At 51.5% G+C, this 45,436-nt stretch carries 44 protein-coding genes and 1 tRNA gene (1 of these 45 cut by a window edge); 29 read left to right on the top strand and 16 right to left on the bottom strand.

Translation table 11 applies throughout. From position 1 onward, the window contains the following. A protein-coding gene (locus JIN85_RS00990) for a PEP-CTERM sorting domain-containing protein (protein ID WP_200266681.1) crosses the window boundary here: on the top strand, positions 1-254 show its 3' end. It extends 436 nt beyond the left edge of the window; only the last 254 of its 690 coding nucleotides appear in the window; the start codon falls outside the window, past its left edge; the stop codon is at positions 252-254. A gap of 92 nt (positions 255-346) precedes the next feature. Continuing rightward, positions 347-733, top strand: a complete 387-nt coding sequence (locus JIN85_RS00995) for a metallopeptidase family protein (RefSeq protein ID WP_200266683.1) — start codon at positions 347-349, stop codon at positions 731-733. Positions 734-748: 15 nt separating this feature from the next. On the opposite strand, the gene purN is transcribed toward JIN85_RS00995, so the two are convergent. Next, positions 749-1,321, bottom strand: a complete 573-nt coding sequence (gene purN / locus JIN85_RS01000) for a phosphoribosylglycinamide formyltransferase (protein WP_200266685.1) — start codon at positions 1,319-1,321, stop codon at positions 749-751. Between the two features lie 95 nt (positions 1,322-1,416). Here purN and JIN85_RS01005 point away from each other — a divergent pair, with 95 nt between their 5' ends. Further along, positions 1,417-2,517: an aminopeptidase gene (locus JIN85_RS01005; protein ID WP_200266687.1), complete on the top strand. Its 1,101-nt coding sequence runs from the start codon at positions 1,417-1,419 to the stop codon at positions 2,515-2,517. Between the two features lie 80 nt (positions 2,518-2,597). Here the strand turns inward: JIN85_RS01005 and JIN85_RS01010 are convergent, their stop codons facing one another. The 6 genes from JIN85_RS01010 to JIN85_RS01035 all read right to left on the bottom strand — a co-directional run bounded on the left by JIN85_RS01010 (position 2,598) and on the right by JIN85_RS01035 (position 7,560). Next, the gene (locus JIN85_RS01010) at positions 2,598-3,251 is read right to left on the bottom strand and encodes a hypothetical protein (protein WP_200266689.1); all 654 of its coding nucleotides are present in this window, start codon (positions 3,249-3,251) and stop codon (positions 2,598-2,600) included. After that, positions 3,248-4,426 (bottom strand): POT family MFS transporter, encoded by a 1,179-nt coding sequence (locus JIN85_RS01015; RefSeq protein WP_200266691.1) that lies wholly within the window; start codon positions 4,424-4,426, stop codon positions 3,248-3,250. Before JIN85_RS01015 ends, JIN85_RS01010 begins: the two co-directional genes overlap by 4 nt. 101 nt (positions 4,427-4,527) lie before the next feature. Next, positions 4,528-5,529, bottom strand: a complete 1,002-nt coding sequence (locus JIN85_RS01020) for a beta-ketoacyl-ACP synthase III (RefSeq protein ID WP_234047154.1) — start codon at positions 5,527-5,529, stop codon at positions 4,528-4,530. 195 nt (positions 5,530-5,724) lie between these two features. Next, the gene (gene plsX, locus JIN85_RS01025) at positions 5,725-6,762 is read right to left on the bottom strand and encodes a phosphate acyltransferase PlsX (protein WP_200266693.1); all 1,038 of its coding nucleotides are present in this window, start codon (positions 6,760-6,762) and stop codon (positions 5,725-5,727) included. Positions 6,763-6,860: 98 nt separating this feature from the next. After that, the gene (gene rpmF, locus JIN85_RS01030) at positions 6,861-7,043 is read right to left on the bottom strand and encodes a 50S ribosomal protein L32 (protein ID WP_200266695.1); all 183 of its coding nucleotides are present in this window, start codon (positions 7,041-7,043) and stop codon (positions 6,861-6,863) included. 13 nt (positions 7,044-7,056) lie between these two features. After that, a complete protein-coding gene (locus JIN85_RS01035) occupies positions 7,057-7,560 on the bottom strand; it encodes a YceD family protein (protein WP_200266697.1) in 504 nt (167 codons plus the stop codon). A 433-nt stretch (positions 7,561-7,993) separates the two neighbouring features. Between JIN85_RS01035 and JIN85_RS01040 the strand changes: the two genes are divergently transcribed. The 6 genes from JIN85_RS01040 to JIN85_RS01065 all read left to right on the top strand — a co-directional run bounded on the left by JIN85_RS01040 (position 7,994) and on the right by JIN85_RS01065 (position 16,976). Beyond that, the gene (locus JIN85_RS01040) at positions 7,994-9,082 is read left to right on the top strand and encodes a ribonucleotide-diphosphate reductase subunit beta (RefSeq protein ID WP_200266699.1); all 1,089 of its coding nucleotides are present in this window, start codon (positions 7,994-7,996) and stop codon (positions 9,080-9,082) included. Positions 9,083-9,151: 69 nt separating this feature from the next. Next, positions 9,152-9,571, top strand: a complete 420-nt coding sequence (locus JIN85_RS01045; RefSeq protein WP_200266701.1) for a four helix bundle protein — start codon at positions 9,152-9,154, stop codon at positions 9,569-9,571. Positions 9,572-9,638: 67 nt separating this feature from the next. Then, positions 9,639-12,905: a ribonucleoside-diphosphate reductase subunit alpha gene (locus JIN85_RS01050; RefSeq protein ID WP_200266703.1), complete on the top strand. Its 3,267-nt coding sequence runs from the start codon at positions 9,639-9,641 to the stop codon at positions 12,903-12,905. A 164-nt stretch (positions 12,906-13,069) separates the two neighbouring features. Next, positions 13,070-14,434 carry a protein kinase domain-containing protein gene (locus JIN85_RS01055; protein WP_200266705.1) on the top strand — a complete coding sequence of 455 codons (1,365 nt, stop codon included), beginning with the start codon at positions 13,070-13,072 and terminating at the stop codon, positions 14,432-14,434. Then, a complete protein-coding gene (locus JIN85_RS01060) occupies positions 14,431-15,615 on the top strand; it encodes a 3'-5' exonuclease (protein WP_200266707.1) in 1,185 nt (394 codons plus the stop codon). The genes JIN85_RS01055 and JIN85_RS01060 overlap by 4 nt, the downstream gene beginning before the upstream one ends. After that, entirely contained in the window at positions 15,612-16,976 is a 1,365-nt protein-coding gene (locus tag JIN85_RS01065) for a hypothetical protein (RefSeq protein ID WP_200266709.1), read from the top strand. Before JIN85_RS01060 ends, JIN85_RS01065 begins: the two co-directional genes overlap by 4 nt. Before the next feature lie 681 nt (positions 16,977-17,657). Here JIN85_RS01065 and JIN85_RS01070 read toward each other — a convergent pair. After that, positions 17,658-17,873, bottom strand: coding sequence for a hypothetical protein (locus JIN85_RS01070; protein WP_200266711.1), 216 nt, complete (start codon positions 17,871-17,873; stop codon positions 17,658-17,660). A 307-nt stretch (positions 17,874-18,180) separates the two neighbouring features. Between JIN85_RS01070 and JIN85_RS01075 the strand changes: the two genes are divergently transcribed. Beyond that, on the top strand, positions 18,181-19,461 hold the full coding sequence (locus tag JIN85_RS01075; RefSeq protein WP_200266713.1) for a PEP-CTERM sorting domain-containing protein: 1,281 nt from the start codon (positions 18,181-18,183) through the stop codon (positions 19,459-19,461). A 118-nt stretch (positions 19,462-19,579) separates the two neighbouring features. Here the strand turns inward: JIN85_RS01075 and JIN85_RS01080 are convergent, their stop codons facing one another. Further along, positions 19,580-20,281 carry an IS5 family transposase gene (locus tag JIN85_RS01080; RefSeq protein WP_200266715.1) on the bottom strand — a complete coding sequence of 234 codons (702 nt, stop codon included), beginning with the start codon at positions 20,279-20,281 and terminating at the stop codon, positions 19,580-19,582. Between the two features lie 110 nt (positions 20,282-20,391). Here JIN85_RS01080 and JIN85_RS01085 point away from each other — a divergent pair, with 110 nt between their 5' ends. The 7 genes from JIN85_RS01085 to JIN85_RS01115 all read left to right on the top strand — a co-directional run bounded on the left by JIN85_RS01085 (position 20,392) and on the right by JIN85_RS01115 (position 27,102). After that, on the top strand, positions 20,392-20,802 hold the full coding sequence (locus JIN85_RS01085; RefSeq protein ID WP_200266717.1) for a hypothetical protein: 411 nt from the start codon (positions 20,392-20,394) through the stop codon (positions 20,800-20,802). 66 nt (positions 20,803-20,868) lie between these two features. Then, positions 20,869-21,834: an RHS repeat domain-containing protein gene (locus JIN85_RS01090; protein ID WP_200266719.1), complete on the top strand. Its 966-nt coding sequence runs from the start codon at positions 20,869-20,871 to the stop codon at positions 21,832-21,834. Positions 21,835-22,168: 334 nt separating this feature from the next. Next, positions 22,169-22,723: a hypothetical protein gene (locus tag JIN85_RS01095; RefSeq protein ID WP_200266721.1), complete on the top strand. Its 555-nt coding sequence runs from the start codon at positions 22,169-22,171 to the stop codon at positions 22,721-22,723. Positions 22,724-22,841: 118 nt separating this feature from the next. Beyond that, positions 22,842-23,321: a transposase gene (locus JIN85_RS01100; RefSeq protein ID WP_200266723.1), complete on the top strand. Its 480-nt coding sequence runs from the start codon at positions 22,842-22,844 to the stop codon at positions 23,319-23,321. Positions 23,322-24,505: 1,184 nt separating this feature from the next. After that, the gene (locus JIN85_RS01105; RefSeq protein ID WP_200266725.1) at positions 24,506-25,258 is read left to right on the top strand and encodes a hypothetical protein; all 753 of its coding nucleotides are present in this window, start codon (positions 24,506-24,508) and stop codon (positions 25,256-25,258) included. A gap of 19 nt (positions 25,259-25,277) precedes the next feature. After that, positions 25,278-25,985: a hypothetical protein gene (locus JIN85_RS01110; RefSeq protein ID WP_200266727.1), complete on the top strand. Its 708-nt coding sequence runs from the start codon at positions 25,278-25,280 to the stop codon at positions 25,983-25,985. Positions 25,986-26,238: 253 nt separating this feature from the next. Continuing rightward, complete coding sequence (locus tag JIN85_RS01115; RefSeq protein WP_200266729.1) at positions 26,239-27,102, top strand: hypothetical protein; 864 nt, start codon at positions 26,239-26,241, stop codon at positions 27,100-27,102. 48 nt (positions 27,103-27,150) lie between these two features. On the opposite strand, the gene JIN85_RS01120 is transcribed toward JIN85_RS01115, so the two are convergent. Continuing rightward, positions 27,151-27,429, bottom strand: coding sequence for a hypothetical protein (locus JIN85_RS01120; protein WP_200266731.1), 279 nt, complete (start codon positions 27,427-27,429; stop codon positions 27,151-27,153). Between the two features lie 35 nt (positions 27,430-27,464). On the opposite strand from JIN85_RS01120, the gene JIN85_RS01125 reads away from it, so the two are divergent. Together JIN85_RS01125 and JIN85_RS01130 are read left to right on the top strand one after the other, a co-directional pair. Further along, positions 27,465-27,869: a hypothetical protein gene (locus JIN85_RS01125; RefSeq protein WP_200266733.1), complete on the top strand. Its 405-nt coding sequence runs from the start codon at positions 27,465-27,467 to the stop codon at positions 27,867-27,869. 253 nt (positions 27,870-28,122) lie between these two features. Next, positions 28,123-29,511, top strand: coding sequence for a UTP--glucose-1-phosphate uridylyltransferase (locus JIN85_RS01130; RefSeq protein ID WP_200266735.1), 1,389 nt, complete (start codon positions 28,123-28,125; stop codon positions 29,509-29,511). Between the two features lie 18 nt (positions 29,512-29,529). On the opposite strand, the gene JIN85_RS01135 is transcribed toward JIN85_RS01130, so the two are convergent. Beyond that, positions 29,530-30,000, bottom strand: coding sequence for a GNAT family N-acetyltransferase (locus tag JIN85_RS01135; RefSeq protein ID WP_200266737.1), 471 nt, complete (start codon positions 29,998-30,000; stop codon positions 29,530-29,532). A gap of 103 nt (positions 30,001-30,103) precedes the next feature. Here JIN85_RS01135 and JIN85_RS01140 point away from each other — a divergent pair, with 103 nt between their 5' ends. The 4 genes from JIN85_RS01140 (at position 30,104) to JIN85_RS01155 (ending at position 35,686) form a co-directional block, all read left to right on the top strand. After that, positions 30,104-32,362, top strand: a complete 2,259-nt coding sequence (locus JIN85_RS01140; protein WP_200266739.1) for a DUF6797 domain-containing protein — start codon at positions 30,104-30,106, stop codon at positions 32,360-32,362. Between the two features lie 11 nt (positions 32,363-32,373). After that, entirely contained in the window at positions 32,374-34,383 is a 2,010-nt protein-coding gene (locus tag JIN85_RS01145; protein ID WP_200266741.1) for a c-type cytochrome, read from the top strand. An 86-nt stretch (positions 34,384-34,469) separates the two neighbouring features. Then, entirely contained in the window at positions 34,470-35,459 is a 990-nt protein-coding gene (locus JIN85_RS01150; RefSeq protein WP_200266743.1) for a malate dehydrogenase, read from the top strand. Then, positions 35,459-35,686, top strand: a complete 228-nt coding sequence (locus JIN85_RS01155) for a VF530 family protein (protein ID WP_200266745.1) — start codon at positions 35,459-35,461, stop codon at positions 35,684-35,686. The genes JIN85_RS01150 and JIN85_RS01155 overlap by 1 nt, the downstream gene beginning before the upstream one ends. On the opposite strand, the gene JIN85_RS01160 is transcribed toward JIN85_RS01155, so the two are convergent. The 3 genes from JIN85_RS01160 to JIN85_RS01170 are packed head-to-tail and all read right to left on the bottom strand — an operon-like array spanning position 35,607 to position 41,257. Further along, on the bottom strand, positions 35,607-37,862 hold the full coding sequence (locus JIN85_RS01160; RefSeq protein WP_200266747.1) for an HAD family hydrolase: 2,256 nt from the start codon (positions 37,860-37,862) through the stop codon (positions 35,607-35,609). The two genes, JIN85_RS01155 and JIN85_RS01160, sit on opposite strands and share 80 nt — an antisense overlap. A 6-nt stretch (positions 37,863-37,868) precedes the next feature. Beyond that, positions 37,869-38,303, bottom strand: coding sequence for a GNAT family N-acetyltransferase (locus JIN85_RS01165; RefSeq protein WP_200266749.1), 435 nt, complete (start codon positions 38,301-38,303; stop codon positions 37,869-37,871). Positions 38,304-38,320: 17 nt separating this feature from the next. Beyond that, positions 38,321-41,257 (bottom strand): M16 family metallopeptidase, encoded by a 2,937-nt coding sequence (locus JIN85_RS01170; protein WP_200266751.1) that lies wholly within the window; start codon positions 41,255-41,257, stop codon positions 38,321-38,323. A 161-nt stretch (positions 41,258-41,418) separates the two neighbouring features. On the opposite strand from JIN85_RS01170, the gene JIN85_RS01175 reads away from it, so the two are divergent. From JIN85_RS01175 to JIN85_RS01185, 3 genes are all read left to right on the top strand, one after another. Further along, positions 41,419-41,505: transfer RNA gene (locus JIN85_RS01175), tRNA-Leu, on the top strand. A 123-nt stretch (positions 41,506-41,628) separates the two neighbouring features. Continuing rightward, positions 41,629-42,672: a tyrosine-type recombinase/integrase gene (locus JIN85_RS01180; RefSeq protein WP_200266753.1), complete on the top strand. Its 1,044-nt coding sequence runs from the start codon at positions 41,629-41,631 to the stop codon at positions 42,670-42,672. 100 nt (positions 42,673-42,772) lie between these two features. Then, positions 42,773-43,132 carry a hypothetical protein gene (locus tag JIN85_RS01185; protein WP_200266755.1) on the top strand — a complete coding sequence of 120 codons (360 nt, stop codon included), beginning with the start codon at positions 42,773-42,775 and terminating at the stop codon, positions 43,130-43,132. Positions 43,133-43,200: 68 nt separating this feature from the next. On the opposite strand, the gene JIN85_RS01190 is transcribed toward JIN85_RS01185, so the two are convergent. Next, positions 43,201-43,962: a S24 family peptidase gene (locus tag JIN85_RS01190; protein ID WP_200266757.1), complete on the bottom strand. Its 762-nt coding sequence runs from the start codon at positions 43,960-43,962 to the stop codon at positions 43,201-43,203. Between the two features lie 125 nt (positions 43,963-44,087). Here JIN85_RS01190 and JIN85_RS01195 point away from each other — a divergent pair, with 125 nt between their 5' ends. Further along, positions 44,088-44,267 carry a hypothetical protein gene (locus tag JIN85_RS01195; RefSeq protein ID WP_200266759.1) on the top strand — a complete coding sequence of 60 codons (180 nt, stop codon included), beginning with the start codon at positions 44,088-44,090 and terminating at the stop codon, positions 44,265-44,267. Here JIN85_RS01195 and JIN85_RS01200 read toward each other — a convergent pair whose 3' ends face one another. Further along, a complete protein-coding gene (locus JIN85_RS01200) occupies positions 44,268-44,780 on the bottom strand; it encodes a hypothetical protein (RefSeq protein ID WP_200266761.1) in 513 nt (170 codons plus the stop codon). 176 nt (positions 44,781-44,956) lie between these two features. Between JIN85_RS01200 and JIN85_RS22265 the strand changes: the two genes are divergently transcribed. Together JIN85_RS22265 and JIN85_RS01210 are read left to right on the top strand one after the other, a co-directional pair. Beyond that, a complete protein-coding gene (locus JIN85_RS22265; RefSeq protein WP_425494625.1) occupies positions 44,957-45,160 on the top strand; it encodes a helix-turn-helix domain-containing protein in 204 nt (67 codons plus the stop codon). Positions 45,161-45,218: 58 nt separating this feature from the next. Then, the coding region (locus JIN85_RS01210) for a hypothetical protein (protein WP_200266765.1) at positions 45,219-45,436 on the top strand (218 nt) is incomplete at its 3' end.

Raw genomic sequence — 45,436 nt, forward strand, 5'->3', positions numbered from 1 at the left:
GAGAGGGCGATGCGGAGTATGTTGAACTGAATACCTCTAACAACGTCACCAATTCCGTCACGATTTATGACGTCGTCGCGGATGAGAATGGTGAAATCACGTTGGATGTAGGTGCAGGCACTGGGAATGACAACACGACCGGGTTTTACTACCTCGGAGTGGTTGAAATCAATTACGTCGTCCCTGAGCCGACTTCCGGCATTCTTGCTCTGAGCGGCCTTGCTCTCGCGACCTTGCGCAGACGGCGGCGCTAGGCTGAGATTTCGCATCCTTCCTTACATCGGACCCGATAGTTGGAGCATGTAAGGAAGGTTTCTCGCGCCAGGGGTGAATTGCCGTTGAGTTGGTGAATTTCGCGATTGCCGGACTGCCGCTGGCGGCTAGAAGTCCGATGATGAACTTTGAGTCGTTGAAAGCTTGGGCGGAGGAGGAGACCCGCGCGGTGGTGAAGATTTTACCGAAAGAGGTAAAAGAGGCCGCCGGCAAATGTGCGGTTTCATACGAAACCAAACCGGCCGCGGATCAGGACGATGACGATTTAAAAGGCGATGAGCTGGGGGTTTTTGTCGGCGCTTCGCATGATGAGATCGACGGCGAACTGCCGCCGAGGATCCGGCTCTTCCTCAGCAACGTTTGGGAATGGGTGGAGGAAGATGAACAGGATTTTCGCGACGAAGTCGGAACCGTCTACCTCAATGAGCTGGGACTGTTTCTCGACTCGATCGGCGGTTGAGCGAATCGACCCGGATCAATTGGCGGTCGCGATTTTGGCAATCGCCGCCGGGTAGAGCCGGTGTTCGATTTCCTGAATCCGCGCATGTAGGGATTCCGCTGTGTCGTCGGGAAGAATGGCGAGTTTTTCCTGCATCACCACCGGGCCGGTGTCCATGCCCGCATCGACCTGATGAACCGTGCAACCGGTTTCGGTAGCTCCGGCTTCCAGCGCCTGCTTCCACGCGGCGATGCCTGGGAACGCGGGTAGCAGGGAAGGGTGGATGTTGAGAATCCGGTTCGGAAACGCATGGAGCAGCGGGGCTTTGACCAGCCGCATGAAACCGGCGAGGCAGACGAGTTCCACGCCCGCTCCCTTGAGCTGGCTTGCGACAGCAGCTTGCGCCTCATCGGGAAACTTGTTGCGGAAGCCATGGCAATCGATCACATGCGCTGGAATGCCGCGCAGCCGGGCACGTTCCAGGATGTAGGCATCGGGATGATCGGAAAGGACGATCACCACCTTGGCGTCGAGAGTTCCTGCGTCGATCGCATCGAGAATTGCCTGAAGATTTGAGCCTGAACCAGAACCGAGAACGCCAAGAAGCATGGAGCTGGTTTAGAGGCTGATGGAGCGGTGCCAAGTTTTTTGTTCAGGCGACTTGGAGCTTGGAAAATGCAGGTCGGGAGGTTAGTTGCATCGGCATGCACGACTCCAGAATCGACGCTCTCGCCCGCCAATTGGTCCGATACTCCACCGCGCTGAAAAAAGGCGAAAAGGTGTTGATCGATTTATACGATGTCCCGGATTCCATCGGCATCGCTTTGGTGCGCGAAGCGCGGGCGAAGGGGGCGTTTCCATTCGTGCGGATTCACCAATCCCGCCTGACCCGTGAAATGATGCAAGGAGCGGCCGATGATCAATATGAGATCGCGGCGAAATTGCTGCTCGCGGAAATGAAGGAAATGGACGCCTACATCGCCGTGCGTGGTGGCCAGAACATTTCGGAAACCTCTGATGTACCTGCGGCGAAAATGCAGCTGGTCATGAAGCACATGCGGCCGGTGATGGATCATCGCGTGCGCAAGACCAAGTGGTGCGTGCTGCGCTGGCCAAGCCCATCCATGGCGCAGCAAGCGTCGATGAGCACCGAGGCGTTCGAGGATTTCTACTTCGATGTCTGCCTGTTAGATTACAAGGCGCTGGTTCCAGCGATGAATGCGCTGAAGAAATTGATGGATAAGACCGACCGGGTGGAGCTCATCGGACCGGGAACGGATCTGCGATTTTCCATCAAGGACATCCCAGCCATTGTTTGCGGCGGCAACTACAACATTCCGGACGGCGAAGTCTTCACTGCACCGGTCCGCGATTCGGTCGAGGGCTACATCACCTACAATGCACCGACGATCTATCAAGGCATCGCGTTCGATGGCATCCGTCTGGAATTCGAAAAAGGCAAGATCGTCAAAGGCGAAGCCGGTGCCAAAACCAAGGCGCTCAACAAGATTTTGGACAGCGACGAAGGGGCCCGCTACATCGGCGAGTTCGCCCTCGGTTTCCATCCGAAGATCAAAGAGCCGATGCGCGACATTTTGTTCGACGAGAAAATCGCCGGCTCGTTCCACTTCACGCCCGGCCAGGCCTACGAGGATGCGGACAACGGCAACCGCTCGCAAGTTCACTGGGACATGGTGAACATCCAGCGCAAGGACTACGGCGGTGGCGAAGTTTGGTTCGACGGCAAGCTCATCCGCAAAGACGGAGTGTTCCTGCCAAAGGCATTGGCGAAATTGAATGGCTGAGACGCCTAACTTTTCAAAATCAAAAAGGCGCACCCTCATTTGGAGGATGCGCCTTTTTTGTGGGAGACGGCTGAATCGGATCAGTCGTTCATGTAAGTCTTGTAGCGGTAGGCGATGGCGTAAGGGATGAACAGTACCGCAGTAGCCAGAGCCAGAAGGGCAAAGAAACGGAAGTAGCTGGCACCCTCGAGTTTGCTCTGACCGCCGCTGAACTCGGTGTAGCGGAATCCGTTTTCGGCGGGTGGGTCCACGACCTTGAGCTCAGCCTTGCGCTTGGCGAGCCATGAGTCCGGGTTGATGGTTTCGGCACTGATTTTTTCGACCGTCATGCCGATGTCCCACTCGGTTCCCGCCTTGCGATCCGGACCGTCACTCATCAGGCGGACTTTTGAGGAATCGACCAGGCTGTAACGGATCGGGTTGCCGAATTTGTCGGTGGCATTGCCGACGATCTTCTGACCTTCCTCAGGACTTGGGAATTTGCCTTCGGCGGCAGCGGCTGCGGTTTCGATCCGTTTGGCAGCATCGACAAACACCTCATGGCCGGGAATTTCCAGCGATTTGATTTCGCCCTTGGTGGTGTGGGCGACGAGATCGTCATCGGTGCCGGTTTTGCCGTCGTAACCGGGGAGGACGACGTTGCTCGGTGAATCCTGCCAATTGGCTGGGAGTTTGACGGTTGCCTCGGGCAATTGCGATTCCGCCGGCTCAGGAATATTGATGTAGTGGTTCACTTGGGCGGTGAATTGGTTGCCCAGGAAAACGCCATGATCCAGGATTTCATCGCCTTTGGAGCCTGCGTGTAGCAGAACTCAAGCGACACAATGGAGACCAGAATTTCCGAGGCGGTGAGCAGGAAATATGGCAGCAGCTGCCAAAGAATCGATGGTCGCTGGCCATTGTCGATCCAACTTTGGATCATCGTGGAAGCTCCGAAGGACGCGGCGAGCAGGAAGAAACCCACGCTGATTTTGCGCAGCGGTGTTAGCGTGATGACTTTGCTGGCGGCGGGGTAAACCAGGAAGGTGAACAGAGGGATGAACGCGAGAATCAAGATGGGATTGACCGCCTGAATCTGGGATTCCAGCAGCGTGATGCCACCCACGGTGAGGTTCATCTTTTGAGCCTGCAGCACCCATGAAGAGCCGGTTTGGTCGAACAAGGCCCAAAATACCGCGTTAAAAACGAACAGCGGCAGGATTTTGGCGATCGCCTTGAGTCCGCCGCCATCGAGGATTTCTTTAAAGAAAGCAGCTCCAGCTGGAGGCACGTGGATGAATCGGTTGCGGCCCATCCAGAACATCAGGGTCGCGATCGCCATCAGCACACCGGGAACGCCGAATGCCCAGTGTGGACCGTAGTATTCCAACAGCCACGGGGTGAGGAGGGTGGAAAAGAAGGAGCCGAAGTTGATGGAAAAGTAGAACCAGTTGTAGACCCGGGTGAGGAGATGCTGGTTACTCTTGCCGAATTGGTCACCGACGTGGGCGGAAACGCAGGGTTTGATGCCGCCGGAACCGAAGCAGATCAGACCGAGACCGGCCACCATCCAGGCAAACGAGCCACCGACGGAGCCCATGCACGCCAACGCGGCATGACCCAGGCAGTAGACGATCGAGAGCCAGAGGATCGTGTTGTATTTGCCAAAAAAAACATCGGCCAGGATCGCGCCCAGCAGCGGAGTGAAGTAAACCCAGCTGGAAAATTGGTGGTAATACTCGATCGCTTTGGTCTCGTGCAGCGCCTGCACCGGCGCGGAGTCCATCAGGTGCAGGTATTGGATCATGAAGACGGTGAGGATCGTCTTCATGCCATAGAACGAGAACCTTTCAGCTGCTTCGTTGCCGATGATGTATGGGATGCCGGATGGCATTCGAGTGGTATCGGTCGGGGCGCTGCGGTAAGACATAGGTCGGTGTTAGATGGGCTTGGGAAAGGAGCTTCGGCCAGGAAGCACAATGTCTGCCGGAACCGGAACAAATTCCCCCGGCAGCATATCAAACGGCTGGATTACCAGCGCACGGCAGCAGCGGCCCAGGTCAGGCCTGCACCAAAAACCACGAGCACGATATGATCGCCACGCTTGAACGCGCCGGATCGGTTTGCCTCGTCCAGTGCAATGGCCACCGCGGCGGCTGAGGTGTTGCCGTATTTGTGCAAATTGACGAAAACCCGTTCGTTTGGCACCGCGAGGCGGTCGGCGATGGCATCGATGATCCGCAGGTTGGCCTGATGGGGGATGACGCAGGCGATTTGCTCGGGCTGCAGGCCGGAGCGCTCGATGACTTTTTCAGCGGCTTCCTTCATGCGGATGACCGCGTGCTTGAAGACTTCCTTGCCGAGCATGGCCAGGCTGGCGAGGTGTTTGCCGGCATTTTCCGGTGTGATCGGGCAGGCCGAGCCACCGCCGGGGATGTTGAGAAGGTGGGTCAGGTTGCCGTCGGTGCCCATTTCGGTCGCCAGAATCGAGCCTTCGCCTGGTTCGGCGCGGCGAAGCACGGCAGCTCCAGCACCGTCACCAAAGAGCACGCAGGTGCCGCGATCCTCCCAGTTCACAAAGGCGGAAAGTTTTTCAGCGCCAATGATCAGCGCATTCTTGAAGGCACCGTCCGAAATCATCCGTTTGGACAACTTCATGGCATAAAGGAATCCCGAGCAGGCGGCGGAAATATCGAAAGCGACGGCGCGTTTGGCTCCCAGCATTTGCTGAACGTAGCAAGCGGTGGCCGGGGTGAAGGTGTCGGGAGTGATGGTGGCAACGATGATCAGCTCGATGTCCTCGGCGGCAATGCCAGCTTGTTCCAGCGCGCGTTCGGCGGCTTTTGCGGCCATGTGGGACGTGTATTCGCCCTCTGCGGCAATCCGGCGCTCCTTGATGCCGGTGCGGGTGACGATCCACTCATCGCTGGTATCCACAAGCGTCGCCAACTCCTCATTGGTCAGGATTTTCTCAGGGACATAGCTGCCGGTTCCGGCGATGCAGACTTCAATGGAGGAAGCGGATTCACTCATGTGGCCGGAGCGTGGAATTGCAGGAGCGGGGGAACAAGTTCAATTTGAATGCGCTCGTCCCGAAATACCCGAAATGCTGGGTTGGATCCTCACCGTCAGGTTGATAGCGCAGATGCCTCTGCCGTTGCAGAAGTCAGTGGAAATCTCGGCGCGATGAGCCATCGCGCCGTAACCCGTTTTTTCAGATCAATCAGATCAAGCCTCGATGACTTCGGCAGCAGGGGATTCGTGGAGAGCGGCAAGCGCCTCTTCGATCCGTGGATTGACGCCGTGTTCGACGGTTTCTACTGCCACGCGGATGGCGTTTTGAATCGCAAGCGCGGAGGATGAACCGTGGGCGATGATGACCACGCCATTCACACCGAGCAGCGGACTGCCGCCGTAAGTTTCGTAACTGCTCTTTTCCTTCAGTGCTTTGAAGGCGCCGCTGGCCAGAGCGGCACCGCAAAGGCGCAGGGGATTGCCCTTGAGCTCGGCCTTCAGCCATTTCGAAACGGCCTTGGCGGTGGCTTCGACGCTTTTGAGGACGATGTTGCCGACAAAACCGTCGCAGAGCACGACGTCCAATTCAGAGTCGAACAGGTCGTGGCCTTCGACATTGCCGATGAAATTGATGCCCGGAGTGGCGCGCAGGCGCTTGAATGTTTCCTTGGTGAAAGTCGTGCCTTTTTCGTCTTCCTCACCGTTCGACATCAGGCCCACCCGTGGGTTCTTGACGCCCAGAACGTGGCGGGCGAAGGCGGTGCCCATGATGGCGTAGGCAACCAGATGTTCCGGTTTGGCCTCTGGATTCGCGCCTGCATCGAGAATGTTGCAAAGCCCGTGTTCGTTCGGAATGGCGGAGGCGATGCCCGCGCGATCGATTCCTTTGAGCGTGCGCAGCTTCAGGGTCGCCGCGGCCACGGCGGCTCCGGTGTTGCCTGCGGAGACGAAGGCGTCCGCCCGACCGTCCTTCACCATGTCCATCGCGATGCTGATGGAGGACTGCTTCTTGCGACGCACCGTTTTCGCGCCCGGCTCGGACATGCCGATCACTTCCGGGGCGTGGACGATGCTCACGCGCTTGTCATTGAGATTCAGTCCCTGCTTGGCGCATTCCTCCTTCAGAATGTCCTCGTCGCCCACAAGAAAGAGGTGCTCCAGCTTGGGATACAAACGGAGCGCGGCGATGGCTCCTCCGATATTGACCGCAGGCGCGCGGTCTCCTCCCATGGCATCCAGGGCGACTTTCATGTGTGATTCGGCGATCTACGGAAAAAACGATACGAAAATCACCGCGCAAGGAGAGCCCGGCGCGGTCATTTCAAAGATGGATCTTCGATGGAAAGCTCTTAGAGAGCTTCGACATCCAGCACTTGGCGATCGCGATAGTTGCCGCAGGATGGGCAAGCGATGTGGGAAGGAATGCGGGTTCCGCATTCAGGGCAGCTCTTGAAGATCGGTGCACGCCAGCGGTTTGCGCCACGGCGCATTTTTTGACGGCTTTTGGATTGGCGGCGCTTTGGTACGGCCATGGTCGTATGTAGTTTAGGGTTGGTCCTTGAGGTCCTTGAGAGAATCGAGGGCCGACCATCGGTCGCTTCCCTCGGAGCGGGGCGGAGTCCGTAGCCCATCTTCGGGCGTTTTGTCTACTGATAAATATCGAGAATCGATTTCGCAGGGTTCGGGCTCATCTCCCTCGTCACAACGCGGGTCTGCCGGGAAGTTGATCAGGATCTCTTCACGCAAGGCATCCGTAGCATCCACCTCACCCGCGCTTTCGATCTCCAACGACACCGCAGCGTCTTCTAAATGAATGGTTTTCTTGAATTCCTTCAAAGTCACCACGCAGGTGAATTGGAACGGCGCGGACAAGGTTCCGGTCAGCAGGAGCTCAGATCCGAATCGCTGCACCCACAGGTCGTATTCGAGTGGGCCCAATGGCTTCGCATCACCTTCAGGGAGGTCGAAAATCTCCTGCGGCAGCTCGCCGGAATACGCCTTCCCCTCATCAGGAAGGGAGCTTAGTTCGATCTTCAATCGCCTGTTCATGGACAGATCGTAACCCGGCGATTTCATCCGCCAAGTCACAATTCCAGACGAATTGGATGATGCGATGTAAAATTTTTATATCTCTGAATGAAAGATTTGCGATCACTTACGTTGCGCAGTGGTTGGCCTTTCACCCTTTCGAAGTGAATTTTTTAAATTTTTAGGCTTCAGAGAAAAATCAGCGCTCCGTGAAATATTTTAGAGCCCCAAGATAAGCCCGAAAGCCGATTGGCAAATCGCCGGAACTGCTGGAAAAATCGGACCATCGGGCAATCTGCAATTCGGCTATGCATACAACATATGGTATTGTGAATAATTTGTGGATACCACATAAGGAGATTCGGTTTGACCCCGGTGGGCATAATCTGCCACTATCCCCGACGCTGCGCCGCCACGAGCGAGCCGCTCGCCGGCCCCGAAATCACTCTCCACCATGTCTGCCACCACCACCGTCACCCTGGGATCCAAAACCTTCGTCCTCGATCGCGAAAAAGCCGAAGCCGCCTTCGCTGCCAAGCGCGTGATCAACGGCAAGGACACGATGTTCTTCAACATTCTGCCCCTCAAATACCAGTGGGCCTACGATCTCTACAAGACGATGAAGAACAACCACTGGGAGCCGGAAGACATCACGATGCAGAAGGATGTCGAGCAGTGGCGCTCCAACGAAATCACCGATGTCGAGCGGTGGATCATCAAAATGGGCATCGGTTACTTTTCCGCTGCCGAGGGCATCGTCGGTGACAACATCCTTCACGTCGTCCGCGAGGTCGTCACCGCGCCGGAGCTGAAGCTGGTTCTCGGCCGCCACGCGCACGAGGAAAACATCCACGCTGACAGCCTGGTCTACATGCTTTCCTCACTCGGCCTCAACCCGCACGAGTGCGAGGCGATGTTCGAGGACATCCCGACGATTAAGGAAAAGAACCACTTCGTCGTCTCGAACAGCCGCTCGCTGCGCCGCGACATCGACCTCACCGTCACCGAAAACAAGCAGGCGCTCGCCAAGAACATCTTCATGTTCGGCCAGGTCATGGAAGGCACCCAGTTCTACGGCTTGTTCGGCATGATCCTCAGCCTTTACCGGCAGAACAAATTCCCCGGCATCGGCACCATGTTCCGCTACACCATGCGCGACGAATCGAACCACATCGAGGTGTTCCGCAACCTGCTGATGGATCTGATCGATGAAAACCCGGACGTCTGGACCGAGGAATTCCGCGAAGACCTGCGCCAGACGATGGCCGAGGGCATCCGCCTCGAAAAACAATTCATCCGCGACTGCCTGCCGGTTTCCGCGATCGGCCTCAACTCGGACGACTTCGAAACCTACATCGACTACATCGCCGATCGTCGCCTCGTTTCCTGCGGTCTCAATCCGCTCAACGCATCGACCGGCAACCCATTCCCATGGCTGGCCGAGCTGATGGACATCAAAAAAGAAACCAACTTCTTCGAAGGCCGAGTCACCGAATACCAAAAAGCCTCCGCCCTAGGCACCGTCGACGACGACGAGCTTTAACCACCATGGGGTGGTGGAGTGCCAAGTGATCAGTCATCAGTGATCAGTGGAAGAGTAGATTCAAGAACCATGAGCGACATCCAAACATTCGAGGACCTAGAGGTCTGGAAACGCGGCTGCAATCTTGCCGTGGATCTGCATGTTGCTCTGGCAGAGTCCAAGGACTTTGCATTGCGGAATCAAATGGAGCGCTCATCCCTCTCGATCCCTTCGAACATCGCTGAAGGCGCTGAGCGCGACAGCACGGCGGATTTTATCAAATTCCTCCGCTACAGCAAAGGCTCCTGTGGCGAACTCCGTACCCAGCTCTACATTTCCGAGCGCATTCGACAAAGGCTCAACGCTCCGCCGCTCGCGGAGAACCGTGCGATGATCAAAGAAACACGCGAGCTTTCCCGCATGCTGCAAGGTCTCATCAACTCCCTCCATCGCCGCCTTCCTCAAAAAGGAGGACAGGCATCAATCACCCCTTCCTCCTCCGAACCTTAGCCTCCACCCACTGATCACTGCTAACTGATCACTTGGCACTTTCCTTCCCTTACACTCACGCCCGACCATGTATCGCTCCCTCAATCTAAACGAAGACCTCGCCCTGAAACAAGTCGTCACCGATCGCTTCGCGCTCACAGACCGCGGCTTCGCGTGGCGCGATGTGCTTGCCAAAGACAAAACCGTTGCCGTCCCGGACATCACCATCACCCGCGGCAATACCGACACGCAGTTCTCTCTCGCCGACGTGGCCGATGCAATCGGCGACTCGCTGGCCGACCTGCTGATCTCCCGCTCGGAAGATGAAAAATCGATCTTCTCGGATGTGAACCGCAAGTTCGTTTCCGATGTCGCGCACTCGGTCGCTTCGTTCCTCACGAACTCGCTTAAAGCCGATGGCCGCCTGCGCCTTTCCGAGGCCGATCTTTACCTGTTGATCGAAAAAGCTCTGGTCGAAAACGAAGCGCACGATGTCGCGAAGTCGCTGGCATTCCGCCGCTCGATGCAAAAAACCGGCGCGGTCGATGTCCACGTCGGCCCGCACGCGCTGCCGGTCCGCTTGATCCGCCGCAATGGCAATGTCGTCCCTTGGTCGGAGACGAAAATCGAGATCGCGGTGCGCAAGGCGTTCCTCACCATCAAGGAAAATCCGGAGCCAGCCGTCGAGGTCGCCAAGGGCGTGACCGATCGCATCCGCCGCGGCGATTCGTCGTTTGTCCACATCGAGGACGTGCAGGACATGGTGCAGGAGGAGCTGATGCGCCAGGGCCACTACAAGGCCGCGACCCACTATGTGCGCTACCGCGATGAGCGCGCCCGCCTGCGCAAGGAAGAGGAGGAAAATGCGGAGGACGTGAACCAGGAGTTCATGATCACCGTCACCACCGAGGACGGAAAATCCTCGTTCTGGGACGGCAGCGAGCTGCGCAAACGCATCGCCTACGCCATGATCGGCCTCGACATCGCCATGCCGGAATCGGAAATCGAACGCGAACTCCGCCGCTCGGTCGGGTCCGAAATTTCCGAGCGCGATCTGAAAAACACGATCATCCTCAACGCCAAGGCACTGATCGAAAAGGACGCGGATTTCGCGAAGTTCGCCGGCCGTATCCTGCTTTCCTACATCTACGAGGAAGTCCTCGACTGGAGCATTTCCAAGGACGGCATCGAGCAACTCCGCGCCGCCCACCAGGCCGCGTTCAAGAGCTACCTCAAGCACGGCGTCGCCATCAAGCGCCTGCACCCGGACCTGCTCGAGGCCTACAATCTGGACAAGCTGGCCGAGGCCTTCGACCCGACCGCCGACCTCGATTTTGACTACCTCGGCATTCAGACGATGTATGACCGCTACCTCATCGTCGATAAAACCGGTGCCAAGCCGCGCCGCATCGAGACCCCGCAATTCTTCTGGATGCGCGTCGCCATGGGCTTGTTCAAGAAAGAGGAAAAGGACGCGGAAGGCTGGGTCATCCGGCTTTACAACCTCTACAAAGGCCGCCGTTTCTGCTCCTCCACGCCGACGCTTTTCAACTCGGGCACGCTCCACAGCCAGCTCTCGTCCTGCTACCTCTACAAAGTCGACGACTCGATCGAATCGATCATGTATCGCGGCATCGCCGAAAACGCATTCCTCTCGAAATGGGCCGGCGGCCTCGGTGGTTCCTGGACCGCCGTCCGCGGCACCGGTGGCTACATTCAAGGCACCAACGGCGAGTCCCAAGGCATCATCCCATTCCTCAAACTCCACAACGACCAGCTCGTCGCGGTGAATCAGGGCGGCAAGCGTCGCGGCTCCGGCTGCGCCTACCTGGAGTCCTGGCACAACGACATCGAGGACTTCCTTGAGCTGCGCAAAAACACCGGCGACGAACGCCGCCGCTGCCACGACATGAACACCGCCAACTGGGTGCCGGACTTGTTCATGAAGCGCATGGAAGAGCGGGGGACCTGGACCTTGTTCCGCTCCAATGAAGTGCCGGACTTGCACGATCTCTACGGTCAGGCATTCGAGCAACGCTACTGCGAATACGAAGCGCTGGCCGCCGAAGGCAAAATCTGGTCGCGCCAGATGCCCGCGCTCGAGCTGTGGAAATCGATGCTCAAGATGGTCTTCGAAACCGGCCACCCATGGATCACCTTCAAGGACCCATGCAACGTCCGCAGCCCGCAGGACCACGTCGGCGTCATCCACTCGTCGAACCTCTGCACCGAGATCACGCTCAACACGTCCGATCAGGAAACCGCCGTCTGCAACCTCGGCTCGGTCGTGCTCGACACGCACATCACCCCCGATGGCGCGCTCGATCACGAGATGCTGAAGGAAACGATCACCGTCGCCATCCGCGCGCTCGATAACGTGATCGACATCAACTTCTACCCGACGCCTGCCGCGAAAACTGCGAACTCACGCCACCGCCCGATCGGCCTCGGCGTGATGGGCCTGCAGAACGCGCTCTACAAGCGCGGTCTCGCCTTCGCTTCGGACGCCGCGGTTGAGTTCAACGACGAGTTCATGGAAGCGATCGCCTACTATGCCTATAGTGCTTCCAGCGATCTCGCAGCCGAAGTCGGCACCTACTCGACCTACAAGGGCTCGAAGTGGGACCGTGGATTGCTGCCGCAGGACACGGTCGATCTCCTCGCCACCGAGCGCGGCCGCAAGATCGATGTCCCGCGCGGCGGAAAAATGGACTGGTCCGTCGTTCGCGAAAAAATCGCCAAGCACGGCATGCGCAATTCCAACGTGCTCGCCATCGCGCCGACCGCCACCATTTCGAACATCATGGGCACCACCCCCTGCATCGAGCCGAACTACAAGAACCTCTACGTGAAGTCCAACCTCTCCGGCGACTTCATCGTTCTCAACGGCAACCTCGTCAACGACCTCAAAAAAGCCGGTCTCTGGAATCAGGAAATGCTCGATCAGCTCAAGTATTTCGACGGTGAGCTCGACGCCATCGACGACATCCCGGAAGCGATCAAGCAGAAGCACAAGACCGTCTTCGGCATCAGCCACGAATATATCGTCGACGCCGCCGCCCGCCGCCAGAAATGGATCGACCAAAGCCAGTCGGTGAACCTCTTCCTCGCCACCCCGGACATGAAGACCCTGTCTCACATGTATCGCCGTGCCTGGGACAAAGGCCTCAAAACCACCTACTACCTGCGCACCCTGCAAGCGTCCAACATCGAGAAATCCACCATCGACGTCCGCAAAGAGCAACGCGGCATTATGGCCACCCAATCCACCAAACGCGAATTCACCGCCGAAGAAAAAATGGCCTGCTCCATCGATGCCATGATGAACGGCGGGGAATGCGAGGCTTGTCAGTGAGTTCCGGTTGTTATGCGTGACCCGTCCCGCGACACCTTGGTTAGCGGGATGGCACTCGTGACGTTAGCGGATTATTGAGCACGACATGTCGCCTTCTTGAATCACACTTCGAAACTCTCCGCCACCGACGCATCAAAAAAGCGCTGGCTTACTTAGGAACGCAAATGCCGGAACTCGATTCAGCCACCGTCGATAAACTTGCCGATACTGCAGAAATGTTTCTAGCGGACTGGGGAGAAGGCTTTTCATTCCGTCGCAAACCAATCGGCGTGGGTGCCACGGCCGCTGTATTTGAAGTCTCAAAGAAGAAAGCAAAATATGCGCTGAAAATTTACAGTGAGCGTCTCTACACTGGCGAAAAATCGACAGCACAACTTCATCGTACAAAACTACAGGAAAAATTAATTGGGCATGATTGCAAAAGCCTAGTCACAATTCAGTCGATCCAGCTTTATAAATCCTCTTGCATATGCCTAATGGAGTATTTGCCTTGGGATACTCTAAAGAAATGTTTGGCTAAAATCCCCGAGGACAAAATTCAGATCCTGGTGGATCAGTTGATCGATGTGATTGATTACTTAAAATCTGTCAACTTGATACACAGGGACATTAAACCAGAAAACATATTGATCTCCCCGGATTTCTGCTCTCTAAAAGTTGTCGACATAGGTGTAGTTCGAGAGATTTCGGGAGCGGAAGATAGAATCGATGGAACTGACACAGGAAAACTAAGGCCGTTTCTCGCAACTGCGCAGTATAGCCCTCCTGAATATCTATTTCGCACTTTCGAACCCTCGGAAGATTTATGGAACGCCGTAAATATATACCAAATTGGTGCAATAGTGCACGACATGATCGTTCAAAAACCACTTTTTGACGAAGAAGTCCATTCGGGTAATCGATATAAATTGGCGCTTGCGGTATTAAGAAGTAAACCCGTTCTTGGGGCGGCGGCGAAAAGTCGTGAGTCGCGCCTCGCGGCAATTGCAGAATTAGCACTAATAAAAGATCCAGTATTAAGAAATGATCTCGTCAAAATAAGTGATTTCAGAACTCCAAAATCAGAACGTGCATCAGAAGCACTGGCCGGAATTCTTGGGAAAATTAGTATCAATGCCAAACATCAATCGAAACTCAATGAACTAATCGAGGAAAAGGAAAGGTATTGCTCCCAAAAAATTGAAACAATCGTTGCTGCAACGATTGCGAGTATCCACTCCAATTTTGAGCATTCTTTGAAATGCAATCGACAGAAATCGAAAAGCACATTGCACCGACAAGTCTTCCAAATTAAGCTGCCTGCACGACAGATTAAAGAGAGCTTTTTTCTCGAATTCGATGAGATCGTAGACCCTACTCTTGATGAAATAAACGTCATATTAGGTCGAGAACACGGCAGCACTACCATAACAAAAATTGTTGGCACCATGTCTTCTGAATCGGATTTACTTGAACCTGGTATTATGACTCATGCGTTTGAGGCTATTTGCGAGCAATTGAAAGCGAACATCGATTATAACGGCTTATGAAGAACACTTGGTGGACTAACCTCGAAGACTTGGATGTGGATCAGGAAAAGGTTTTAGACCTTCCTCCGTCGGGCAAGCATGTCATTTTCGGACCCCCAGGCTGTGGCAAAACCAACCTATTACTTCTTCGCGCTAAATATTTATATGGGAAAGAGGGATTTAAGAACATTCTTTTTCTTACCTACACAGGATGTTTGGCCGACTTTATTAGATCTGGATTGAATGATCAGAAATTTTTCAAGCCTGATCAGGTTCAGACGTTTTGGTCATGGGCAAGATCGCATATCTCAACCTATTATCCGCAAGGCCTCGCCGATTTTGAGTCGCTTTTTATTAAAAATAAAGACAAGAAGATTGAGAACAGCAAAGATAACAAAGAACGGAAGAATAAAATTTTGGTCGAGCTCCTGGAAAGTGCCTACGCCAAAGCGCCGACTCACATCCTCTACGACGCTGTCTTTATTGATGAAGCTCAAGATTTGACAAAAGAGCAGATAGTAGAGTTGTCACGGCTCGCTCCGGTAGTAACGATTGCCGGTGATGATCGTCAGGGTTTATATGGAATGGACGGACTATCTGTTCAGGGTTTTAAATCTATAACGTTGGAATACCATTACAGGATTGGCAAAAGAATATGTGAAGTGGCGGATAAGATTCTTCCGCCCAAAGATGGCAATAACTCACTTTTGGATTATTGCTTATATTCTGAAGAGAAGAATGCGTCTGACGCTGATATTTTCTCACATGCAACAAGGAATGACCAGTATCGCGCGATACTTGATAGACTGCAGACCCAACTTAGAGCCTTTCCTGATGAACTATTAGGAGTGATTCTTCCTACAAACGGCATGATCGAGGAGTTTAAGTCCTACCTTAAAGATAGTGAATTTTTTGAGATCACATCCTTTCATTCGGACGAAGGAGTAAATAATTCATTTCGTTCGGATCGACCGATTCATGTGCTGACTATTCATGCGGCAAAAGGGACAGAATTTCGTGCGGTTCATATTGCTGGCGGAGAGGAAATAAAATTCCCGATGAACCGGCGCGAAGTGTCATTTACAGCAATCACAAGAGCAAAAACTTCATTATCACTTCATTACAGTGGACAGGTCATGCCCTTTATTGCCAGTGCCTTTGCGAAGACGAGCACAATCACCAAGAAGGATCTATTCTCATGAAATGGGACAATTATAGATGGGTGGAAATTTCGCGATCTGAACTATTGTCATTTATTTTCAGTCGCGATAGATCGCATAGAACTAGCTCACCTCCAAAAAGTAGGAGGCTTTTAGCCGGTTTCGAAGGATACCACTCTAATTCGGAAGAGCGCCCCGAGGTCCTTGTCATTGAAGATGAAGATGCAGAGGATTTGATGGCGTGGCTCTATGCATTCGCTGCGGACTTCATGCCTCTTAGCATGCATTTTCAAGTAGTGCTCGCCTCTGATTTTGACGCTATAATGCGGACGGACTCTTTTTCGAATCCGATTTTCGAACCTGTATGGGCCTCAATGATTTTGGGTGAATTCATGATGCGTGGCCGGGGTAGTAAAGTTCTTAAAGATTTTTATATATCGTGGATTGAAACGTCCTGCAGCTACTCCCTTTTAGCTGCACTGCAAGTTTATGGTGATAATAAACTGATATATGACACATTTATCGGTCGGCTTAGACGACTCAAGGCGAACGAGCAACTGGGTTTTCCTGAGCTTCGGCTTGAGACACTTGAAGTAGCTTGGAAAGTCTGTATTGATTTACCTGATCGCGCATATCAATTTGAACGCGAAGATGAATTTTTGTTTGTTCAAAGGCTTTTCCATTTGCTGGAGAGCTCCGCGAATAGACAATTTAGCCATGAGTTTCTTGATTTGCTCTATTCCTCCTATTTTAAATCAGATTCCGTGGAGCGTCGGCTCACAGGTTTCGACCAAGTGGTTCGAAAGTGCTCCGATCAAAATCTCTCGGACCAAACGGAAGTGGGGTTTTATTTAGGAGCGGCGGCGTTCCTTGTTGGAAGGGGAACTTCCCATCTTGGACTTATTGACCGTCCTGCTTCCAGCTTTCCGTCCGCCTACCTTTGGTTTTCGATTCTAGCAGGCCTTTGTGGGAAAAATTCATGGGATCCACGTTGGTTCGAGCTAATTAGACGAATAACACCTTTTTTGCGTAGTAAGAGACTTGAGGGGGATAAACCTGCTGACCTTTGCTGGGTGGAATTTTCTGCTATGGAAAGGAGTAGAGAATCGTTGTCATTCGCTAAGGATATAGTTCGTATTTTTCCTAGTTCTCTTGTCTTGGAATTGATTCCGAACGTTCATTTCCAAATTCGATTGGCGCGCGAGTCTGCAGATAGTGAGAGGTCGACAACAGGAGGTTCTCCCACGAAAGGTTCAAACCGGGAGCTAATTCTTCAGATAGAAAGTTTGTTGAAGAGGTTGACGAAAGGTCTTGATACGCAGTCGTCTCAAATCCCTGAGCAACCTGAACTTAAACTTATTACGGAGGAAAAATCGAATCGGAAGAAGCGATCATCAGATTGATGATACCTTAACTTGTAAGTTAACGATGAAGAAAATTGTAGATCTAGGGTGCTCTCACTACATAGCCCATTTCTCGGATCCGCTATCCGCTCGATATTTGTGGCGCGGTTTTAAGAAGAAAAACTTTCATGGGATACACAAACTTGGCCCAGTTGTTGGGCGACAACCGCGCAACAATTCCCCCCTTGTTCATCATACTGCAGACACCTGGTTTCTTGATAATTTCGGGATTAGGTATCGTTCAGAATCGCTATTTTGCACTGGTGATAAAACGATTGCGTCCCACTACGGGAATGTTTATCCAATTGTCCCTCAGAACGATCATCGGTTTTGCTGGAGTCCAATAATTAGGGATCTTTTTGCGGAGGTGGAGCTTAACTTCATAAATCCAAAAGACACCAATTCAATCGTTACACTGCTTGAGGGTGCATCCTATACTGAGGCAAATCTCTCTGATGCCTTGATAAAAGGGCACGAAATAATGGTTAATGCACCAGGATTTTTTATTTTGGCTGATTAGCAGTTCTTAATGGATCGGTGTAGAAAACTTTGTGTTTTAGTAGGTTCAGATATGGGTTAGGCGGGCTAGAGCTTTACTCCAGGGAGCTTCTTGATAGAGCCAGCTGCGTAGCCATCGCAAATATCGAACGGTGCTCTGAGTGGCCCGCTGAAAGACTTGGTTCATGAAGTTATTCGCTTGCTGGTAGGTTCGCCTTCGCGGTTCTTGCGTGTTTTTTGTCTGCGGTGTTTTTTCCTGGTTTCGACTTTGTCATCGATTCCTTCTGCGCATTGGATGGCTTGTTCAAATAGCAGGGTGAGGTTGTGAGACAGGCATTGAAATAAGGCTTGGGCTTCTTTTGCAGTTTGGCTGCTGGCCCAGGATTTGGTTTCCGCCATTTTGTTTTTGAATGGCTCAAAAACCTTTTCATGCTCCTCGCCGGTCGCACTCTTTCAGAGCACGTCGCGTTCGCTCCTGTCCATGTCGCTCCGCTCCATTCGATATCTGCGATGTTTGTAGCCTAATGCGATGGTCCAAGCGGGAAGTTGTATTTCATTTGTTAGATAAGTGTAAATTTTTCCCTCACTAGGATCATGGCGAAGGGGTAGGCATTTAAAATAGGCCTTTTATAATATAATGAATCATCGTAGCCGTACCGGATGCTTTGCACTTGATTCAGGTATGCGGGCCTTGAAGGATCGCCGCATGTCGAGATCATGGAAAATCGCCGCCACGCTGGCCGGGCTTGTCGTTACGAACAGCGTCGTCTCTGCTGCCAACTATTACTGGAATCCGGCCACCCCGTCGGGAAACTGGGTGATAAATGCGTACTGGAGCGTCGGAGCTCCGGGGACCTACAACCAGAGTTGGTTCAACAACAACAATTCGGCGATTTTTTCAGGAGAGGACCAAATTGTGAATTTGGACAGTATTGTGACGGTTGTGTCGATGGATTTCACTGCGGATGGCATCCAGATCAGCGACGGAGGTGGTAGCATCTTCATACATGGTTCCGTGCCGATTTCTGTTTCCGGGACGGACATCGCCACCATCAATGCGCCGCTGATAAGCGTTGGAGTGGGAGTGGTGATGGTGAAGCAAGGACCCGGGACACTGGTGCTTTCCGGGGCGAACAACATCAACACGGTCAATGTGGATGCCGGAACCTTGCGCCTCGGCGGGAACAGCGCGATCGCCTCGGCAATCTCCTCGTCTTCGCTGATCGTGAATGGGACGTTGGACCTTGCCGGGTACTCCGCATCCCGCTCAGGTCTGACAGGAAGTGGTGTGATCACCAATAGCGGGGCCCAAGCCTCCACCCTGACCCTGGGAACCTCATCATCCGGGACGAGCAACTACGGTGGTGTGATTCAAAATGGCACGTCGCAGGTCAACCTCATCAAAAGTCAATCCAACACCCAGATTCTCTCCGGAGCCAATACGTTCATGGGAACGACCACCGTCAACGCGGGAACCCTCGCCGCATCCAATGCCACGGCCATCGGTAGCAGCACGCTGGTGCTCAATGGAGGCAATTTCTCCACCTCGGTGGCCACCGTCGGAGCGGGTGGTGTGACGATCGCAGGTGGAACCCTGAGGCTGAACGCAGGGAGTGCCGGAGCGCTCGCGCTTTCGGCGGGATCGGACTTCAGCATGACGGGCGGGACATGGGCCCTCCAACTCGCAGAGGGAGCCGATCAAATCACCGGCAGCGGGATGTTTTCAATCACCGGCGGCACCCTGGACCTCGGCGGTGGCGAGATCGACTACGACCAATCCTACACGTTGTTCTCCGGGTTTTCCTCAGGCAGCGTGAGCGGCTTGACGATCAGTAACTACAGCTCCGAGTTTCTCGCATCGCTCGGCGATGACGGAGTGCTTTCCTTCACCGCGGTGCCCGAGCCGGCTATCATGATGCTCGGGGCGCTGGTACCCGTCGCATTCCTCCGTCGCCGGCGGATCCATGACAAAGGGCCAGGCTGTTAGCATCTTGACAGAAGGACGGGCCTTCAGGATACTTTTAACAAACCGTAGAAGTAGTGATGAAATATATTAGAAATTTTTCGATGTTGATCTGCTTATTTCTTAGGTAATGTGGACAAATTTAAAATCTTACCCAATCTGCTATTGCTGCGAGACTTATGAAAGAAATGAAAGTCTCGGTGAGACGTTCGTAACGAGTGGCGACACGCCGGTGTCTTTTAATTCTGCAGAAAAAATTTTCTACTACTCTGCGGCCACGACCAATTTCTGATAGATAAAATACTGGATTTATCCGGTTGCTCTTCGGTGGGATCATCGGGAAACCTCCCGCTTCAAAAATAGATTCCCGCAGTTTGTCGCTATCATATCCACGATCTGCCAACACCACCTTGCCGGAGACATCACCTAGCACTTCAAGGGCGAAGAGAATTTCATGCCGGTTGCCTGGAGCGAGCGTGAGTTCCAACGCCTTCCCTGCTCCATTCACGCAGGCGTTGAGTTTGGTATTTCTTCCACCTTTAGTTTTTCCAAGTGTCCGTTCTTCTGCGGGTAGTGAATGTCGGCAAGCGTCCTGATGAGCTTTGAGGTGGGATGCGTCAATTACCTTGAATTCATCCATCGAAGTGGATTGAGCCTCCGCTGCCGTCTGTTTGAGTAGTTCCGGAAACACGCCCCGCAGAGACCATCTCAAATGGAAGCGATAGACACTGTTCCATTTTCCATATCTTTCCGGGAGTTGGTTCCATGGCGATCCGGTTACCAAAATCCACCAGATTCCACTTAAAGTTTTGAAAAGATTGGCCGGTTTTCGGCCCTTTTTCAAAATGTTAGATTTTCCAGAAGGCGAGTTAAGTTAATTTTTTTAGATGGTCGTAAACCACGTCCGGCATCGCGTCAGCGAGATAAGTCATGTTGCTGTTAATTTCGCATAACGTGTTGGAAATTCAAGCTTTATATTTGTCCACGTTGCCTAGTTGCTGTGGCTCTAGATCTAAGGATATGATTTGGGTTAGGTCTGGAGATCAAATTGTTTCAGATATTCAGATTGCTGGTTCACCGGCTTCGTGGCAAATACGAATTAATCCAGAAATGGATGGCATACAAAAGGGATTGATTCTTAGTTTGGAAAATAAATCAAAGTTTCCAGTAAGTGTTAGTTATGATGATGCATCTTATGTGGTGAACTCTGGTGAGGTAGTCGTTATTAGCAATGTATTTGAAGTTGGCAAATTCGTGTCTGTGAAGATACCTGATAAAAAGGAGGCTCATTTGAGGGTCTCGCTTGGTGGAAGTAAGCTGCAAGATGTAGTTGATGTTCGTGGCGACGTGTTCCTTCCGAGGTAAGACCATAAGGGGGCTTGGATCAGCGTAGATATTGCGAGCCGAGCTTTCATCGTATCTCCTTGCTGAATGACGATCATAGCATGGATCGGTGTAGAAAAATTTGCGTTTTCGCAGGTCCAGATGTGGGTTAGGCGGGCTAGGGCTTCTGTCGATACCGGCATTGTTCCAGCGACGCGCCAGCAGCTGGAATCCTTCGGCTACGACCAGACCGGCAACTGGACTGCAGTGACATCGCTAAGTCCATCGCTCACCCAAACCCGTGTGCACAACACCGCCAACGAAATCCAATCGGTGAGCGGCCCGAGCGGGGTCGTGCAACCGATTTACGACGCGGCAGGCAACATGACGACTTTGCCCGCGCCAAACAACTGGGGCAATGGCTACACCTGCAAGTGGGACGCGTGGAACCGCCTGATGGAAATCAAGCTTGGCAGCACGGTGGTAGGAGCGTATACCTATGATGCAATGACCCGCAGAGTGCGAAAAACCGCAGCGAGCGAAACACGCTTCGTGCTGCGTGACTACCTTGATCCGGTGGCGATCATCGACACCACCGGAGCGGTGACCGAGCGCTACGGCTACGATGCCTTTGGTCCGGCGCGGATCATGAACGCAAGCTTCGTGACGCAAACGTCGAGTGAATGTGCCTGGAAGTTCCTGTTCCACGGCGAGTTCAAGGATGGGGAGAGTGAGCTGTATAACTACGGCTACCGCTACTACCATCCGCAGCTGGGCAGATGGATCAACCGAGATCCTATCGGAGAGAGAGGAGGCGTGAATCTGTATGGGTTCGTGGGGAATATTAGTGTAAATTGGACGGACTTTCTTGGTTTGAAACCTCCGGTCAGAAAATGTACTTCACTCATTAGAGCTGGGCATGGATCTAAATCTGGAAGTTGCCAGGTAACGAATGGATTTCCACCTCCTGCAGAAGTGAAAAAAGGCGATCGCTATACAGCCGTGAGCTGCTTTTCAGGAAATATAAATAGTGTGCCAGAATATAATTCGTTTCACTACGAGGGGGAAATTTGACGATCCTAATATAGAAGACTTCGTAGATGACGGGAACGGTGGTTATATCCTTAATGAAAAAGAGCCTGGTTATCTATGGATGGATAATAATCTTAAAAACCCATTCGAAATTGGTGACAATGCAGCATTGGGAAACGCATATGAATCTGCAATGAAGCAAGCTGAAGCAGATTGTAAGGGTGGCGTGTGCCCATGCTCGAGTATTAAAGTGGAAGTTCAATGTCTAAGTTTTCCCGGATATTCAATAATCTTTTTTGATGCTCGGGCTAAGTCTGAGGGGTGAAGTCTATGTGGTCATAGGTGAAACGATAAACTACAAAACCAAATCTTTGAAATGATCAAAATTATATTAATTCTTTTAATGACATTGCAATATGCTTATTCTGGTCCTATATTTAATGTCGCTCAAAAATGCGAGCTAACTGTAATGAAGTTGATTTCTGTTACTCCGACATTTTCTGAGGATATTTCAGGATATCAAGACATGATGAAAAAGGTGAATGGTGAGAAAATTGATAAAATCGACCAGAGTGCAATCATGCCGTGGGGGGAGGTAATCGGATATAGCTTGTCTGATAATATTGAGGTTGAAGATAATGTGATTGAAGAAATGAATGAGTGGTATTCTTCTGTAAGATGGACTGATGAATCGGTTACGGGTAAGGTGATTGGGTTGTCGCCCGTAAAAGTTATATCTTTTGAAGATGATGAAGACCGAAGTAAGGTGTGGCTCATTATTTTATATGGTGATCAAGTAGGTGAGTTTATTTGTGGATTTAAATCCAGCGCGACTTTTGTTCAAGTTAGGCCTGATGTGAAACGGTCCACTTTAAGTAGTGAGCTGGCTTCAAATATTTGGAAAACGATTACGCGAAGTGATAAAAAATGAGGTGCCAAATTTAGGTAACTTTCGATAATCTCTTTCTACATGGATCCGCTGGAGTAGTTTTGGCGAAGCGATCAGCGGCGGCCCGAAAGGAAATGGCAAGACAGCCAGGGCGGGGCTAGTGCGAGCCTTTCGCGCTCACAAGGATGTTGGCGCGCGTTGGGCGAAGAAGAACAACGAGGTTCACTACGTCTACAAAAACCACGTGAAGGCGGATGTAATAACCAAGTTAGTTCGAGACTTTCGGGTCAGTGACGCCAGTGAGCACGACAGCCAGTGCCTCGAGGATTTAGTCAAAGAAGGCGAGGGCACGGTGGATGCGGAAAGCGCGTATTGGAGTCGCGGATTGCTGACGATCCTGCGGCGCAAAAAAGTCCAAGCACGCATTTGCCAAAAAGGAGCAAAGGGCAAACCACTGACCAAGGCGCAAAAAAGTGAAAACCGCAAGAATAGCCGGATTCGAGCGCGTGCCGAGCATGTGTTCGATGCGCAACTGTGGCAGATGGGCGCGGACCAGATTGCTACGATAGCTATCGTAAGAGCGGCACGCAACAGCGGCCTAGCAACCTCGTTTACAACCTGCTTCGACTGGGACAGCTAACCTGCGGGTGGCATGGTGATGGCGAGAATGGCAGCCGCCGTCGAGGTCAGCGAAAAAACCACCGAATTTCCCACGATTTGTTAGATCCAAGAGACTGCCATGGTTCGACCCCGCCACCGGATGTGGCTTCAATGAGTGAGAATGGCGCTCCAATGAAGATGATCATTCTGAGCTCTTGAGGCAGCTTAGAATATAGGCTAGAGTTACACAAAGCGGGTCATAGCTAAGTCAACTGCTAAAAAATTTTCAGAGAGGATAATTTTTTAAAATGCTTGCATTACAGCAAATTTGGGGATATTTTCTTTGTGAATTGATTCTGTCTGTGAATGAAAAAGTCTAATAATTATAATATACCCTAAACTGCATATTGATTGAAATAGAGTTCGCCAAAACTTCAGTTTTCTTATGCAAAACGAAATCGCTAGGAATTCACAGGCGTCAGCAAATTGTGTATATCACTAAACAAAATTATGAAAAAAAGACATAATAAGATTGATTCACTTTGGAAATATAAATGCGGATAACGAATCGGTTGAAGATCTCAATAAAGAATCCATAAGACGTTTTCTCCGAGAAGTTGGTGGAGCAACAGCGATGTCAGCCGCATCTTTGACAATATAAGGAAGAGCCGAAAAAAATGACGGAGAACCATCATCATGCTCGAAAAATATACTTGAAAGTCCTAATGGAGGATATTATGAATGCGGGCTTGTATGCTCACAGCTAGTAATAACTCAGACGTTCATATGGCCAAAGTTGCTACTGATATAACGCCTTCAAACGGGTTTCGCAATCTCGTGAGCATAAGTTTCCAAATATTTGGATGGCAAAACACCAATTGGGCTGCTTGAGTATCTTATACCATATACACTATTAAATCACATGTCACAGAGGCATGTGGTTTTTCTAGCGAAACGACATTAACAGCAGGGATTCATAAAATCTATACAAGATCATTCTCATCGTATAACGCTCTATTAAATAGGTCGAAAATTGACACATGCTATGTATTTATTTCATCATACTCATAATTGTAACCGCAACCTCAGTAGGGTTCAAGGTTATGTGAAAGTAAAGAATGTATTGTCTGCGGCCTATTATAATTCAGAAGTATGTCTAATCGAAGTTAAGGATGAAGAATATGGCAATCAAGACGATTTACATATTAAGATCGAACTAGTGTAATGAAGCGATCCAATAAATTAATTATTTTGCAGGCATGCTTATTTTTGGGTATGTCTCTGTATCTGTTATGTTCCCTTTCTGCAAGTAAGCAACAAAGGACTAAACTTATAAACAATGATACGCTCGTATCTCCAATTAAAAATACACGTTCTTCGCAAGTTCACGAGGATTTGGACTATCGATCGGATCGAAATTACTCAGATCCAGCAAAACAAAATCTTCGTGAGAAGGGAGTTTTAAGCAGGAGTGAAAGTCCAGTATATACCTTACTTGGCGATCTAGGTAGTAAATTATCTAACTATGGTCTCGATGAACTTGGAATCAGTGAAGAAGTCCGCCCACTACTTCAAGAGGCAGTAGATAAGTCATTCACAGATATGACCAACCTTCTAAAACAGAAAATGACATTGGAAATCGATACTCCAGAGTTAAAAAAATATCATATTCCACCAGTTCCAGAAGGACAGGATGTGTTTGAGAAACTAAAAAATGATTTTCATAGACTTCTTCCTGAGAAAAAAGCGGACACACTGATTGCAAGTTTTTCAAATGTTTCACAATTCTACGCAGGATTTGGGAGATACGAGGGAACAGTAGAAATAAAATCGGAAAGTAACTCCCCGTTCGACTACGCCATCGAATACAAATTTAACGATCCGGAGGCAGGTGATGGGAATATAATTAGCCAGGGATATCAGGCAGTTAGCGATCCCGCAGAGTTCCAATATCTGTTCGGGTTATTCAAGAATTAATGTAAAACATCTCTGTGATATGGATAAAATTCGTTTATCAAATTACATTCTTGCCTTTGGTAATTTAATGTTATTAGCTTTCATTGTCATTTCAAAACAAAAACACTCCACAAAAGGCATAATACCTAGTGATAGTCCTATTCGCAATATTCAGAATACGTCTCTCCCACGCAAAACACAATGGATTCAAGCTTATGAAAAATTCAAATCCCATGAAAGCGGATTAAAAAATGCCCGGCCAGTAAAAAATCGTCAACTTCTACTTGTCGGAAGCAAAATATCCGACGATGCTCTAATTTCTGCAGGGATTAGCCTTAATGAGAAAAATTATATCTCCGAATTAGTCAAATCCACTACTGACGAAATGTCAGTTTTGATAAAATCGAAAATAGAAGAAACGTCAACTGAGCAAGGTTTTTATTCATATAAAATTCCCTTGATCCCTGAAGGACAATTATTACTCGATCAATTGAAAGGGAAATTACAAAAAAAATATGGTTTAGATTCAGCAAATAGCTTATTTTCAGGGTTTGACACAAAATCTTACCTGGGTAACTTTGGGCGCTTAGAGGTGCAAATGGATTTAGTGGTCGATCCAAATGATACAAATTTATACAGAGTTAGATACAAAACCATAGATCCAAAATTTTCTAAAATCAAAACGAATGATGTAATGACATTGGGTAATTTTAATAAGGTGTATGGGGAACTATTTGAATTACACTAGTTTTATTATTTCTCAATATTAATATAAAGGTCACATCCAGTGACGGGGGTCGAATCATGGCAGTGCCTTGGATCGATCAAATCGTGGAAAATTCGATGGAGTTTTCTACGCCGATCGAGGCATGATAGAAGGATAAGGCATTTTGTAATGCTCTTGTGATGAGGGGGTATCTCTTTGGTTGACGCTAATCGGTGCAATGTTTGAACAATTATACTCGCGTAGAATTAAACGAACTGATAGTCGTCAGAATGAAATGCATAGAAGAACTTTCTATTTAGCGACTGCTATTACCGTACTCACGCTAGCATTCGGTAAGGCCATCTACGATCTCGTAGGAGTAAACCAAAACGGGAAGAGCAAATCAGTTGCTAAATCAATTGACCGGCCAAAGTCTTCGAATTCGCGACAATTATCCACTAAATCTTCCATCGATCGAGAAGTAGCAAAAGAAAAAACTTTAGTTAGATTAAATAAAAAAGAAGCTGAAATTCAATCTGAAATTGACAATCTTTTATCAAAAATACGAAAATCGGACCCGCAGGTAGTTATAGCTATCGAAGCACAACGTGAAGCAATATCTCTAATGAGAACTCAAGAAATGAATCTCAGGAGATTAGATTACAATGACTGGATGGAATACAAACCCGAGCAAGCAGCCCCAGCCCGACAAATGGCAATTATAAAAGCTTATCGTGAATTGTTAAATGATCCAAAATATCGAGATATTGTGAGGAGTGGTTTGGAGCTGCAAAAATCATTTCTTACAAACGACTATCCACTCATAAGTGACGCTCATGAACTATCAGCCTCTTGTCAAGAAGCTTGGGGAAACGGGAAGATCGAAATAAGGGAGCCGGGCATCATTCCACAAGAAATAGGAATTCAGGTCCTCGCCGATTCTGATGCCGTTTATCAGAACCTCAATGATTCTATTGGAAATCTATACCAAGATGTCCCAGGTGCTCACAAAACATTTATAGAACAATGGATCAAATACGCAGTAATTAGTACTTCCAATTCACTGATATTTCGAAAGCGAATGCCATTATCCTATTGGGTTCTGAAGCACGATTTATTGAAAACCCAAAAAGAGATACAAGATAACACATCAAACTAACCACGACACGAGCATGACAAAGGCGGATCGGTGTAAAAACTTTGCGTTTTAGCAGGTCCAGATATGGGTTAGGCGGGCCAAGGCTTTGCTCCAGGGAGCTTCTTGATAGAGCCGGGTGCGTAGCCATCGCAAAAATCGAAAGGTCCTCTGAGTGGCCCGCTGGAAGACTTGGTTGATGTAGTTATTCGCTTGCTGGTAGGGGTGGCCTTCGCGGTTCTTGAGGGTTCTTTGTCGGCGGTGTTTTCCCCGGGTTTCGACTTCGTTACCGATTTCTTCTGCACATTGGGTGACTAGTTCAAATAGCAGGGTTAGGTTGTGAGAAAGCATTTATCTGGATCTGCTAGAACGCAAAGTTTTCTACAATGATCCGCTGGAGTAGTTATGACGAAGCGATCGGCGGCGGTCCGAAAGGAAATGGCAATACAGCCAGGGCAGGACTAGTGCGAGCCTTGCGCGCTCACAAGGATGTTGGTGCGGATGCGGGTTTTTGGAAAAATGATGTCGCTCGGGAATATCGCAAGATGCTGATGGAAGGAGCTTTGGAGAAATCCGAAGAGGTGCTTGACCGATCCGGAAAACGCGTGAAGCGGACTTTACGAAAAGGAATTCCACGCGCGGAGGCGGAAAGATCATCGAAGGATGACGGTGATTTGCCAATGGCGGCGACTTTACGAAGGCGGGTCCGCTATTTCAGCGATGGTGCGGTGATCGGTAGCCGCTTGTTTGTGAATGATGCGTTTTACGCAGCTCGGGATTGGTTCGGATAGAAGCGAAAAGACGGGGCTCGAAAACTGCGTGGGCAAGCTGCGTGACTCCGCCTGCACGGCACCAACCAGGCATCAACCTTAATGATTCAAGGGATACTCCCGGTGATGCGCGGTTACTTTTATTTCTAGCTCCGCTACTTTTGGGTTCTAGCAGTGATGCTGATTCGCGGGGATCGGCTAGCTCCATGGATCTGGCATTTTTACAGAATCGGCGTGACCAAAGTGTCCGGTTTGATCAAGATTCTGGCAGCTTATGGCCAAATTCGATGCTTTTAAATCCAAGATGGAATCCGCCGGAATGGGGGATGCGGCAATTCGTGCATTTCAACGCAATTACGAAGCACTGCTGCGTGATGAAACGGGTTTGATTCCGGAAGATTCGATCGCGCCAGCGGCGGAAATCGCATCATTTGAAAGCCTCCCGCAATCGGAGCCGAAACCGGAGCTGCTTTCTCAAGCAGTGGTGATCAAGCTCAATGGAGGGCTTGGCACAAGCATGGGCCTGACCGGACCAAAGACGCTTCTTCCGATTCGTGAGAACACAAATTTCCTGGATTTGATCGTCCGGCAAATCGTCGATTTGCGGAAAACCACCGGGGCAGGGGTGAGGCTTTTGTTGATGAACAGCTTCAGTACCAGTGAGGATACACTGGGACATCTTGCTGCTTATCAAGCAGATGGGTTTGCCGAGGCTTCGGAAGTGGAGCTGATGCAGAACCAGATTCCAAAAATCGATGCCGCAACCTTGGAGCCGGCCAGTTGGCCAGCGGATCCGGATCTCGAGTGGTGCCCGCCGGGGCATGGCGATTTGTTTCCTGCGTTGGTCGGAAGTGGCTGGCTGGATCGCTTGCTGGCGGATGGCGTTCGTTATGCGTTTGTGTCGAATTCGGACAACCTCGGCGCGGTTCTTGATCCGGCGATTCTTCAATATTTCGCCGAATCCGGTGCTCCGTTTTTGATGGAAGTGACCCGCCGCACCGCTGCCGACCGGAAGGGCGGTCATCTCGCGGTTCGCAAGAGCGATGGCCGCTTGTTGCTGCGTGAAGTGGCGCAGTGCCCGGATGAGGATTTGGAGTCTTTCCAGGATATCGATCGTCACCGTTTCTTTAATACCAATAGCTTGTGGTTGCGTCTGGATCTGTTGAAAGAGCAGCTCGCCGCGGATTCCGGAGTCTTGCCATTGCCGATGATCCGGAACAAAAAGACGGTTGATCCGCGGGATAAGAAATCGCCAGCCGTGTTGCAGTTGGAAATCGCCATGGGCGCGGCGATCGAGTGCTTCGATGGCTCGACCGCCATTGATGTGCCGCGCAGCCGCTTTGCGCCGGTCAAGACGACTGGAGATTTGCTCGCACTGCGGTCAGATGCTTACGAAATCCAGGAAAACGGGCAGGTTCGCCTTCACCCGGAGCGCCAGGGACTTCCGCCGGTCATCGCGCTTTCAGACGAATACAAGCTGGTGGATCAGCTGACCGCACTTGGTGTTCCGAGTTTGTTGAAATGCAAGTCCCTCACCGTCGAAGGTCCTGTCCATTTTGAGGATGGAGTGGTTCTTGAAGGTGAGGTGGTGGTGAAAAATTCTAGCAGCCAGCCTGTCAGGATCACGCCCGGCACTTATAAGGACCAGACGCTGAGCTTCTGATCCTTTAAACGAGGGTTTTTAAGGTAAAATATCGCCATAGATTCCGGGGTCACTTCCCGGGATCTCGATGGCTCCGCAATTTTTCGCATAGAATTCCTTGGGGCCGACTCCACCGATGATGGCGTAGGCGTAGCCGAGGTCCCTGAGGCTTTCCAATGCTTTGAATAGCAATGCTTTTCCCAGGCCGGATCCGCGCGCGCTTTCTGCGACACCGGTGGGGCCGAAATAGCCACGCATGGTGACGTCGTGGCAGGAAAACCCGAGGATTTCGCGATCTTTCGTTGCTATGTGGCAGGCAACGGGTTGTCGCGAAAGGGAAACTTCGATTTCACTGACCCATTTGGCGGAAAAGTGGGTTCTGGCGAACTCGGCGACCGTGTGTTTTTCGAATGCTCGTGCCCTCCTGATGCGGATTCCCTGGTCGCTGATTTTGCGATATAAGTCGGTTTGATCCTCCAAATCGTAGAGGCGGACGAGCATGTCGATCATGTAATGGATTGAAAACTGACTGGTTCGGTAGGCAAAGTCCATTTCACCAAATTTCCGGTTTTCTTTGCTAGACGCAGGGAACGCGGCCCGTATCGTCTGCCTCATGCGAACATTCACACCCTACTTTGTCGCGACGGTCGCTTTGGTTCAATTTACCCACGCCGCTGATAAGAAATGGTATGAAGAGATGGTGATGGGCCCGGCATGGTCCGAAACCTTCTCCGATTACTTCCAAGGAGAAAAACGGACCCCTGCTGCTATCAAGGGCATCGTCCTGGATCTCGGTAACGACAACCACGCGCTGTTTGACAGTGAAGCCCTACGCCTGGTCACCGCTTATAAGGGTGATTTTGAATGGGGTGGGGTAGCTTGGGCCGGTTCCCACGGAACTTTGATCACTTTGGCCAACAAGGATCCGCTTTTCAATACTGCCTCCATGCCTGGCTGGGGCAATAAGGCCGGTTCTTTTGAGGACAAGCGTGAGCATCCTGGTTACGGCAAGCTCGAGCAAGGTAGCTTCAACGGCTATTTCCGCAGCGGTGAGACCATCACTCTGGACTACACGGTTTTGGGCAGTCGCATTCTCGAAACCGATGCGATGGACAAGGGCAGCCTGACCCGTTCTTTCTATTTCGACAAACGCAATGACGAACTCGTCATGGTGGTCGCTGAGGAAAAAGGTGACTTCACCCTCAGTCCGAAGCGCGATAGCGCCAAATCCGCAGACGGTCTTGAGATCGTAGCCACTGGCGGCGTGTCTCTCGTTACCGATACGAAAAACCACGGTCGCCTTCTGGCCAAAATCCCACGCGGTGGCCAGGCGCTCCAGGCTCAAATCGCCTATTCACGCAGCGAAACGCCGAAGCCAGTCAGCATGCCTGATTTCAAGGCTCTCGTTTCCGGCGGTAAGCCAATTTTCGACAAAAAAATCAAGGGAACCGTCAACCTGTCGAACGACAAGAAGAGCCCTTATGTCACGGACGTAATCAATCTTCCAGAAAACAACCCTTGGAAGTCGAACCTCCGCTTTGTTGCCTTTGACTTCCTGAGCGATGATAAGGCTGCCATCTCCACCTGGAACGGCGATGTCTGGACCTTGACGGGGATCAAAGACATGAAAAACCTGGTCTGGCAACGTGTCGCATCCGGTCTGTTCCAACCACTCGGCCTCAAGGTGGTTGATGGAACGATCTACGTGAACGGTCGCGACGGCATCACCAAGCTCATCGATCTTAACAACGACGGTGAGATCGACCAATACAAGGTGTTCAACCACGATGTCATCGTGACGGAAAACTTCCACGAATTCGCGTTTGAGCTCCAAACCGACAAGGAAGGCAACTTCTACTTCTCGAAAGCATCCCCAGTCCGCCCCGGCGGCCGTGGATTCGACAAGATCCTGGATGACAACGGTGTGATCGCCAAAGTCTCGAAGGACGGCTCGAAGCTCGAAGTTCTCGCTACCGGCCTGCGCGCCCCAGGTGGCCTTGGCATCGGACCTAACGGCGAAATCACCTCCGGTGAAAACGAAGGAACCTGGATGCCTTCCTGCAAAATCAACTACGTGAAGCCTGGCAACACCCCAGTATTCTTCGGCGTTGAGCCATCCCGCCACGACGTGAAGGGCAAATACACCGAGCCACTCTGCTACCTGCCAATGGATGTCGATAACTCCGGTGCTTCCCAAGTCTGGGTACCTGAAGGAATTGATTTCGGTGTTCCAGCTGGTGAAATGCTCCACCTGTCCTACGGAACTTCCAGTATTTTCCACGTGCTGACACAACCTCGTGGCAACACCGGATTCCTCGAAGGTGGTGTGGTGAAACTCCCAATCAAACTGCAATCCTCTGCCATGCGCGCTCGCTTCCACAAGGACGGCTCGCTCTATGTCGCAGGTTTCCGTGGATGGCAAACCAACGCTGCAAGCGAAGCTGCCTTCCAACGCGTGCGCCACAATCCAGACGTGGTCGTTCCAGCTCCTACCAAGATGGAATACACCTCCACTGGCATCAAACTCACCTTCCCAGCAAAGCTGGATAAGGAACTTGCTGAAGACCCAACCAGCTACAGCGCTCAACGCTGGAACTACGTTCGTGGTCCACAATACGGCTCTGGTGAGTTCTCCGTGGATCATCCGGATCGTGATGCAGAGAAGCAAGCCCTTGAAAAGGAATCCCATGAGCATCAAGTTCGTGACGATGTCGAAATCAAGGCCGCCAAGCTCAGCGCGGATGGCATGACCGTCGATATCGAATTGGATCACATGAAGCCTTGCATGAACCTGAAGGTCACTTATGACCTTGAGGATACCGATGGTGAAGTATTCAAAGGTGAATACATCGGCACCGTTTATAAGGACTGACCCTACCCCATATGCGTTTCCCGTTTCTTGCCTTCTGCCTCCTGGCAGCTACCGCAAAAGCTGATCTGATCGCGACGTTTTCGAAAGATGGCGTCACCGATGCCCGTCGCGATCGGTTTCCGGCTCTGAGTATCAAACCGGGAGAACCGGCCACCCCATTTTTGGGTGCCGGGGCCTTCGAAGTGACTTGGACCGGGAAACTCGTTCTTTCTCAGCGGCAGCGCGTCTCATTCTCATTCGAGGGTGAGGGCGCTGCTGCCCTGAAAGTCGATGACAAGGAATTGCTTTCCAAAGATGGAACACTCTCAGGTGAGGGTTCCAAAACCACCCGTCTGAATGCGGGTGAGCACGACATTACGATTACTTACAAAAGCAAAGCGGACGGCACCGCCGCATTTCGCTTTTATTGGGAGTCGAGCGAAATGCCTAGGCAAACCGTTCCTCCAGATGCTTTTGCCGCTAGCGAATCAGAAGCGGCAACTTTAGGTGAAGACCAGCGTTCCGGCCGCTTGCTGTTTGCCCAACAGAACTGCTCCAAGTGCCACGTTTCCAGCACCGGTTCCTTCGGGGCGAATGGAATGGTGGAATTGTCGGAAATCGGGCCCGTTCTCGCCGGCATTGCTGACCGCGTGACCGAAGATTGGCTCAAAAACTGGATCGCTGATCCGAAGTCGATCAAGCCGACAACTCACATGCCGACCTTGGTGGATGCTTCTACCAAAGAAGGTCTTCAAGAGGTAGCGGATCTAGCTGCCTATCTCACAACCACCCAGAAGCTCGGCATGCCGACTTCGCCCAAGCCAGATCCTCAGTTGGCTCAAGCCGGTGGCGTTCATTTCCAGGAACTTGGCTGCGTGGCTTGCCACACGATGCCTGGCGTCGAACAACCTGACTTGGAAAACAAGCGGGTCCCACTTAACAACGTCGCCTTCAAGTTCCAGCCCGGAGCTTTGGTGGATTTCCTGAAAAATCCTCACCAGTTTTACAGTGCGATCGGAATGCCTGATTTCCGTCTTTCAGACGAGGAAGCCAATTCCCTCGCAGCGTTTCTTCGGACCTCTTCCGAAGGAAAAGAGACCAAACCGGGCCATCAGTTCCCGAAAGGCGATGCGACTCGTGGTGCGGAGATCGCCGGCTCGCTCCAATGTGGCGTGTGTCACCCGGGTCTTCCGATGACCCCATCGGCAGTTACTTCGCTGGATGATCTTTTCACCAAGGACTGGACAGCCGTTGGTTGCGTGGCTGCGGCAGATAAGCGCGGCAAGGCTCCGGTGTTGAATCTTTCCGATGAGGACAGAAGCAAGTTGGTAACCTTCTCCAAGAGCGGAAAAGACTCCTTGTTTAGAAATAACGTCTCGGAGTTCGCAACCCGCCAGCTGGAGAGCCAGCGTTGCGTGAACTGCCACTTGATCGATGGCAAGCCACCTCTTTTGAGCTCCACCCAAACCGAAACGGCTTCACTCACCGAGCACGTCAAAGGTCTCCATGAGCGTGTTGATCAGTCCCGCCCGCAGCTCACCTTCATCGGTGAAATGCTCTACACGGATTACATTGAGGCCATGCTTTCCGGAACTGAAGATCCGCGGCCACGTCCTTGGCTCGGCATGCGTATGCCATCTTTCCATGCTCATCCTAAGGAACTTGCTGAAGGATTGTCCCGACTTCATGGCTTTGAACCATCCGGACCACAGGAAGTGAAGGTGGATCCAAAGATGGCGGAGATCGGCAAAGATCTTGCCAGTGCAAGTGGCTTTGGTTGCGTGACCTGCCATGCCATCGGCGATCAAAAAGCAACCGCGATCTTCGAAGTGGAAGGCATCAACCTCAAACTCGCTTCCAGCCGCTTGCGTGAAGGCTACTATCATCGCTGGATGGACAACCCACCATCGGTCACGCCTTCCACCAAAATGCCACGTTTCTCCGATGGCAACGAATCCCAGCGCGCTGATGTGCTGGATGGCGATGCTTGGAAGCAATACGATGCCATCTGGCAGTATCTGCATTCGCTTGACGGTAAGTGATCAAGGCTTGAATTCACCTCCGTGGCCTTCTTGATTGACCACGGAGGAACTCTTGCTGAATGTTGGGATCTAGCAATTTTGCGCTTATGAAAGAACCCATCACCATTTCCATCACCGGTGCGGCTGGCCACATTGGCTATGCACTTTTGTTCCGGATCGCGTCCGGCTCCGTCTTTGGAGCCGATCAACCGGTCAATCTCCGGCTTATCGAAATTGAACCCGCATTGCCTGCTCTGCACGGAGTGGTGATGGAGCTTGATGACTGCGCATTTCCGCTGTTGCGTGAAGTGGTAGCGACAGCCGACCTGGATGAGGGATTTGCTGGAGCAAACTGGGCATTGCTGGTGGGCTCTGTTCCCCGCAAAGCTGGTATGGAGCGTAGTGATCTGCTCGGGATCAACGGACGGATTTTCACCGGCCAAGGGCAGGCGATCGCCAAGAATGCTGCGAAAAACATCCGTGTTCTCGTGGTCGGGAATCCCTGCAACACCAATGCATTGATCGCCAAGAACAATGCCGCAGGGGTGCCGTCGGACCGCTTCTTCGCGATGACCCGGCTGGATGAGAATCGCGCGAAAAGCCAGTTGGCCTTCAAAGCGGGTGTTCATGCCTCGGATGTGACGAACCTCTGCATTTGGGGCAATCATTCTTCAACCCAATACCCGGATTTCACCAACGCGAAGATCAACGGCAAACCTGCAACCGATGTCATCTCGGATCACGATTGGCTGAAAGGTGAGTTTATCTCAACCGTCCAACAGCGGGGTGCGGCAATCATCAAAGCGCGCGGGGCATCTTCTGCTGCTTCTGCTGCGAATGCCGCCATTGATACGGTGAAAAGTCTGATTCAACCGACAGCGGATGGGGATTGGTTCTCCGTGGCAGTTTGTTCCGATGGTTCTTACGGCATTGAGAAAGGCCTCATCGCCTCCATGCCCATCCGAACCAAGTCCGACGGCAGCTGGGAAGTCGTGCAAGGCGTGCCGGTTGACGATTTTAGCAGAGAGAAGATCGATGCGAGCGTCGCAGAACTGATCGAAGAGCGTGATGCGGTGAAAGATTTGATTCCTTCCTGATGGAGCGAGAGCATCCGAACGATCCGCTGCACGGAGTCACACTCAAGGAAGTTCTAACAACCTTGGTGGATCGCTATGGGTGGCAAGAACTGGCGGACCGGATTCCGGTCCGTTGTTTCATGTTCAATCCATCGATCCAATCCAGTCTTACCTTTCTGCGGAAAACGCCTTGGGCACGGCAGAAGTTGGAAAACTGGTATGTATCGGACGCGATGCGGCGTCGTTGAGCTGGCGAATGAAATCGGCAAACTGCGTCCAATCCTCAATGAGGTAATCGGGCTTGCAGTTGCCGGGGCGGATCGAGTCTGGATGTCCGGTAAATAGAGCGGTGCGGAAGCCAATTCGAGCCGCCGGGGCGATGTCTTGCGCCGGATCATTTCCAATGAAGAGCGTTTCATCCGCAGCGATGCCACGGGTGGCCAAGCGATCCGCCATCAATTGGAACAGCCCGGCTGAGGGTTTTGCGATCCGGTGCTGATAGGAAAGAATGCTCAGATCCGAGTCGATGCACCGAGAAGCTCCGTTGGTGAATCGATCTAACACCGTCAGCGTGTTTGCTTGCGCGTTGGAGAGCAATCCCATGACCATGCCCATCCCTGCGAGTTCGGTAAGCATGGAGATCACTCCAGGCATCATGGAGCATGGATGCCAGCAATCTTCCAGTTCCACCAGGAGCGCATGCATGTCATTATTCGGTCCCGGCTCCAACCATTCACGGAGTAGATGCAAAAGATCGATTTCTGGATGAGCATGAGGTGAGTTGTGGTGCTCATTTTGAACCAATGCATGCAGGGCTGAGCTTGGCGATGCAGACACGGAAAAACCATGCCGATGGAATAGGGCACGCAGTGCGGAATCCACATGCGGGTCGGGTTTGATCCCGCCAGGTTTCGCGATCAGCAAAGTCCCATAGATGTCAAAGACGCAGGCGCGAATGGTTTTGGATGCTGTGAGATCCTGTGGCTCCGCGTTCATGAGAAAATGAAAATGCTCTGGCCGGAAATAAGCTCGAAGCACCTGTTCGCGTTCAAGGTGGGATGGGGGAGCTGTTTGGGAATGAATCAGCTTGTGATAAGAGGTGAGCAACTCGCAGGTGGGTTCAGTCCAGACTTCATTCGACCATTGGCTGGAGACTGCATTGGACAACCATTCCCTGAGATCCACCATCTTGCCCTCTGACTCCACCTTCAGCTCGGTGGTGCGAAGAATCACATCGCGTTGGATGCTTTCGGGCAAGTTGCCAAAATCAAAAGCGCGATTCTGGAGCAGGGAGTTGTATGTTTGATGGAGAAATTCAGGTTTGAGGGGTTGGCCGTAAAGTCGATGTGAATGCTCCAAGCTCCGGACCATGGTTCGTCGAAGAGCTGTTAGATCGATCTCATCGCAGGGAACTGGAATCCGCTCATACAACTGCCCGATGCGGCTCGGATGGTCAGCGGTGACCTTTGGAAGATTCCTGCCGAGAATCGGTTTCCTCAGTTTCAAGGATTCAAAAAACGGCAAACCAAAGCCTTCTACTACCGATGTCGTAATAAAATGGGTTGCGCGTTTTAGCCAGAAATCGAAATCGCGGGGCTCGTTGTTAGACGCATCCCGATGGCCGGGCGATTCATCGACAACCGCAAAATCGATCGGTAGCTTCAGTCTGGCGGCAAAAGCTCTCCAATCATCGTGGACGGGGCAGGCGGTGGGGTTTTTCGGAGCCTGGGTGATGGCGATTCTCGCGCCTGCTGGCAGGAATTTGGAAAGTAAGACCAGCTCGCCTAAATTTTTTCGTCTAATGCCACGGATCGGAGCCAGCAGTAGCGGAGGCGTTGTTGAGCTCACATCGCTTTCGGTTGCGGGGATCGAAACCGGATTTGGAAGATAGTCCGTGTGGATTTCAGGAATCCCTAACTGCAGAAACTGCCTCTGATCCGATCGGTTGATCCATGCGTATCGGATGTTGGGAGCGATTGGATAGAGCTGTGCGAGATCACGGATATGATGATAATTTTCCGGTCTTCCGTCTTCTGCTAGATCGTGGATTTGCAGCAGCAACCTGGCTTGTTTTTCTGCGAGCAGCGCGACCATCTCCGGAACCAGTCGGCTTTTTCCGAGCGAATGATTATGGAAATGCCAGAGGTCAGGCGTCGCGCCGAGAGCGTCGCGAGCGCACTCCATCACGCTCTGAAGCAGCTCAGGGGCGCTTGGAAATTTGGAATGCTGATGCTCATAGCCCAATCCCTTGATGACCCGGATCGGCAAAGATGTCGGGTTGTCAGGAGCTTCACCGACGAGGATGACATGCGGGATCCCGGTGGCTGTTAGAAGCTCTGAATGGGCACGGATGACGCTGCTAACGCCACCCGCTTGCAGATGATAATGGACGATGGCGACATGCATCCGTTGGGTGGTCGCCATCGTCGGTTAGCGGAGAGGTTTCACGAAATGGAACGACCAGATTTCAAATCCAAGTCGATGGTATAGCCGGTGAGATGGGTGGTTGGCGGTGTAGCTGTCAATGATCAGCATGGAGCACTCTTTTTGTTTCGCGAGCTCCTCCAGATGGTTGATCAATGCGGTGCCTGCGCCGGTAGAACGATGATCGGGGTGAACCACCAAATTATCGATTTCCATGTGTCTTCCGCACCAGATTTTCGTCGCAATCCAAGCACCGGTCACCCCCACCAAGACCTCCCCGGCGAAGGCGCCGAAGAGTTGGTAGTGGGGATGATCCGTGAAAATGGTCTCCATCCGGGATGTTAGAACATCAGCCCCAACATTTGGATTGAGATATTTCAGCAATGAGATGGCGGCAGGAATATCCGCGTGGGCGAGAAGCTTTACGTGCACGTTTTGCATGCGCGGCGATTCAGTGATCATTCCTGGGGTTTGATTCCGACGAGCAAGGCGTTACCGCTTCCCAGGTATTTTTTCGCAAGTGCGTTGATGTCCGCGAGTTTGATCGAGTTGTAATCCTCGTCGCGATTGCGGGCTAGATCGAGCCGCTCGGGCTGGAGTTGGCATTGGCTCATGACTGTTCCAAGCCAGTAGCCGTTGTCGCGAAGGGACTTTTTCAACTGTCCAATGACCGGCTTGAGGGCGCGATCCAACTCATCCTGCGTTGCTCCCTCGGTAGAGAGCTTGTCGGCTAGTTGCAGCATGGTGTCTAACAAACGATCAACGTCTTCCGGTTTTGCGATACTTTGGCCAATCACATAACCCACGTCATCCATGGCATCAGAACCGGATGCACCCGCACTAGGGCTGTAAGAGGCACCGAGTTTTTCGCGAATTTCTTCCCGCAAGCGATCGCCATAGATGCTGGCGAGAATGTTGAGGCGGCGGAATTCTGGCTGATTGCCGCGAATGCCATCGGTCTTCCATATGGTGGTGGCGATACCTTGTGGAACCTTGGATTCGTAAGTGAAGAGCTTGCGCGCTGGTGCGTTCGCGAACTCGATCTTACGGCGATCGTCGAGTGCTGGAGGTGTGGCATCCCTGGTTGGCAAAGCTCCGAACGTTGCGAGGAGTTCCGGCAACAAGGTGTCCATGTCAAAGTCACCTACGATGGTGAGTTCCATGTAACCTTTCGTCAGCTGTGGATTGAGCCAGTCTTTGACCTGATCGATGGTGTAAGTGTTGAGCTTCTCAGCGGAGGGAACGGTGTAGCGGAAATCGTTGCCATACATCCAGGCATTCATTTCTTGCTGTGGTCCGCTCGGTGTGTGCTTCAGTTGTTGGAAGATCATTGGCACTGCCTTTTGGAATTGCCACAGGCCTTCCTTGCGATAGCCCGGATCCGTCAAAGTGGCTGCCATCAAACGAAGCTCAAGTTGCAGATCCTTGGGAGTGGTCGAGCCTGCCAGGTTGAAAGCGTCTTCACCAATTGAAAGACCACTGCTCACGTTCTTACCTGCGAGAATTTCCTGAAGCTCATCATTCGAATGCTTGCCGAGTCCGCCGCCTTCGAAGACGGCTGTGGCAAAGGCATCAAACATTGGCGTGTCCGCTGGCTGGGAAAGCTGGCCGGTACCGATGCGTGCCAGAAGGCGAATCCGGTTGGTCTCGAAGTCGGTTTTCTTAAGATTCACGCGAATTTGGTTCGATAGCACCAATTGGGTGATGCCCAGGTCTTCGATTTCGTTGCGCGAAACAATCTTTCCGGGTTTGCCAAAGTCGGTGTAGCCGAATTCAACCGTCTTGCGAGTTTCCGGCGCTTCGACTGGCTTGCCTCTGGATTCCTCGAATGCGGCCGCCAGTTGCTTGTCCGTTCCTTCGGGGGCTGTCTTGGTGGTCAGAACCAAATGATAGCCGGAAGTGTTCCAGAAATCGGTGAATGCCTGATGAACGGATTCCAGACTGACGTTCTTGAGACCTTCGCGAACGATATCGAGATTCGTTTGAGGTGTTGAGAAAACCGAGGCGTCATTGACAGATCCTGCCAGAGCCGAGGCAAGCGCATCGGACTTGCGGGTTGGTTCACGTTTGACGGCTTGCTCGTAGGCATTCAAAATGTTGGCTTTGACCTCCGCCAACTCTGCTTCGGTAAAACCATATTCCTTCGCCCGGCGGAACTCTTGCTCCATCACGGGAACCGCCGCTTGCCAGTCGTCATTGGCTGCAGTTACGTCAATGGATCCCAACTCCGCATAATTGAAAATTACGCCACGCGATGCGGAACCGGAGACAATCGGGGAGTTTTCCTGTTGAGTGATGCGTTGGAACCGGCGTGAGACGATCGCGTTTGCCAAGGCAAGCGGCAACTCCTCAATGCGATTTTCCTTGGTGTCCGCCTTTGCTTCGTATGGACGAATCGAGGTCAGGGAGATTTCCGTCGCGGTCAGCTCATCATCGGTGAACACAGATGCCTTCAGGCCCTCAGGTGAATGAATCGGGCCAAGATCTGGATCAGCTCCGGCGTTGTCCGGGTTGGTCATGGAGGAAAAGCTGTCCTTGATGCGCTTTTCCATTTCCGCAGGGTCAATGTCGCCAACGACCACGAAAGTCATTCTGTCCGGGACATAGTAACGATTGTAGTAATCGGTGAAGCGCTCGCGCTTCGCATTTTTGATCACATCCGAGGAGCCGATCGGGAAACGCTTGGAAATGAGGGAATCCGGCAGCATGAGGTCATACTGCTTTTGCATCAAACGGTAACCGATCGAGTCACGGCTCATTTTCTCTGAAAGGATCACGCCACGTTCATTGTCGATTTCCTTTTCCTGGAGAAGCGCCCCATCGCCGAAATCACGCAAAACGTTGAAACCCAGATCCAGCGTGTCCTTCGAAAGTTCAGGGAGATCGAGCATGTAGACCGTCTCGTCAAACGAGGTGTAGGCATTCGCATGGGCGCCGAATGCGATGCCGAGGCGTTGCATTTTCGGAATCAAATCCTCAGCGGCATAATGCTTCGAGCCGTTGAAGACCATGTGCTCCATGAAGTGAGCGAGTCCCTGTTGGTCATCAGCCTCCATCAACGATCCGGAAGCGATGTGCAGGCGGAGTGAAACACGTGAAGGCGGCTCGGAATTCGGGTAAATGATGTAGCGGAAACCGTTGTCCAGCTTGCCAAATACCGCCTTGGGATCGGCCGGAATATCCGATTTCTCCTGCGGCCACGGTTTTGGGTAAGCGGAGGATTTATCAGCCTTACCGCTTTGATTGGCAGTAAGTTGAGATTCCTCCTTGGAGGTTGTGGTTTTAGTATTCAGCGATTCCTGATTCCCGGGGGAATTCGTATTGGGACTGAAAGATAGGAATGCCGCTGTCGCCGCGAGGACGAGGACAAGGAAGAGGGGCGTGGCCTTCTGCATAGCTTAGATTTGGCGGTATTGATTGAGTTGGCAATGGGGAAAGCGTCAATCGGAGAGGAACTTGTGCGGCAATGTAAAAAATATCTGTAAATCGGATTGCATTCCTGCGGTCGGCATGCTGTTTTTCCCGCCCGGCGTAAAATCCGGGGTCAAAACAAGATGCGCGCGTGGCGGAATTGGTAGACGCGCTAGATTCAGGTTCTAGTGGGGGCAACCCCGTGAAGGTTCGAGTCCTTTCGCGCGCACCATCTGTAAATAAACGAGTTAGGGAATCCGTAAGGGTTCCCTTTTTCGTGTCTCGATGGTGCCGATGACCACCGCCAATGACCACCAGTAGTTGACGTATTACCTACAGGTGGTCAAATGAGTGCATGAAAGCAGTGCAGCCCGTATGGCAACGAACTCAATCGGAAAATCTGATTCGCCATCGATCTGGGACCTACTATTTGAACGCTAAGATTTCAGGAAAGAAAGTCAGGGTATCCCTGAAAACGGACAATCTGAAGCTTGCGAAAATTGCCAGGGATGAAGTTCTCAACAAATTGAGGAGCGAAGCTGAAGGAACAGCCTTAAGATTCAAAACCCTCGGCGATGCGCTGAATCTGGTCGAAGACAGAGCCAAGTCTACTGCGGATCTCAAACAGTCCACAAAGGAGTTTTATGGCCACCTGTGCGCCGGGCTGCGGAAGACTTTTCCAGTCGATTTGGAAGCCAGTGAGTGGAGTGAAGACGAAGCTCGGGAATGGTGGTCTAAGTTTTCGAAAAAGCATTCCACAACCCATGCCAACAATGCACTTCGATTGATTACTCAGATTGGCGAGTTGCTCGTCGAAGATGGCTCGATTTCTAAGAACCCCGCCAAGGTCCTGCGACGCAAGAAAGCAAAGGACAAAGCTGTCCGCCCGTTGCCATCAGTTGCGGTGTTGGATTCGATTATCGAGAGTGTTCGATCCGGACCTTCGACAGAAGCTGCAGATTTAATCGAATTCCTTGCATGGTCTGGCCTAAGAATTGGCGAAGCACGTGAAGTAAAGTGGGAGGATATTGGAGCAGGATGGCTGCTTGTTACCGGTGGCGAATCAAAGACGAAAAATCACCGAACTCGGCGGGTTCCAATCAATGAACGCCTACGATTGCTTTTAGAGCGTCGTCGGCCTTCCTCTGCCAGGGGTAAGGTATTCAAGATTTTGACACCTCGAGAAGCCCTTACCTCGGCATGCGAACGCCTGGGGCTGGAACATTTGCGTGTGCACGATCTCCGCCATTGGTTTGCCACTCACGCCATTGAAAAAGGCGTGGATATCCCGACAGTCTCAAAGTGGCTAGGGCATCTGGACGGCGGGGCGCTCGCCATGAAAGTCTACGGGCATCTCCGGGACGAGCACAGCTTGCGTGCTGCTGAGAAGCTAGGATGAAAACATGGCATGACTGGGAGAAAGTCCTATAATCCGGTGATTATATGTCTTAGCATCCGGGATGATCAGGAGAAACTGTAGGCACCTTCGAATTGTATTTTTGGCGTGCTGTCTGGCTTCCGTTTCATTTGGTAAAGAGGTAAGTCACCCGGAGAGCTGGTATAGGGATAAGGCCGCTGCTTCACTTGGGGGAAAGACCGAAGTGCGGGTGTCGAACGGACGGGTCGATATCGTTACTGACGATTATGCGATTGAGGTCGAGAAAGCCTCGAATTGGAAGGAATCGATCGGCCAGTGCCTGTGGTATTCCCTACAGACGAACAAGAAGGCCGGGATCGTCTTAGTGGTAACAGATGAGAAGCGTGACCGGGGGCACATCATTCGCCTCGGCTCAGTGATCGAAGCAAACAAGCTTCCGATTCGTGTATGGATCTGGCCGGACGATTTCAGGAATGAGTAAAATGCTGCTCAAATTATCTATATGCCGAGCTTTTTGAGCGAATTTTTGCTCAATCCGTTGGTATATGTCTAATCTAACCAGGCTATCCACTCGATCGGTTGTTTGATGACGATTTCAGGGAAATCCGGGTTTAAGCTCTCAAGCACCTTGACCTTACCGCGCTCAATCCATTCACCGAGTTCTTCCTTTTCTTCCGGTGTTGCTTTCCGGGTGTTGTAACGCTTGACGGTGTAGCCGCCGTCGTAATCAACCAGGTAGATCAGCCCCTTTTTCATGTACGGGTTGCGAGCTGTTTTCTTGAGTCTCATAGGAACCACATCGCCGTCATTGAGAAGCGGAACCATGCTCAGTCCGTTGATTTTGACCATGACGGTATCGTTCTCGCCTTCCCAATCCATGACCTCGGCAGCGATCGGGGAGCCTGCAGCCGCGTGGAGGTTGGCTTTGGCGGGGAATTTTACAGTTTTTCCAGCCTCCTTTTCTTTTCGGAGCAGTTCATCAGCAAAGTTGATGATCGCGTCATGGTAGAAGCTAGGGATATCTTCGTATCCACCAGCTTTACGGCCTAGGTTGATCTTCTGAACTTCGGCACCATTGAAGAAAACGAGATCCCAAATGCTGGCACTTGGCTTCGACAAGTCTACCTCTCGACGGCGCTCTTCTTCGGAGAAAGCACGCTGAACAGCCGCGACAAACTTCTTTGGTGGGTTGGAGGCAGTCGGAGTTAGTCTATCCCTGACGTATTCATAAGCATAGCCTGATGCTTCGGCTAATGTTTGGCGAGTGAACCCAAGTTGATCCATTCGGACTAGAATATCCTCTTTCGTCATGAAAGAAATATAGTGAAAAACAAGATTCCGACAAGAAAAATCAAATCAATGAAAGTATTTTCTTGTTGTGGACATGATTTTCATGTTTTGTCTCTTTTGTAACTCAAACCGAACGACCCCCAAACATGAACGACGATTCACTTTCCAAGGTCATGGCCGAGTTTGAAAAAAATATTGGCCCTGAACGATTATCAGCAATTCGCCGCGAAGCAGTCCGTCAGGGCGTTTCCGTCATCAAGCTCCTTGGCGATGCTATCGCTGAATTTGCCGATAAAATGGCGAAACCAACCGGCAAAGCAGCCTGATCACCCAATGCGGCCGCGCATGATGTAAACCCGCCCCTTTTTCAGAATCGAGAAACTTTCGGGAACGCCTCGGGAATGATGCACCTGTCCATAACCATCGGTGTATATGCTACCCGGCCAACCTGAGTGATTCTTAATAAATTCTAAATCCATTAACGATTCCAAATGAAATCTCAATTCATTGACTCCCATACTAAATCTTCCAATAAGAGTATCGATATCTATGCCAGCAGAAGCATCAAAGAGAGCCTGAAGAATATTTTTTGCTGGGTCCTCGAGCAAATATATCTCCGGACGAAGCTCTACTATCTCCTTTTCAAGATCAAGCTTGCAAGACTTCAGGGTCTCATTCTCAGAAAGCGCATTAGCAAGCTGCTCTCTCAGAGACGCGTTCTCGCGCTCCAAAACGGAGTATTGGTCCGCAGCAAGCGCAAGACGTTCTTTCATGATCTTGGCAGAGCCGTGTTCATCGATCAATTTTTCAATCGCCGCAAAGGGGTTGAGAGAAGCCATGACAAGCGTCTAGACGAGAGATCAGACGAAGGCAAGGCGCCACGCTCTCTAACCGAGAAATCTGAAAATTCATCAACTGAATCCTTGATCTGCATAACACGATGAACGCAATCCAACTCGAAGTAAGACTGCCAGACGACCAGTTGCAGAGTCTAGCTAAGCTGATCATTTCAGGAATGGGCACTCTACCACAAGACGGCAGTGCTCTTTCAATTACCCAGCTTTCCCGATTGATGGGGGTTTCGACTCAAACTGTTAGAGACCGAGTTCATGCAGGTCTTATCAAACGGATTCCAAATTCAGGAAAGCGAATCCTCATTCCCCGCGATGAAGCTGAACGTCTTCTGACAGGAGAATCTCGTCCCAAATTGAATAATTAAAAAATAACTAACCGGCACTCCCTGCGTGAGCTGTGCCCAGATCTTAAGGTATATTAAAATGAATGCAAATATAGATACTGATAATATAAGTTTGGTGGGTGGGATAACTCCTGCTCCTTGGGCGGTCCATCGTAACAGCGCGGGCGTTTTGGAAGTGATGGCTTCCAATGGATACGGACGCCAAACCGTGGCTCACATGGGGCTTGCTCCTGATATGGGTTATCTGGCGGGAACCGCGAAGGCGAATGCCCAATTGATCGCGGCTGCGCCGGATCT

Origin of the sequence: Luteolibacter pohnpeiensis (genome assembly GCF_016595435.1) — a bacterium.
GTDB classification, from domain to species: domain Bacteria; phylum Verrucomicrobiota; class Verrucomicrobiia; order Verrucomicrobiales; family Akkermansiaceae; genus Luteolibacter; species Luteolibacter pohnpeiensis.

Bases quoted from the DNA above. Each gene is read 5' to 3' on its own strand.
- purN (WP_200266685.1), bottom strand. From the start codon at position 1,321: ATGCTTCTTGGCGTTCTCGGTTCTGGTTCAGGCTCAAATCTTCAGGCA.
- JIN85_RS01005 (WP_200266687.1), top strand. From the start codon at position 1,417: ATGCACGACTCCAGAATCGACGCTCTCGCCCGCCAATTGGTCCGATAC.
- JIN85_RS01015 (WP_200266691.1), bottom strand. From the start codon at position 4,426: ATGTCTTACCGCAGCGCCCCGACCGATACCACTCGAATGCCATCCGGC.
- JIN85_RS01020 (WP_234047154.1), bottom strand. From the start codon at position 5,529: ATGAGTGAATCCGCTTCCTCCATTGAAGTCTGCATCGCCGGAACCGGC.
- plsX (WP_200266693.1), bottom strand. From the start codon at position 6,762: ATGAAAGTCGCCCTGGATGCCATGGGAGGAGACCGCGCGCCTGCGGTC.
- rpmF (WP_200266695.1), bottom strand. From the start codon at position 7,043: ATGGCCGTACCAAAGCGCCGCCAATCCAAAAGCCGTCAAAAAATGCGC.
- JIN85_RS01035 (WP_200266697.1), bottom strand. From the start codon at position 7,560: ATGAACAGGCGATTGAAGATCGAACTAAGCTCCCTTCCTGATGAGGGG.
- JIN85_RS01040 (WP_200266699.1), top strand. From the start codon at position 7,994: ATGTCTGCCACCACCACCGTCACCCTGGGATCCAAAACCTTCGTCCTC.
- JIN85_RS01045 (WP_200266701.1), top strand. From the start codon at position 9,152: ATGAGCGACATCCAAACATTCGAGGACCTAGAGGTCTGGAAACGCGGC.
- JIN85_RS01050 (WP_200266703.1), top strand. From the start codon at position 9,639: ATGTATCGCTCCCTCAATCTAAACGAAGACCTCGCCCTGAAACAAGTC.
- JIN85_RS01055 (WP_200266705.1), top strand. From the start codon at position 13,070: ATGCCGGAACTCGATTCAGCCACCGTCGATAAACTTGCCGATACTGCA.
- JIN85_RS01060 (WP_200266707.1), top strand. From the start codon at position 14,431: ATGAAGAACACTTGGTGGACTAACCTCGAAGACTTGGATGTGGATCAG.
- JIN85_RS01065 (WP_200266709.1), top strand. From the start codon at position 15,612: ATGAAATGGGACAATTATAGATGGGTGGAAATTTCGCGATCTGAACTA.
- JIN85_RS01070 (WP_200266711.1), bottom strand. From the start codon at position 17,873: ATGGCGGAAACCAAATCCTGGGCCAGCAGCCAAACTGCAAAAGAAGCC.
- JIN85_RS01075 (WP_200266713.1), top strand. From the start codon at position 18,181: ATGTCGAGATCATGGAAAATCGCCGCCACGCTGGCCGGGCTTGTCGTT.
- JIN85_RS01090 (WP_200266719.1), top strand. From the start codon at position 20,869: ATGACGATCATAGCATGGATCGGTGTAGAAAAATTTGCGTTTTCGCAG.
- JIN85_RS01095 (WP_200266721.1), top strand. From the start codon at position 22,169: ATGATCAAAATTATATTAATTCTTTTAATGACATTGCAATATGCTTAT.
- JIN85_RS01105 (WP_200266725.1), top strand. From the start codon at position 24,506: ATGAAGCGATCCAATAAATTAATTATTTTGCAGGCATGCTTATTTTTG.
- JIN85_RS01110 (WP_200266727.1), top strand. From the start codon at position 25,278: ATGGATAAAATTCGTTTATCAAATTACATTCTTGCCTTTGGTAATTTA.
- JIN85_RS01115 (WP_200266729.1), top strand. From the start codon at position 26,239: ATGCATAGAAGAACTTTCTATTTAGCGACTGCTATTACCGTACTCACG.
- JIN85_RS01120 (WP_200266731.1), bottom strand. From the start codon at position 27,429: ATGCTTTCTCACAACCTAACCCTGCTATTTGAACTAGTCACCCAATGT.
- JIN85_RS01125 (WP_200266733.1), top strand. From the start codon at position 27,465: ATGATCCGCTGGAGTAGTTATGACGAAGCGATCGGCGGCGGTCCGAAA.
- JIN85_RS01130 (WP_200266735.1), top strand. From the start codon at position 28,123: ATGGCCAAATTCGATGCTTTTAAATCCAAGATGGAATCCGCCGGAATG.
- JIN85_RS01135 (WP_200266737.1), bottom strand. From the start codon at position 30,000: ATGATCGACATGCTCGTCCGCCTCTACGATTTGGAGGATCAAACCGAC.
- JIN85_RS01140 (WP_200266739.1), top strand. From the start codon at position 30,104: ATGCGAACATTCACACCCTACTTTGTCGCGACGGTCGCTTTGGTTCAA.
- JIN85_RS01145 (WP_200266741.1), top strand. From the start codon at position 32,374: ATGCGTTTCCCGTTTCTTGCCTTCTGCCTCCTGGCAGCTACCGCAAAA.
- JIN85_RS01150 (WP_200266743.1), top strand. From the start codon at position 34,470: ATGAAAGAACCCATCACCATTTCCATCACCGGTGCGGCTGGCCACATT.
- JIN85_RS01155 (WP_200266745.1), top strand. From the start codon at position 35,459: ATGGAGCGAGAGCATCCGAACGATCCGCTGCACGGAGTCACACTCAAG.
- JIN85_RS01160 (WP_200266747.1), bottom strand. From the start codon at position 37,862: ATGGCGACCACCCAACGGATGCATGTCGCCATCGTCCATTATCATCTG.
- JIN85_RS01165 (WP_200266749.1), bottom strand. From the start codon at position 38,303: ATGCAAAACGTGCACGTAAAGCTTCTCGCCCACGCGGATATTCCTGCC.
- JIN85_RS01170 (WP_200266751.1), bottom strand. From the start codon at position 41,257: ATGCAGAAGGCCACGCCCCTCTTCCTTGTCCTCGTCCTCGCGGCGACA.
- JIN85_RS01180 (WP_200266753.1), top strand. From the start codon at position 41,629: ATGAAAGCAGTGCAGCCCGTATGGCAACGAACTCAATCGGAAAATCTG.
- JIN85_RS01190 (WP_200266757.1), bottom strand. From the start codon at position 43,962: ATGACGAAAGAGGATATTCTAGTCCGAATGGATCAACTTGGGTTCACT.
- JIN85_RS01195 (WP_200266759.1), top strand. From the start codon at position 44,088: ATGAACGACGATTCACTTTCCAAGGTCATGGCCGAGTTTGAAAAAAAT.
- JIN85_RS01200 (WP_200266761.1), bottom strand. From the start codon at position 44,780: ATGGCTTCTCTCAACCCCTTTGCGGCGATTGAAAAATTGATCGATGAA.
- JIN85_RS22265 (WP_425494625.1), top strand. From the start codon at position 44,957: ATGGGCACTCTACCACAAGACGGCAGTGCTCTTTCAATTACCCAGCTT.